This is a genomic window from Nocardioides imazamoxiresistens (assembly GCF_032378595.1).
Taxonomy (GTDB): Bacteria; Actinomycetota; Actinomycetes; order Propionibacteriales; family Nocardioidaceae; genus Nocardioides; species Nocardioides imazamoxiresistens.
This window is the reverse complement of record NZ_JAVYII010000001.1, coordinates 808,414-861,366: the sequence shown is the minus strand read 5'-3', so window position 1 is coordinate 861,366 and position 52,953 is coordinate 808,414. Positions and strand designations below refer to the sequence as shown.

At 71.9% G+C, this 52,953-nt stretch carries 49 protein-coding genes (1 of these 49 only partly in view); 36 read left to right on the top strand and 13 right to left on the bottom strand.

The features are described from left to right. Positions 1–839: 839 nt before the first annotated feature. Together RDV89_RS04035 and RDV89_RS04030 are read left to right on the top strand one after the other, a co-directional pair. Positions 840–2,117, top strand: coding sequence for a type IV secretory system conjugative DNA transfer family protein (locus tag RDV89_RS04035; RefSeq protein WP_315731496.1), 1,278 nt, complete (start codon positions 840–842; stop codon positions 2,115–2,117). Further along, positions 2,110–2,670, top strand: coding sequence for a hypothetical protein (locus RDV89_RS04030; protein ID WP_315731494.1), 561 nt, complete (start codon positions 2,110–2,112; stop codon positions 2,668–2,670). The genes RDV89_RS04035 and RDV89_RS04030 overlap by 8 nt, the downstream gene beginning before the upstream one ends. Before the next feature lie 52 nt (positions 2,671–2,722). On the opposite strand, the gene RDV89_RS04025 is transcribed toward RDV89_RS04030, so the two are convergent. After that, positions 2,723–3,307 carry a hypothetical protein gene (locus RDV89_RS04025; RefSeq protein WP_315731492.1) on the bottom strand — a complete coding sequence of 195 codons (585 nt, stop codon included), beginning with the start codon at positions 3,305–3,307 and terminating at the stop codon, positions 2,723–2,725. A 163-nt stretch (positions 3,308–3,470) separates the two neighbouring features. Then, positions 3,471–9,662, bottom strand: coding sequence for a MobF family relaxase (mobF, locus tag RDV89_RS04020; RefSeq protein WP_315731490.1), 6,192 nt, complete (start codon positions 9,660–9,662; stop codon positions 3,471–3,473). Positions 9,663–9,789: 127 nt separating this feature from the next. Here mobF and RDV89_RS04015 point away from each other — a divergent pair, with 127 nt between their 5' ends. Beyond that, positions 9,790–10,722, top strand: coding sequence for an HNH endonuclease (locus RDV89_RS04015; RefSeq protein ID WP_315731488.1), 933 nt, complete (start codon positions 9,790–9,792; stop codon positions 10,720–10,722). Between the two features lie 114 nt (positions 10,723–10,836). On the opposite strand, the gene RDV89_RS04010 is transcribed toward RDV89_RS04015, so the two are convergent. Next, positions 10,837–12,351 (bottom strand): class I adenylate-forming enzyme family protein, encoded by a 1,515-nt coding sequence (locus RDV89_RS04010; protein ID WP_315731486.1) that lies wholly within the window; start codon positions 12,349–12,351, stop codon positions 10,837–10,839. Between RDV89_RS04010 and RDV89_RS04005 the strand changes: the two genes are divergently transcribed. Then, positions 12,286–14,316, top strand: coding sequence for an AAA-type ATPase lid domain-containing protein (locus RDV89_RS04005; RefSeq protein WP_498072243.1), 2,031 nt, complete (start codon positions 12,286–12,288; stop codon positions 14,314–14,316). The genes RDV89_RS04010 and RDV89_RS04005 overlap by 66 nt on opposite strands. Before the next feature lie 47 nt (positions 14,317–14,363). On the opposite strand, the gene RDV89_RS04000 is transcribed toward RDV89_RS04005, so the two are convergent. Both RDV89_RS04000 and RDV89_RS03995 read right to left on the bottom strand, forming a co-directional pair. After that, positions 14,364–15,542 (bottom strand): acyl-CoA dehydrogenase family protein, encoded by a 1,179-nt coding sequence (locus tag RDV89_RS04000; RefSeq protein ID WP_315731481.1) that lies wholly within the window; start codon positions 15,540–15,542, stop codon positions 14,364–14,366. Positions 15,543–15,566: 24 nt separating this feature from the next. Next, the gene (locus tag RDV89_RS03995) at positions 15,567–16,358 is read right to left on the bottom strand and encodes an enoyl-CoA hydratase/isomerase family protein (protein WP_315731479.1); all 792 of its coding nucleotides are present in this window, start codon (positions 16,356–16,358) and stop codon (positions 15,567–15,569) included. Between the two features lie 262 nt (positions 16,359–16,620). Here RDV89_RS03995 and RDV89_RS03990 point away from each other — a divergent pair, with 262 nt between their 5' ends. The 6 genes from RDV89_RS03990 (at position 16,621) to RDV89_RS03965 (ending at position 21,976) form a co-directional block, all read left to right on the top strand. Then, the gene (locus RDV89_RS03990; protein WP_315731477.1) at positions 16,621–17,349 is read left to right on the top strand and encodes an SDR family NAD(P)-dependent oxidoreductase; all 729 of its coding nucleotides are present in this window, start codon (positions 16,621–16,623) and stop codon (positions 17,347–17,349) included. A 139-nt stretch (positions 17,350–17,488) separates the two neighbouring features. Next, a complete protein-coding gene (locus RDV89_RS03985) occupies positions 17,489–18,697 on the top strand; it encodes an ABC transporter substrate-binding protein (RefSeq protein ID WP_315731475.1) in 1,209 nt (402 codons plus the stop codon). 7 nt (positions 18,698–18,704) lie between these two features. Next, positions 18,705–19,598, top strand: coding sequence for a branched-chain amino acid ABC transporter permease (locus tag RDV89_RS03980; protein ID WP_315731473.1), 894 nt, complete (start codon positions 18,705–18,707; stop codon positions 19,596–19,598). Further along, positions 19,595–20,524: a branched-chain amino acid ABC transporter permease gene (locus RDV89_RS03975; protein WP_315731472.1), complete on the top strand. Its 930-nt coding sequence runs from the start codon at positions 19,595–19,597 to the stop codon at positions 20,522–20,524. The genes RDV89_RS03980 and RDV89_RS03975 overlap by 4 nt, the downstream gene beginning before the upstream one ends. Further along, the gene (locus RDV89_RS03970; protein WP_315731470.1) at positions 20,521–21,261 is read left to right on the top strand and encodes an ABC transporter ATP-binding protein; all 741 of its coding nucleotides are present in this window, start codon (positions 20,521–20,523) and stop codon (positions 21,259–21,261) included. The genes RDV89_RS03975 and RDV89_RS03970 overlap by 4 nt, the downstream gene beginning before the upstream one ends. Further along, positions 21,248–21,976 (top strand): ABC transporter ATP-binding protein, encoded by a 729-nt coding sequence (locus RDV89_RS03965; RefSeq protein ID WP_315731468.1) that lies wholly within the window; start codon positions 21,248–21,250, stop codon positions 21,974–21,976. Before RDV89_RS03970 ends, RDV89_RS03965 begins: the two co-directional genes overlap by 14 nt. 53 nt (positions 21,977–22,029) lie before the next feature. Here the strand turns inward: RDV89_RS03965 and RDV89_RS03960 are convergent, their stop codons facing one another. Beyond that, positions 22,030–23,061, bottom strand: a complete 1,032-nt coding sequence (locus RDV89_RS03960; protein WP_315731466.1) for an alcohol dehydrogenase catalytic domain-containing protein — start codon at positions 23,059–23,061, stop codon at positions 22,030–22,032. 174 nt (positions 23,062–23,235) lie between these two features. Between RDV89_RS03960 and RDV89_RS03955 the strand changes: the two genes are divergently transcribed. From RDV89_RS03955 to RDV89_RS03925, 7 genes are all read left to right on the top strand, one after another. Further along, positions 23,236–24,000, top strand: a complete 765-nt coding sequence (locus RDV89_RS03955) for an SDR family NAD(P)-dependent oxidoreductase (protein WP_315731464.1) — start codon at positions 23,236–23,238, stop codon at positions 23,998–24,000. Next, a complete protein-coding gene (locus RDV89_RS03950; protein WP_315731462.1) occupies positions 23,997–24,734 on the top strand; it encodes an SDR family NAD(P)-dependent oxidoreductase in 738 nt (245 codons plus the stop codon). Before RDV89_RS03955 ends, RDV89_RS03950 begins: the two co-directional genes overlap by 4 nt. A gap of 55 nt (positions 24,735–24,789) precedes the next feature. Beyond that, positions 24,790–25,971, top strand: coding sequence for a thiolase family protein (locus tag RDV89_RS03945; RefSeq protein WP_315731460.1), 1,182 nt, complete (start codon positions 24,790–24,792; stop codon positions 25,969–25,971). 7 nt (positions 25,972–25,978) lie between these two features. Then, positions 25,979–26,716 carry an SDR family oxidoreductase gene (locus RDV89_RS03940; RefSeq protein ID WP_315731458.1) on the top strand — a complete coding sequence of 246 codons (738 nt, stop codon included), beginning with the start codon at positions 25,979–25,981 and terminating at the stop codon, positions 26,714–26,716. Between the two features lie 80 nt (positions 26,717–26,796). Then, positions 26,797–27,477: a TetR/AcrR family transcriptional regulator gene (locus RDV89_RS03935; protein ID WP_315731456.1), complete on the top strand. Its 681-nt coding sequence runs from the start codon at positions 26,797–26,799 to the stop codon at positions 27,475–27,477. Between the two features lie 113 nt (positions 27,478–27,590). Then, positions 27,591–28,424 (top strand): mycofactocin-coupled SDR family oxidoreductase, encoded by an 834-nt coding sequence (locus tag RDV89_RS03930; RefSeq protein ID WP_315731453.1) that lies wholly within the window; start codon positions 27,591–27,593, stop codon positions 28,422–28,424. Next, positions 28,421–29,260 (top strand): mycofactocin-coupled SDR family oxidoreductase, encoded by an 840-nt coding sequence (locus RDV89_RS03925; RefSeq protein WP_315731452.1) that lies wholly within the window; start codon positions 28,421–28,423, stop codon positions 29,258–29,260. Before RDV89_RS03930 ends, RDV89_RS03925 begins: the two co-directional genes overlap by 4 nt. A 56-nt stretch (positions 29,261–29,316) precedes the next feature. Here RDV89_RS03925 and RDV89_RS03920 read toward each other — a convergent pair whose 3' ends face one another. Beyond that, complete coding sequence (locus RDV89_RS03920) at positions 29,317–31,110, bottom strand: sigma-54-dependent Fis family transcriptional regulator (protein WP_315731451.1); 1,794 nt, start codon at positions 31,108–31,110, stop codon at positions 29,317–29,319. 113 nt (positions 31,111–31,223) lie between these two features. Beyond that, positions 31,224–31,823 carry a flavin reductase family protein gene (locus RDV89_RS03915; RefSeq protein ID WP_315731450.1) on the bottom strand — a complete coding sequence of 200 codons (600 nt, stop codon included), beginning with the start codon at positions 31,821–31,823 and terminating at the stop codon, positions 31,224–31,226. A gap of 166 nt (positions 31,824–31,989) precedes the next feature. Between RDV89_RS03915 and RDV89_RS03910 the strand changes: the two genes are divergently transcribed. From RDV89_RS03910 to RDV89_RS03900, 3 genes are all read left to right on the top strand, one after another. Continuing rightward, positions 31,990–33,156: an LLM class flavin-dependent oxidoreductase gene (locus RDV89_RS03910; protein ID WP_315731449.1), complete on the top strand. Its 1,167-nt coding sequence runs from the start codon at positions 31,990–31,992 to the stop codon at positions 33,154–33,156. Next, positions 33,153–33,464 (top strand): hypothetical protein, encoded by a 312-nt coding sequence (locus tag RDV89_RS03905; RefSeq protein ID WP_315731447.1) that lies wholly within the window; start codon positions 33,153–33,155, stop codon positions 33,462–33,464. Before RDV89_RS03910 ends, RDV89_RS03905 begins: the two co-directional genes overlap by 4 nt. Positions 33,465–33,625: 161 nt before the next feature. Next, positions 33,626–34,075 carry a limonene-1,2-epoxide hydrolase family protein gene (locus RDV89_RS03900; RefSeq protein WP_315731446.1) on the top strand — a complete coding sequence of 150 codons (450 nt, stop codon included), beginning with the start codon at positions 33,626–33,628 and terminating at the stop codon, positions 34,073–34,075. 97 nt (positions 34,076–34,172) lie between these two features. Here RDV89_RS03900 and RDV89_RS03895 read toward each other — a convergent pair whose 3' ends face one another. From RDV89_RS03895 to RDV89_RS03885, 3 genes are read right to left on the bottom strand one after another with little or no spacing between them, the layout of a single operon-like run. Then, entirely contained in the window at positions 34,173–34,643 is a 471-nt protein-coding gene (locus RDV89_RS03895) for a Zn-ribbon domain-containing OB-fold protein (protein ID WP_315731445.1), read from the bottom strand. A gap of 1 nt (position 34,644) precedes the next feature. Then, the gene (locus RDV89_RS03890) at positions 34,645–35,826 is read right to left on the bottom strand and encodes a thiolase C-terminal domain-containing protein (RefSeq protein ID WP_315731444.1); all 1,182 of its coding nucleotides are present in this window, start codon (positions 35,824–35,826) and stop codon (positions 34,645–34,647) included. Further along, positions 35,826–36,959 carry a beta-ketoacyl-[acyl-carrier-protein] synthase family protein gene (locus RDV89_RS03885; protein WP_315731442.1) on the bottom strand — a complete coding sequence of 378 codons (1,134 nt, stop codon included), beginning with the start codon at positions 36,957–36,959 and terminating at the stop codon, positions 35,826–35,828. Before RDV89_RS03885 ends, RDV89_RS03890 begins: the two co-directional genes overlap by 1 nt. Before the next feature lie 258 nt (positions 36,960–37,217). Between RDV89_RS03885 and RDV89_RS03880 the strand changes: the two genes are divergently transcribed. From RDV89_RS03880 to RDV89_RS03820, 13 genes are all read left to right on the top strand, one after another. Continuing rightward, on the top strand, positions 37,218–38,402 hold the full coding sequence (locus RDV89_RS03880; RefSeq protein ID WP_315731441.1) for an acyl-CoA dehydrogenase family protein: 1,185 nt from the start codon (positions 37,218–37,220) through the stop codon (positions 38,400–38,402). Next, positions 38,399–39,547 carry an acyl-CoA dehydrogenase family protein gene (locus RDV89_RS03875; protein ID WP_315731440.1) on the top strand — a complete coding sequence of 383 codons (1,149 nt, stop codon included), beginning with the start codon at positions 38,399–38,401 and terminating at the stop codon, positions 39,545–39,547. The genes RDV89_RS03880 and RDV89_RS03875 overlap by 4 nt, the downstream gene beginning before the upstream one ends. Positions 39,548–39,549: 2 nt before the next feature. Next, positions 39,550–40,731, top strand: a complete 1,182-nt coding sequence (locus RDV89_RS03870; protein WP_315731439.1) for an acyl-CoA dehydrogenase family protein — start codon at positions 39,550–39,552, stop codon at positions 40,729–40,731. Then, positions 40,731–41,486 (top strand): SDR family NAD(P)-dependent oxidoreductase, encoded by a 756-nt coding sequence (locus RDV89_RS03865; protein ID WP_315731438.1) that lies wholly within the window; start codon positions 40,731–40,733, stop codon positions 41,484–41,486. Before RDV89_RS03870 ends, RDV89_RS03865 begins: the two co-directional genes overlap by 1 nt. Positions 41,487–41,538: 52 nt before the next feature. After that, positions 41,539–41,991 (top strand): hypothetical protein, encoded by a 453-nt coding sequence (locus RDV89_RS03860; RefSeq protein ID WP_315731437.1) that lies wholly within the window; start codon positions 41,539–41,541, stop codon positions 41,989–41,991. Next, on the top strand, positions 41,988–42,419 hold the full coding sequence (locus RDV89_RS03855; protein WP_315731436.1) for a MaoC family dehydratase: 432 nt from the start codon (positions 41,988–41,990) through the stop codon (positions 42,417–42,419). The genes RDV89_RS03860 and RDV89_RS03855 overlap by 4 nt, the downstream gene beginning before the upstream one ends. Then, positions 42,416–43,207: an enoyl-CoA hydratase/isomerase family protein gene (locus tag RDV89_RS03850; RefSeq protein ID WP_315731435.1), complete on the top strand. Its 792-nt coding sequence runs from the start codon at positions 42,416–42,418 to the stop codon at positions 43,205–43,207. The genes RDV89_RS03855 and RDV89_RS03850 overlap by 4 nt, the downstream gene beginning before the upstream one ends. 7 nt (positions 43,208–43,214) lie before the next feature. Further along, positions 43,215–44,057, top strand: a complete 843-nt coding sequence (locus tag RDV89_RS03845; protein ID WP_315731433.1) for a PaaI family thioesterase — start codon at positions 43,215–43,217, stop codon at positions 44,055–44,057. Between the two features lie 28 nt (positions 44,058–44,085). Further along, entirely contained in the window at positions 44,086–44,541 is a 456-nt protein-coding gene (locus RDV89_RS03840) for a MaoC family dehydratase (protein ID WP_315731432.1), read from the top strand. Positions 44,542–44,654: 113 nt separating this feature from the next. Continuing rightward, the gene (locus tag RDV89_RS03835; protein WP_315731431.1) at positions 44,655–45,857 is read left to right on the top strand and encodes an acyl-CoA dehydrogenase family protein; all 1,203 of its coding nucleotides are present in this window, start codon (positions 44,655–44,657) and stop codon (positions 45,855–45,857) included. Further along, on the top strand, positions 45,854–46,927 hold the full coding sequence (locus RDV89_RS03830) for a phosphotransferase family protein (protein WP_315731430.1): 1,074 nt from the start codon (positions 45,854–45,856) through the stop codon (positions 46,925–46,927). The genes RDV89_RS03835 and RDV89_RS03830 overlap by 4 nt, the downstream gene beginning before the upstream one ends. A gap of 161 nt (positions 46,928–47,088) precedes the next feature. Next, positions 47,089–47,313, top strand: coding sequence for a hypothetical protein (locus RDV89_RS03825; protein ID WP_315731429.1), 225 nt, complete (start codon positions 47,089–47,091; stop codon positions 47,311–47,313). Positions 47,314–47,430: 117 nt separating this feature from the next. After that, a complete protein-coding gene (locus RDV89_RS03820) occupies positions 47,431–48,894 on the top strand; it encodes an MFS transporter (RefSeq protein ID WP_315731428.1) in 1,464 nt (487 codons plus the stop codon). Between the two features lie 16 nt (positions 48,895–48,910). Here RDV89_RS03820 and RDV89_RS03815 read toward each other — a convergent pair whose 3' ends face one another. Both RDV89_RS03815 and RDV89_RS03810 read right to left on the bottom strand, forming a co-directional pair. After that, positions 48,911–49,381 (bottom strand): MarR family winged helix-turn-helix transcriptional regulator, encoded by a 471-nt coding sequence (locus tag RDV89_RS03815; protein ID WP_315731427.1) that lies wholly within the window; start codon positions 49,379–49,381, stop codon positions 48,911–48,913. Between the two features lie 16 nt (positions 49,382–49,397). Next, positions 49,398–50,372 carry a LysR family transcriptional regulator gene (locus RDV89_RS03810; RefSeq protein ID WP_315731425.1) on the bottom strand — a complete coding sequence of 325 codons (975 nt, stop codon included), beginning with the start codon at positions 50,370–50,372 and terminating at the stop codon, positions 49,398–49,400. A 136-nt stretch (positions 50,373–50,508) separates the two neighbouring features. Here RDV89_RS03810 and RDV89_RS03805 point away from each other — a divergent pair, with 136 nt between their 5' ends. The 3 genes in view from RDV89_RS03805 to RDV89_RS03795 are tightly spaced (each overlapping or abutting the next) and all read left to right on the top strand, a layout consistent with a single transcriptional unit that may run on beyond the window. After that, positions 50,509–51,666, top strand: a complete 1,158-nt coding sequence (locus RDV89_RS03805; protein ID WP_315731424.1) for an acyl-CoA dehydrogenase family protein — start codon at positions 50,509–50,511, stop codon at positions 51,664–51,666. Further along, positions 51,663–52,484 (top strand): HpcH/HpaI aldolase/citrate lyase family protein, encoded by an 822-nt coding sequence (locus RDV89_RS03800; protein WP_315731423.1) that lies wholly within the window; start codon positions 51,663–51,665, stop codon positions 52,482–52,484. The genes RDV89_RS03805 and RDV89_RS03800 overlap by 4 nt, the downstream gene beginning before the upstream one ends. Continuing rightward, a protein-coding gene (locus RDV89_RS03795) for a CaiB/BaiF CoA transferase family protein (RefSeq protein WP_315731421.1) crosses the window boundary here: on the top strand, positions 52,481–52,953 show its 5' portion. Its footprint extends 691 nt past the window's final position; 473 of the gene's 1,164 nt are visible here — the first part of the coding sequence; it begins with the start codon at positions 52,481–52,483; its stop codon lies beyond the right edge, outside the window. Before RDV89_RS03800 ends, RDV89_RS03795 begins: the two co-directional genes overlap by 4 nt.

Here is a 52,953-nt window from a genome sequence, read left to right as displayed (position 1 = left end):
CAATCACCACCGCGGTCACACCGCACTCGGCGGCCGATCACCAGCCGACCTCGTACCCAACCTGCGTGGACAGAACAACTAGGCACTTCCGGCGACCTCTCTCGACGGCAGCTGAGCTCACGTCTCGCGGAGCTCCCGGCGGATGGCTGTCACTTCGGGATGGCCGATGTGCGCCTTCTTAACGTATGAGGTTCGGACATGGCGGGTCATCTAGGCGTTGGCTGAGGAGCCAAGCACCCAAGCCTGAGGCTGTTCTGCTCGGGGTCCTGCTCGGGGTCTTCGGCCTACTTGCGGCTCCGATGCTGGTCCAAGCAGCCGTGCTGGCCGTATGCGGCTTCGCGTTCGACGAGTCAGTGCCTCTAGAGGAGCCGTTCAGTGGGCTGGGTGGCCTGCTTCGGGGACGGTTTGGTGATGGGCTCGCGCCAGAGCAGCGGCGGGCGTTGCCGCCGGATGCGGCGCTCTGGGCGGTGACCGCGCTGATCGTCGCCGCAGGTGCAGTGTTCGCTGGGCTCTTCGGCGCCTGGGTGGCGCGCCAGCGTTCGTTGGAGGCGAGTGGTGTCGCGGGGCGTCAGGATGCATTGGGTGCCCTCGGAGTTCGTCAACTTCGTGCTCGCGCGGCGACGATTCGACCCGACGTGCACACGAAGTCGTCGGTTCGGATCGGGTGGAGGGTAGGGACGCTTCCGCGAGCGTTCTTGTCCGGGAGCAGCCCTTGTCGGGACCGCAACGCGCTGTGGATCCCTTTCGACCGGACGGCGTGCGTTGTTGGTCCCCAGGGCTCGGGGAAGACGCTGGACGTCCTGGCGCCAACATTGCTCGGCGCACCGGGAGCGGCGCTAGTGACGCTCACCAAGCCGGAAGATCTGTTTCTGACGCTGCGGTCGCGGACTCGCCCGACCGCAGCGGAGGGCGGCGGCGAGCGTCCTGTCGTCGTACTGGATCCGTTCGGCGTAGTGCCGGGGCTTCCACCGCTCGTGTGGGATCCGCTGGCCGGGTGCGCCGACCCTCTAATCGCTGAGCGCCGTGCGAAGGCGTTCGCATCGGGCGTATCGAAGGGTGCGTCCGAGCAGTCGGCGCGGTTCTATGCGGGCGAGTGCGCGAAGGTCCTGCAGGGGTACTTCCACGCCGCCGCTCTCGCGGGTCTCGATCTCGACGACGTCATGGGTTGGGTAGCCGACCCGCGTACGGATCCTCGGGCGGAGGAGATCCTGCGGACCCACCCTTACGCGGCGCGTCATTGGGATGGTCTGCTTCGGGGTGCGCTTTTCGGTGACGAGCGGACGGCCGGGAACACGATCACCACGGTGCAGCAGGCGATGAGTCTGTTCTTCCAGACCTCGATCCGCGAGCGTTGCACGCCAACGCCGGAGCGCCCCGCGACGGACATCGAGGCGCTGATCCGTGCGAACGGCACCATCTACCTGCTGGGCCGGGAGGACCCGTACGCGTCCGCTTCGCCGCTGATGACGGCCGTGACCGAGGACGTACTCGACACGGCGAAGGGGTTGGGCGAGACGTCGCCGTACGGCCGGTTGTGCCCACCGTTCCTCGCGACGCTCGACGAGCTACCGTCGACGGCGCCGATCCCGACGCTGGCGACGCGGATGGCGAACGAGCGTGCGTTGGGGATCTCGTTCATCATCGCTGCGCAGACGTGGCGGCAGCTGGTGCGGTGCTTCGGCGACGACGAGGCGCGGACGATCCTCGGCCTGTCGAACAACCTGATCGTGTTCGGGGGCGGGAAGGACGTGGGCTTCTACCGCGAGCTGTCCGACCTGATCGGGCAGCGCACGGTGATGCGTGAGGGCGAGTCGCGTTCGGGTGGCTGGTGGAAGTCGGAGAAGAGTCGGAACTGGTCGCCGCACGAGACGCCGATCCTGCAGGCCTCCGAGCTGCGCCGGATCCCCGAGCGGCAGGCGCTCGTGCTCTCCGAGGCGCACCCGCCGATCCTGGCGCACCTCGACCGCTGCATCGACAGCCGCTACGCACGACGACGCGGGTGGACGACGCAGCTGATCGAGGATCAGCGGGCGGTGCGACTCCAGGTCGCCGAGGCCCGTGCGAAGCAGTCGCCATCGGCGCAGTACGGCGTGAGCGGGAGCGCGCCGGATGCCTGAGCCGAGCCGGGTGGATCTGTTGGTTCCACGGCTGATTGCAGAGCCCTTCCCCGACCTTCCGGCTGCGGTGGCTGACCGCGTCGTACGGCTCCAGGTCGCGGCGGCAGAGCAGCCGGAGTCGGCGTCTGGTGTCGCGGAGGTCGCGAGTCTGCAGCGTCCGTGGGACCCGGCGACGTGCGAGCCGGACGTCCGGTACGCGGTCTGGTCCTGGGTCGACGAGGTCGCTGCGTGGATCAACTCCCAGCACCTGTGGAGCGTGAACCGTCCGGGTATCCCGGAGTGCTGGCCTCAGCACCCCCACCTCGCGAACGAGCTCGTCGTGGTCGCCTTCGAGAGATACCTGACGTCGTACGCAACGTCGCCGATGAACCTGGCAGAGTGGCAGCGCTCAACGCTCCCGCTGTTCCTGGACCGGATAAGCCAGACCCTCGGTTCAGGGTGCCAACCCGGTCGGCACGTCGAGTCGCCGCGCAGCGAACGCAACCGCACCTATGCGGCACGCGGGGCACGAGAGCAGCGCCGCGACCTCATCGATGTCGACGCGACCTCCTGACGACCATCCGTGTCGTCCCGGGGCGTTCGCGGATCGCACTCACGTCGCGGTGTCAGACCAGGCGGTCCTCGAGGAGGTAGGCGGTGCGGCCCTTGACGTCGAGAAGATCGAGCATCAGCGGTGTGGACGTCCACCGCTCCACCATTGCCAGCGCGGTCCCGATCCACGACGGACCGGTGTCGAGGTCTGAGGAGTCATCGAGCTCGTCGGCGTCGGGGAGCGACCGGAACGGAGCCAGGAAGTCGTCGAGTTCTGCGGCTTCGGGGGGCGCCTGGTCGCCGTACCGCACCTCTTCAGGTCCGATCAGAACGCTGCCGGCCTCCGCGCAGGTGCAGCACGCCATCGCGTTGACGTTCCAGAACGCGCTCGCAACACGACCACCCTCAGCCAGTCGACTCGCTGCAGCGATGACCTCGGCTTCGTTCCCGCGGTAGCCGTTGTCCTCGACCACGACGATGCGGTCCGCCCGAACGTCGAACCAGACGTGCCAGGAATGGGCGTCACCGAAGGGCGGCGGGTCGTACGGGTCGGGGACCGGAGAGGTCAGGTCCGCGCCCCACAGGGCTGCGACGGCGGCCAGGTCGGTCGTGGGGATCACGGTGATGCACGCGGCCGCCAGGCCGTCGCGCTCGAACACCGCGTACGCCTCGACGGCAGCCGTTGCGTCTGCGCTCATCGTTCCCCCAGGAAGTAGGCGACACCCGTCTGGGTGTCAGCATCTCGAGGCATCGTCGCAGCACCTGCTCTCGCGCGGGCCAGATTTCGAAGGGCTTGGCTGTTGGCGGCCCGTCGTGTGCAGCTCAGCGTGGCGGCGCGTTGCCCTGCTCCCCTCCCAAGGGGCGGTGAGCGGTGATGTCGCGTGGTGCGGGAGAAGGTGCGAGCGCACGCGAACGGGAGGGACGAGGCGCCGTGCCCCTCTCGGTGGGCTTGCCCGCTCTCGATCGCGGCGGATCGATACGGCTCAACTCGTCGCTAGTGACGTCGTCGATGTTGTTGTCGCGTCGGGTGCTGTGGTGGAGGACTTCATGTTCGAGGATGCCGGGGGAGAGTCGCAGCGCGTGGTTGACGGCGGCGATGGCCGCGGGCCAGGTCTCGACGGGTCGGGCGGCGATGATCGCGGCGGTGTCGCGGGTGAGTCGTAGGCGGGTGGCGGGTTGTGTCCGGTCGGCGGGTGAGTGGAGCCTGGCGCGGATGAGCGCGTCGCCGAGCGGGATCCGAGCTCGGATCGCGTCGGCGAGCGCGGCTGGTCCTTGTTCGTGGAGGAGGTCGGCGGGGTCGAGCCCTTCGGGCAGGGACAGGTGTGTGGGGTCGATGCCGTGGGCAGTGAGTCGCCAGTAGGCGCGTTGTGCTGCGGTCCAGCCGGCGGGGTCGTGGTCGGTGGCGATCGCGAGGTGATCGGCGATCGCGTCAGATGTGGCTTCATGGGGGCGTGCCCATCGTGTGAGGAGTGCGATCTGGTGGTCGGTGAGCGCTGTGCCGAGGGGCGCGATCCCGACAGCCGCGGCCTCGGCGGTTCCGCCCAGTGAACGTGACGACGCGTGGGCGAGGGTGATGGCGAGTGCGTCGAGGGGCCCTTCGACGAGTACGGGGAGTGCGCCAGCGGTGAGTGGGCGCTGGTTCTCGGCGTACCCGAACAGTGCTTCGGACTTCTTGAACACGGTGGTGGTGCGGGTGTTGAGGTACTTCGGGCCTGCGTAGTCGTGGTCGGTCTTCGTGGGGTTGCGGCGTCCGACGAACCCGACGAGGCCTCCGTCGGGTTCGCGGACCGGGAGGACAAGCCGGTCGCGGAACACGTCGACCCACTCGACATCCGCGCCGTCGCCGCCGTCGGTGCCGTCTTCGCGCCCGGAGCGTCGTTGCTTGACGAGGCCGGCGGCGTGGAGTTCGGCGAGGCTCGCACCGTGGTCGAGGAGGTGGGTGAGGAGAGCTCGTGGTCCGCGTGGTGCGTAGCCGACGGTTGGCCCGGCGTCGCTGAGACCCGATAGGTCTGGGTGGAGGAGCAGCTCGGTGAGTTCGCCGAAGCGGTGGGCGAGGTAGGGGCGTGCCCATCCGCCGCGGATGTCGAGCTGGTCGCGATAGAAGGCTGCTGCCTGCTCGTTGAGATCGACGATCCGTGCTGGCTTGGTGGTCACAGCAACGGAGGCGTCCGCCGGAGGGCTGGGCGGGAATGCCACGGGGGCTGCTGCCTCTGGTGGAGCCGTGACGTTCACGTCCGCAGAACCGACGGGACCTCTGGTGTCGACGGGATCGGCGGACCCGGTGGAGCGGCTGACGCCGACGGTGTGCCGTGGGGGTGGGTCGGTGAGCACCGCGATGCGATGGACCAGGGCTTCGCCGAGTTCGTGGGGTCCGATGGTGTCGGGGAGCGCGTCGATGCAGGTCTGGAGCAGCACTGCTGGCGTCCAGGTGCCACTCGTCTGGTCGTTCTGGTCGGTTCGGTGGGGGTGGCGGGTGGGTGTGGTGGCTTCGTCGATGGCGGCGACGAGTGCGGGCCAGGCGGGGGAGCGGCGTACTGCCTGAGCGTGCGACCGGGGGAGGGCGTTGTCGAGGTCGCCGGTCCAGGTGGGGTGGAGAAGGTCGCCGGCGTGGGGGTCGGTGACGACGGCGGGTCCGAGATGTCGTGCGAGGCGCCACCACAGCGCGGCCGCCGGCGTCTCGCTCGGAAGCGGGCGCGGAGTGCCCGTTACGCCCACGCCAGTGCCGCTGGGGTCAGTGTTGCCGGGGTTGGTGTCGCCGGGGGATGGGGAGCGGGTGGTGACCGCTTCGGCGACGAGGGCTGCGGGGTCGAGGCCGCCACGTTCGAGCTGCGCGAGGCGTTGGCACAGCACCGGTGCCCAGGCGTCGTCGCGGACCGCTGCGGGTAGCGACTGGTACCAGCCGCGTCGCGTGTATTGATAGGTCGAGGTGATCGCGGCCGCGCGGCGTCGCAGGTTATTGCGGTGTTCACCGAGCCGTCCGTACGCCGCGGGACCTGCGGGTTGCGTGTCCTCGGCGGGTACGCCGCGGGCGGCGCGCCACACGGCCAGATCCACCACCAGTCCAGCCGCAGCCTCGGTGGACGTGCCCGTGGCTGTGTTGTTCGTGGTGAGGAGCAGTCGGGCCCATGCGGGTAGGTCACCGGGGCGGGACGGGGTCCAGGCGCGGGTCGCGTTGGCGACGGTGGTGGCGTGTTCACGGACGGCGTCGCCTGCAGCGGTGAGGTAGGGGCCCCAGTCGCTGTCGTCGGCGAGTGCGTCGGGGATGCGTGGCAGCCATGCGAGCGGAGCATCGGATCCACGCGCGTGGCCTGCAGGCTGGGAGTCGTGGAGCGTTGCGAGGCGGTGGTCGAGGACGGCCGCGGGGTCGCGAGCGTCTCCGAGCGGCGCGGCACGGAGGAGTTGCTGCAGCAGTTCGGCGGCGCGATGGCTGCGGATGGCTGTGCGACGGGCGAGCTCGGCGGGGGTGAGGTACGCCGAGGACAGTCGGAATCGCGGCCGACTCGGACTGCCCAGCGTCTCGCCGGCGTCTTCGTCGTGGGGCGTGTCGAGGGCTGCGAGCGCGAGGTGGGAGCGCAGGGTGGGCCAGGCGGGAGCCTGGTCGAGGCCGTGCCGAGCAGCTAGGTCGTCGAGTTCGGCGAGGGTGGTGTCGCCGAGGACGCGTTCGGCGGCGTAGTGGACGGCGTCCTCGTATCGCCCGGCGGCGGCGTGCAGGAGAGCAGCTGGGTCGTTCGCAACGGCGAGCTCGGACTTGGCGGAGCGGGCGGATCCGTCCCTACCCAGAATGGCGGTGAGCTGCTCGACGGGTGTCGGGGGTCGCAGGGTGTCGGGGTGGAGGGCGGTGTGAGGGTCTCCGTCGGTGCCGGTGGCGAGGTAGACGTGGTTCGAACTGCGGCCGCGGGTGAGGGCGACGTAGAGCAGGTTGCGGTCCTCTGCGCCGGTCAGAACCGTGTGGGACGTGTCGACGGTAAGGCCTTGGGCGCCGTGGATGGTGGTCGCGTACCCGAGTTGCACGTGCTCGCGGACGTACGCCGCGGGCAGCGTGACCGCTCGGCCGTGCTGGCCGTGGGCCAGGCTGAGACGCCCGTCGGCGTGCACGCGGGTGATGGTCCAGCGGTCGCCGTTCTTCACCCAGTCGCTCGCGGTGACGCGCAGGGCGCGGTCGTTGCGGCGGGTGATGACGGTGTCGGCGACCGATGCTTCGGTGCCGTCGTCGAGCTCAACCATCGGACCGCCTGGGTCGGCCGGTCCGGTCGTGCCGTTCCTCTGGCCGGTCTGGAGGGCTTGGAGGCGGTGGGTGCGGGCGCGGGTGTTGAGTTCGGCGACGAGGTCGCGGGTGGGTGCGAGCATCACCGAGGCGCGTCCGGCGGCGGTGTCGGTAGCCCAGGCGTTGAAGGTGTGGTCGAGGGTGTGGCCGGTGTCGCCGACGTGGAGGCGGTCGTGGTCGGCGTAGAACCCGACGGAGGTGGGGTCGCCGTCGCGTACGGCCAGCGTCGCTGCTGCTTCGGCGGGATCATGGAATCGCATGACTTCGGTGAGCGTGACCGCCCCACCAGTGGCTTCGGTGGTGGCGATGTCGCGCAGGATCCCGCTGGCTTCGACGGCGGCGAGCTGACGGTCATCGCCCACGAGGCGGATGCTCGCGCCCCGCTCAAGCGCGAACTCGGTGACGACAGCGAGGTCGCCGGTGGGGGCCATGCCGGCCTCGTCGATCACGATCAACGTCTCCGGACCGATGCCCCTGACCCACTCGGGTGCTGCTGCTCGGGCGGTCTGGTCGGCGTCGGGACGGATGTGGTGGACCAGTTTCGCGAGCGTGTCACTGATGCCAGCTGAACCGATCGCTTCGGCGAGCTGCTGCGCGGCCGCCGCGGAGGGCGCTAGACCGATCACGGTGGACTCGGTGGTGCTGGGCTGGTCGGGGAGACCAGTGGGTGTGCGAGGAGGGGGTGTGGTGGTGGTCCAAGCGCGGGCGAGGACGCTGATCGCGGTGGTCTTCCCGGTCCCGGCGGGCGCGAGCGCGAGTTGAATCCGCCGTCCGGAGGTGGCCAACTCCCGCACAAGGGACGCTTGGGAGGCGTTCAACGTCACGCCGTTCGCAGTCGATTCGGCGAGCGCGATCTCGACGCGGACGTCACTGACCCGTGTGCCGTCGGTCCGTGATGCGGCGTCGAGAACGACCCGTTCGGCGTCGAGCACGGCGCGGGAGGTGAACAGCTGCGACCCGTGGACCGAGTACACCGACGCCCCGTCGGGCCGCTTCAGCGCGAGCGGCGTGTGCTCGGCGACGGTCGTCTCGATGTCGGGGCGAGCGTCGACCGGCCGTGCTCGGTCGACCGTCGGTGGCCGGTCGGGGACGCCCCCGATGGCCACTGAGTGCTGCTCGAGGGCGGCGTCGACGATCAGGTCGCGCACGACTTCTAGGTCCGCGACCCCCGTACCGTCCCCACCCATACGCGGGCTGGCGGTGAGGTCGTGGCTGCGGATCTGGCGCATCGCCTCGGCCCTGAGGTGCCAGACCTGCCACGTCGAACGGTCGGCTGCGACGCGCTCGACCACGTTAGCGGCGATCCGCTGTACAAGATCAGTGCTGATCGTGAGTACAGCAGGTTGGTGGGGAGGCCAGTCACACTGCCGGTTGAGCGCGTGTCCAAGCATCGCCTCGACCGCGCCGCTGCTTCCGAGGACGGTCTCTGCCTCGGCTCGCCAGGTCGTGCGTTGCTCGGCTTCGGAGCGGGGTGCGTGCTTGGCCTGCCGGGTCTCGAGCGTGGCTTGTTGTGCGAGGGCGAGGGACTCGACCGCGGTCGGCGGACGACCCTGCGCCTTCTGGAACCCGGAGGCGAGCTCGCGGCGTCGGGTCTCGATCGCTGCGGAGCGTGACGACCACGCCTCCGCGAGCCGTGGATCGACCCCGACGACCTCACGCACCTGCCGCCGACCGCGACCGATGGCGGCGTCGATGGCGGCCGACGGCTCGCCGGTGGGGGATCGGGTCGGACTGCGGTGGGTGCCGCGGTGGGTGCCGCGGTCGGCGAACCGGACGCCGAGTCGGGACACGAGTTCGGCTTCGAGGAAGGTGTTGTACGACTCCGACAACGCGACTGTGGCTTTGTGCAGGACGCGTCCGTCGATGGCGAGCCAGCGGCCGGTCTGGTCCTGGACCTTGTTCGAGATGGCGACGTGGGTGTGGAGGTTCGGATCGCCAGCGCGTGAGTCGCGGTGCGTGAACAGGGCGGCGATCATCCCCCGGGTCGCGACCTGCTGGACGCCGTTGCGGCCACGGCGGGTGAACAAGACCTCCCGTTCCAGATAGGCGAGCGTGCGCTCCACGGCGGCGTCGTGCGCTGCTTCGACCTCAAGTGCGGTTGTGGGGTCGGCGAGTGCCCACAGCGTGGAGACGCTCTTGACCGGCGTGAATGTGAGGTCGTAACCGGCGACGGCGTCGGTCTTCTGCCGCGAGACCCGTGCGAGGAATCCGGCACGTTCGCGATCGCCCAAGGGCGCGCGACCGTGCTCGACCACGAACAGCTCGTCTGCGAGCGCCGTCCGGATCCGTGCCCGCACCTCGTCGGGGACCGGCGTGTTCCACGCCCGGCCCTGGCTGGCGTTGTGCTCGCCGTAGCGTCGGGCGAGCTCGCAGTGGAAGCTCGGTGCGCCATGGACCGCGAACAACGCGCCCAGCTGGGAGGCGCGCATCGCCGCTCGGGTGGTGCCGCCGGCATCGATGACCGCCATCTCGAGCCGATCAGCGTCGGGGTGACGACCCTCGCCGAACAGGTTCAGCATCTGCCGCTCGGCCACCACCGACCCCACGAACGCCCTGCTGCCAGCCCCTTCGCCAGCACTGTCGGTGTCGAACGCGGCGCATCCCGAGCCCCACCACCGGCCCGGGGACTCGCCCTTCTCGGAGTAGTAGTCACCCAGGCCCGTGGTGCCGCGCTCGGTCGCGTCGTGGGCCGCGACCTGCCGGGTCAGGTACGTGTACCCGTCCCCAGCAGTCAACTTGTGCAGCCCCATCACACACGAAGAAGCAGACGATCACGGCCGCGAGGTGCCGTGGGGCGAGTGGTGAGATCCGACGATGCAAGAGGTGTGACGGTTCGATGCTGGCAGTCTTGTCGGAGGTCGCCAGCAGACTGCTGGCATGGAGGACCAGAGCAACGTCTCGGCTACCGGTGGACCAGGGACGGGTCGCGTCCGGGCTGAGGTGATCCGCGCAGAGGGCCGGCGCGCGGCAGGCGGTACGCCGGGGATGCGGGCGATCGAGCGGCTCGACCTACGCCATCCTGACGGCCACTCCATGAGTTGCGCGGCGCCGGATCCGACGGGCGAGCTCGCCACGTTCGAGGTCCTGGAGACCATTGCGGGTGGCGGATTCGCGATGGGGCCCGGCGAGCCGTGGATGTGCCCCATCTGTCTGGACCCCACGGCCAGCGAGCGAGAGCATGTCCCGCAGCGGGCCCTTGGCGGCAGTGCCGCGACCTTCACCTGTGAACGGTGCAACAACGGCCTTGGATCGAAGGTCGAGGTCGACCTGCAGCATTGGTTCGACCACACCCTGGTCGGCACGACGATCGAGCACGACGGGCCGGTGCCTGGCTACCGTCACCTCTCGCCGCTGAGATACACCGTCGCCTCGGACGGGCGGTTCGGAATCTTCATGGACGGTGAACTCACCGACGATGCGATTCGGATCATCGAGGCGGGTGAATGGAGTCTGAGATATCGACTGCCCGACGAGCGTCGGTACCTCCTCGCGCTCCTCAAGCACGCCTACCTTGCTGCGTGCCTCTACCTGCGAGGTGTTCCGGACACCGCGAGCGTCCGAGCTATCCGGAGTGATTTGATCATGGCACGGGATAGGAGCCGTAAGGATCCTCTTCCCGTCAGTAAGGCAGCCCGCAGTCTTCGGGTCTATCGCGGCGCTCGCTCGAACGCAGGTGCTCCTCTTGCCCTCGTCGCACATGTTCCGGGTGGCGGGGTGGACCCCGAGGTGTGTCTGTCCATTGCGGGCGCGTTCGCAGTGTCGTGGCCGTTCGACGACGTCTATCCCGGACGTTGGTACCGCAACCCGTGAAGGTCGGCCGACCTTCTCTTGGCCGGGCGGGATTCGGATCCCTCATTCGCTCGGGCCGGTACGAGCAAATCTAGGCGGCCCGATACGGCGTGGGCTCCATGGTGGGTCAGCGCTTCAGACGAACGACCGCTTCAGCGTCGGGCGATCGACCTTGTTCGTCGCGGTCCGTGGGATGACGTCCACGATCTCGATGCGACGAGGCCGCTGCAGGCCGCGCAGGTTGGGCTCGTTGTCGCAGTAAGCGGCGATGTCTTCCGCGGTGACGTCGGGCGACGTCGGCACGATGATCGCCGTGACCTGTTGGGAGAACCGCTCGTGCCGGGTGCCGATGACGGCGACCTCGGCGACGAGCGGGCAGGCGGCGAGGTGTCCCTCGACCATCTGGGGATACACGTTCTCCCCACCGCTGATGATCATGTCGTCGGCTCGATCGACGTAGTAGAGGTAGCCGTCGTCGTCCGCGCGGACGAGGTCGCTGGTGCGGAACCAGCCGTCGACGAACTTGGCGGCGTTGGTGTCGGGAAGCTGCCAGTAGCCGGGCGTGACCGCGTCGCCGCGCACCCACAGCTCGCCGACCTCGCCCACGGCGGCGTCGCGATATCCCTGCGGCGTGTCGACCGCGATCCGGGTGGCGACGATCTGTGCGAGTGGCCGGCCGAGCGAGCCCTCGCGTCGGTCTTCGTCGATCGGCTCCGAGATGGAGAGGCCCATCTGCTCGGTCTGTCCGTAGATGTTGACGGCCACGACGTCGGTCAGCTCGGTGAGCTGCTGGAGGCGGGTGCGAGGGAGAGCGGAGCCTCCGATGGCGCAGACCCGGATCGACGGAAGCGGGCGCGGTGTCGACCCCAGGTGGTTCACGATGTCGATCATCATGGCGGGCACCAGAGCGACGACCGTGGGCTCCAAGGTCACGGCGTCGTCGAGCCACTCGGCGACCTTCCAGCGACGCAAGGTGACCGTTCCGCCGGCCACGAGGAGCGGAAGGGTGACGAGCTGGAGCCCGCCGACGTGGAAGAGCGGCGTGCAGACCAGGGCGTGGTCCTCCTCCGAGATGCTCCACCAGTCGTTCGTTGCCTCGCAGACCGCCGCGATGTTGCGGTGGGTCTGCCGCACGCCCTTCGGGTTCCCGGTGGACCCGCTCGTGTACATCAGCACCGCGTCGTCGCCGTCGAAGCGCGGCTCGACGGTGTGGTCGGCGGGCCCCGAAAGCGCCTCGGACCACTCCGTCGTGCCGGGAGCGTGACCCACGGTGACGATCTCGGCCAGCACCTCGAGACCTTCGAGTGCCTCGTGGAGACGGTCCGCGTCGACCGCCGGCGCGACGACGAGGCGCACGTCCGCGTCGAGGGTCGCGTGGCGCAGGGCGCTGGGGTGGAACAGGTAGTTGTACGGCACGAGACACGCGCCCGCCTGCCACGTCCCGAGCATCGCGACCACCCACTCGGGCTGGTTGTGCATGAGCACGCCGACGCGATCACCGGGCCGGACGCCCCGGCCGCGCAGGTACGCCGCGAAACGGCTCGCGGCGTCGACGAGTTCGGCGTACGTGAGCGACGAGTCGCCGTGACGCAGCGCGACGGCGTCCGGGCGGCGACGCGCGGCCCGGTGGATGACGGAGGCGATGTTCACGGAGGCTCCTCGGGTGGACGGTGCCGTGGTGACGGCGGTGCGAACCCCAGGAGGCTAGTGCCGTGGATCACGCACCGACTGTCGCAGATCGGGACGCAGGCGAGCGCGGACGAAGGGGTCGCCACGACGGCCGGACTCTGCCAGAATCGATTCCTGACACCCTGTCAAGTCAAGCGGGAGGACGACGCCGTGCCCACTGCACACGACATCCGGTCAGACTCGGTCCAGCGGCATCTGGCGACGGTCGTGGGACGACGCGGCGAGGGCGATCCGCCCTCGCCGGAGTTGAGTGCGTCGTGGGGGAGGAGTGCGCGAGCCGGGGTCGACCCGGCCCGTGGGGCAGGGACGCGGGCTTGCTCGGCCCGCCCGGTGTCCGCGGTGGTCGATGTCGCGGGGAGCCTCGCCGCCAGCCGCGCCAATGACCTCGACCGGCTGGACGCCGTCCTGGTGCTGACCGATGCCGCCGGTGTCGTCGTCGGCGAGTGGGGCATGGGGCGCGAGGTCCGACCGATTCTGGATCGGGCCGGCGTCAGGATGGGACACGACGTCAGCGAGGCCGTCCTCGGGACGAGCAGCGTGTCGACCTTGGTGACGCGCCTCCCGGTGCAGGTGGATGGCTCTGCGCATTACTCGCGTCTCCTGGAGGGAGTGTCGAGTGCGGGGACGACGATCGTCCAGGCCGCGACCCGTCGGGTCCTCGGCAGCCTGCACCTGATGGTCGCCTCCTCCGCGGCTTCTCCGCTCGCACTGCTGTGGGTGCGGGAGCTTGCGGGTCTCGTCGAGCGCGAGATCCGCGACCGCTCCGGTGCGGCGGAGCAGCTCCTGATGGAGCGGTTCCTCGCCGCAGACCGCGGCAGCCGTCGCGCGGTGGTCGCGGTCGACGAGCGGACGATCATCACGAACGCCAGTGCGGCGCGCATCGTGGGGGTGGAGGAGCAGACGGTTCTGTGGGAGCGCGCCCGGGCTGTGCTGGCGGGTGAAGCTCCCGCCGACGCGCGTCTCGAGGTCGGGGCGGTCGGCACGCTGCGCGTGCAATGCGAGCCGGTGCTGGTCGAGCAACGGCCGGTGGGTGTGGTGATGCGGTTGCGCCGGATCGATGCCGGTCGTACGGGCCTCGGCGACCGGGGCATGGCCGACGAGCTCACCGGGTTGGTCGGCGATGGCGCCGCGTGGCGGGCGTTGCGGCACCGGTTGGCGGCTGCGCGACCGGCCTCGACCCTGGTGGTCGGTGAACGAGGCGTCGGCGTGGCTGCTGTCGCGCGGTCCCATGCCGGTCCGGGGGCTGTCGTCCTCGATGCGGCGGACGCGGTCACGGGCGATGCGCTCGCGTGGATGAACGAGCTCGCGGTGGCGACGTCGGGTGAAGCGGGACGAGTGGTCCTCGTGCTCAACATCGACCGGCTACCGACCGAGCACGAGGAGAAGGCCGCGGCGATGCTGACCCGCTCTGCGGCAACGGTGCGCACGGTGGCGACGGCCGGGTGGGTGGACGGAGCCGTCGGTGGCCTGGGGGCGGGAGGCGTGCTCCCGGTGACGGTGAGGGTGCCGAGCCTGCGTGAGCGGCCCGAGGACATCCCGGACCTGGTGCGACAGTTCACCGCGTCGTACGTCGCGCGCCATCGGCACCTGGACGGGATCCAGTGGATGACCGACGCCCTGCAGGCACTGTCCCGGCTGGACTGGCCCGAGAACGTGCGGGAGCTGCGCGACGTCGTCCACGTGGTGCTGTCCCGGGCAGGCAGCCGGTACGTCACGGTGCGCGATCTCCCGGCGGAGGTGCTTGCCGGCACGGCCCGGCGCTCGCTCGCGGGTCTGGAACGCGCTGAGGTGGGAGCGATCCTCCGCGCGCTGGAGGAAGCGCGGGGGAACAAGCACCAGGCGGCCTGCGCGCTGGGGATCGCCCGGTCGACCCTGTACCGCAAGATGCGCGCTCTCGGTCTCGACCTGGAAGCCACGTCCTTCTGAAGGACCTGGGTGCTCCCGCCGTGACGGCGGGAGCACCCAGTGGGACGTCAGCTGCGGGGCAGCCCGAGCACGCGTTCGGCGATGTAGCTCAACACCGACTCGTTGTTGATCGGAGCGATCTGCAGGATGCGGATCATCGGCCACAGCGTGACGACGTCGGACTCGTAGACGAACGCCGATCCGCCGTGCGTCTGGATCGATGCCTCGACGGCGGCGAGCGCCGCTCGGCTGCCGAGCAGCTTCGCCACGTTGGCCTGGTCGCCGGCGTCGTGCCCGGAGTCGTAGCCCGCTGCCGCGCCGTACATGACCGTGCGAGCCGCCTCCATCTCCGCCTTCGCGAGCGCGAGCGGGTGCTGGACGGCCTGGTTGGCGCCGATGGGCCGTCCGAAGGGGGCACGCACCGTCGCGTGCTCGACAGCCTTCTCGAGCGCGTAATTCCCCAGCCCGAGCGCCCACGCGGCGATCGTGATGCGCTCCTGGTTCAAGCAGGCCAGGAGGTAGTCGAAGCCGAGCCCGTCCTCACCGATGAGAGCGTCGCGTGGCACCACGACATCGTCGAAGAACACCTCGTACTGGTTCTCCGGTGCGTACCACTCGATGTCGAGCCGGTTCAGCGTGATCCCGGGCGTCGCGAGATCGACCATGAACAGACCGAAGCCGCTGCGTCGGGACAGTGTCTCTCCGGCGGGCGCCGTGCGGGTGAGCAGCAGGATGTGGTCGGCCTGATCGGCTCCCGAGATGAACACCTTCTGGCCGTTGATCCGGTAGCCATCGCCGTCGGGGCGGGCCGAGGTGCGGATCGCGAACGAGTTGGTGCCGGCCTCGGGTTCCGTGACGCCGAAGCAGATCTTGCGCTCACCGGTCATCGTCGGCACCACGTGCTGGGCCACCTGCTCGGGGGTCCCGTAGCGGAGGATGGCCTCGCGGGAGAAGGACGTCAGCGAGTAGAGGAGCGGCGGGAGCCCGACGCGGGCGAGGGCTTCCATGACTGCCGTGCTGCCGGTGAGGCCGCCTCCCGCGCCGCCGTGCTCCTCGGGCACGCCGATGGAGAGGAGACCGGCGTCCACGAGGGCCTGCCAGAGCTCCGCCGCGTCGGCCTGCTCGCGAGCGCGTTGCAGGAACAGCGAGCGGGGAAAGGCAGCGGCCACGCCCTCGACGGCCTGGACGATGGACTCGACGAGGTCGAGGCTGGGTGCGTGGACGGTGGGCGGGAGCTGCTCGGGCACGGTGGGTTCCTGTCGTTCGGGTCGTCAGCGGTTGCGGTAGTGCGGGGCTCGGCGTTCGGTGAACGCGGCCGGGCCCTCGCGGGCGTCGTCGGTGGCGAGCACGCGGCGGTTGAGGTCGGTCTCGAGGGCGAACCGTGCTTCGTTGCTCCACGCCCGGACGGCGATCTCCTTGGCCGTTCGCACGGCGACGGGGGCGTTGCGCGCCACCTGCCGCGCGACCTCCCAGGCCCGCTCCACGACCTTCTCCGGTTCGACGAGCTCGCCGACTAGGCCGATGCGGTGCGCGTGGGACGCGTCGATGGACTCACCGGTCAGGAGCATCTGCATGGCGGGGGCCCAGCCGACCTGCTGGAACAGGCGCACATGGGAGCCGCCCCCCGGGACGAGGCCCCAGCGCACCTCCGGTAGGCCGAAGGTGGCGGTGGTCGACGCGATCCGGATGTCGGTGCCGAGGAGGATCTCGAGGCCGCCGGCGACGCAGATCCCCTCGACGGCGGCGATCACGGGCACGTACAGGTCGGAGAAGAAGCGGCGGGTGGGGTCGGGGATGAGCACCTCGAGCTCGCCCGCCGTCAGCCGGGGGATCAGCTCCCCGAGGTCGCCACCCGCCGAGAACGCCCGCCCGCCCGCACCGCGGAGGACGACGGCGCGCACGTCGTCGTCACGGCGCACCGCGTCCACGGCCGCGGCGAGCTCGCCGATCATCGTCACGGTGAGCGCGTTGTGGGCCGACGGTCGGTCCAGCACGATCTCCGCGATGCCGTCGACGACCTCGAGGGTGACGCGACCTCCGGGCCGCGGTGGCTGGTGCTCCATCTCATGCCTCCCTCCGGGCGGAATCACGGATCCGCCACATCGTGCGGCGACGGTAGGGAGCGGCCCGGAGTGCGCGGTGTTGCAAGGCGGGACGGGCGTGGCGTGGGACGACTGTGTCGAAGCGCTACAACCTCGCCCGGCCGCAGGCTGATCCGATCGCATCGGTCCGCGCGCTCGCGCGGGTGCGGAGGAGAGGACCCACATGGACGCGACAACCGACCGCAAAGCGACCGGCGGGACACCCGGAGGTGTGCCGGACGGGTTGGCCGGGCGAGTCGCGATGGTGACCGGCGGTGCGTCCGGGATCGGCGCGAGCGTCGTGCGACTTCTCGCCGCAGCTGGCGCGACGGTCGTCGTCGCCGACCGTGACGCGGCAGCCGCTGACCGGGTGGCCACCGCCGTGGCGGGCCACGCCGCTGCGCTCGACGTCACGGACGAGGCCACGGTGAACGCTGTCGTCGCTGAGGTCCTGCGGGAGCACGGACGGCTCGACGTCGCCGTCAACAGCGCGGGCGTGGGGGTGCCGGACAAGGCGCCGATCGGCGACATGACCCGCGTCCAGTGGGATCGGGTGCTCGACGTCAACCTCACAGGTGTCTTCCACTGCCTGCGGGCACAGCTGCCGGCGATGGCCCAGGGCGGCGGTGGCGCGGTCGTGAACCTGACGTCCGTGATGGGCGAGGTCGGTATCGGAGCGAGTGCGGCGTACGTCGCGTCGAAGCACGCCGTCGTCGGTCTCACCAAGGTGGCAGCGATCGACTACGCGGACGCCGGGATCCGCGTCAACGCCGTCGGCCCCGGCTTCGTCGACACCCCCTTGTTGAGCCACTCCGACGAACGGACGCGGGCGCGGATGGCCGAGCGGCACGTCCTGGGCCGACTCGCCGCCGCGGACGAGATCGCGTCCGTCGTGGGCTTTCTCGTCTCGCCGGCAGCGTCGTTCGTGACCGGAGCGCACTACCTGGTCGACGGCGGCTACACCGTCGTGTGATCGCTCGGACTCCCGGCGACAACTGACCTGTTATCGGACACCGGCCGTCGGTCGCGTTCCTCGACTCTGTCCGCACGCACCTGACGTGGGGTGCGTCACAAACCGCCGCGCTTCGCGGCGTCCGAGCAAGGAGCACTCGATGAACCGACCCCTGGGCACGGCCGCACCGCTGGCGGCGCTCGTCCTCGCCGGCAGCCTGCTGGCGGGCTGCGCCGGTGGCAGCAACTCCGACGAGGCGGCCGGCGACGTCGTCCGGATCACCTACATCGCCGACCTCACCGGCCCCGGTGCCTTCTACGGCGAGGACTGGGCGGCGGGCGCCGAGTACGCGGTCGACGAGATCAACGACGCGGGTGGCATCGGTGGTCGCACCCTCGAGATCGACGTCGTGGACTCGGCCTCGGACCAGGCGGCTGCGGTCGGAGCGATGAACAGCGCGGCACGCTCGGACTCGTCCGTCGTGATGTACGCGCTCCTCAGCCAGAACGCCCTCGCGATGGCACCGGTCGCGCAGCGCGAGGAGGTCCCGTTCATCGTCGGGCAGTCCAGCGTGGACGGGGTCACCGACGTCGGCGACTTCGTCTACCGCACGAGCACCTCGGAGGGGGACTACTACGGCGCGATGCTCCGCAACCTGCAGGAGCAGGGGGTCGAGTCGACGGCCATCCTGTACGCCGGCGACAACCCGACCGCCGTGACCAACGCGACGGAGCGCATCCCGGCCATCGCCGAGGAGCTGGGCATCGAGGTGACCGACACGATCGAGGTCCGCACGGCGGACACCGACTACTCGCAGCCGGCATCCCGGATCGTGGAGGGATCGCCCGACGCCGTCGCCAACCTGACGTTCGGCCCCGCGGTGACGACCTCGATCCAGGCGCTGCGTTCCGCCGGTTACGACGGCCCTCTGTACGGCACCAGCGCACTCGGATCGGGGGCTCTCACCCCCGCGGGCGACGCGGCCGTGGACACCTACTACCCGTCGGCGTTCATCCCTGCCGCCGACCTGCCGTGGGCCAGCGGAGTCGCCTTCCTCGAGGAGTACGAGGCCGCCACCGGCGACCAGCCCTCGTTCTCGACGGCCGGCGGCCACGACCAGGTGGCGTTCCTGGCCGCAGCGCTCGAGTCCATCGGCGAGGGCGAGGTGACCCGCAACTCCCTCAAGGACGCCCTGGCCGTCGTCGCCGCCGACGGCTTCGTCGGCGCAACGGGAGATCCGATCCGGTTCGGTGAGGACCGCATCGCCGACACCCCGGGTGTGCTGGTGCGGTGGGACGGCACCACGGAGACCGTCGCGCCGGGCCAGCAGGGCCCCCTGCTCGACGGCTACACCGGCAACGACGGCTGACGGACCGATGCTGCAGCAGCTCGTCAACGCAGGAGCCCTCGGCTCCATCTACACGTTGTTCGCCCTCGGCCTCACGCTCTCGTGGGGCATCGTGAACATCCTCAACCTCGCCCACGGCGCCATCTTCACCGCCGGGACCGTGGTCGCGTACCTCCTGACCCGAGACCTCGACGGACTCCCGTTGCCGGTGGTGGTGCTCGCGGCCGCTGCCGTCTGCGCCCTGATCTCGATGCTGATCGAGGCGCTCGTGTTCGAGCAGATCCGGAAGCGTTCCCGCAACGAGCTCGACACGGAGATGCGCACCCTGATCGCCAGCGTCGCGGCCGCCGCGATGCTCGTGACCGTCGCCGCGGTGGTCAGCCACCACCAGCCCTACGCCCTCCCGGGGTCCCTGATGGAGCGGGTCACCTGGGAGGTGGGACCGGTGCGTATCACCAACGTCCAGGTCGTCGTCCTGGTCTCGGCCCTGGTCCTGGCGGCCGCGCTCACCCTGTTCGTGCAGCGCTCGAAGTACGGCCGCGCTCTCCGCGCGATCGCCTTCGACCGCACGGCGGCCGGCCTGAGCGGGGTCTCCGCACGGTCGCTGCAGCTGGCGGCGATGGGACTGAGCGGAGCCCTGGCGGGCACGGCGGGCGTCCTGCTCGCCGTCTACCTCGGCGCCGCCGATGCCCACATGGGAGACGCCTACCTGCTCAAGGCCTTCGCCATCATCATCCTGGCCGGGGTCGGCAGCCTTGGGGGCACCGTCGCGTTCGCCTACGTCCTCGCCGTGGTCGAGACGCTGGTGGGCTACTGGGCCGGCGCCGACCTCCGCGACGCCGTCGCGTTCGGTCTCATCATCGTCGTGCTCCTGGTGCGTCCTCAGGGCTTCACCGCACGCGGGGGGTGGCAGCGCGCATGAACCTCGAGATCTGGTTCGGTACGAACGAGGGGTACATCCAGGCCGCCCTCGTCACCACTCTGCTGGCCGCCAGCGTGCAGGTCGCGCTGCGCTCCGGTGTGCTCTCGTTCGCGGGCATCGGCTTCTACGGCGTCGGTGCGTATGGCGCGGGCTACCTCCAGGTGACCCGCGGCTGGTCGTTCGCGATGGCTGCGCTCACCGTGGTCGCGCTCACGCTGGTCCTGGCCGCCCTGCTGGCCCTCCTGCTCGCCCGCCTGCGTGCGCTGTACCTCGCGATGGCCACGATCGCGTTCGTGCTGCTCGTGCAGATCGCCGCCCTCTCCTGGGACGGGGTCACAGGCGGCGCGATCGGCCTGTTCGGCATCCCGCCGATGCTGGGCACGGGTGGCGTCGCCATCGTGGTGGTCGCGGCCCTGGTGCTCAGCGCCCTGACCCAGCGCAGCGGAGCCGGCCGCCGCCAGCGACTGCTGCGCGAGGACGAGGTGCTCGCAGGGGCACTCGGCATCGACGTACGTCGCCACCACCGCATCGCCTTCGTGCACAGTGCGCTGCTCGGCGCGCTCGCCGGCATCTGCCAGGCGGACCTGCTGACCGTCTTCACCCCCGAGAACCTCGGGTTCGGCGTGATCGTGTCCGCGCTGACCGCTCTCGTGGTCGGGGGGACCTGGCACTGGGCGGGCCCGTTCCTTGGCGCCTGCATCTTCGCCTGGATGCCGGTGTGGCTGGCGTTCGCAGGGGAGTGGCGAGCCCTGGCCGAGGGCGGCCTCACGATCGTCGTGCTCATCTTCCTGCCCGCCGGCCTCGCCGGTGTCGTGCAGCTGGCCGCGCGTCGTGCGCGGCGGATGCGCCGTCCGGAGGACCGGTCGGCGTTCACGTCCGACGGCGCGGCGAACATCCCGTCCGATTCCCTGGAGGTCTCCCGATGACCGCGATCCTGGCCCTCGAGGAGGTGAAGGTGCACTTCGGCGGTGTCAAGGCGGTCGACGGTGTCAGCCTCTCCCTCCGGCAGGGCGCCCTGCACGCGCTGGTCGGGCCCAACGGCTCCGGCAAGACGACGGCCGTGAACCTGATGTCCCGCCTCGTCGACCCCACGGCAGGACGCGTGCTGTTCGACGGGACGGACGTCACCCGGGTGCCCCGGCACCGGCTCTACCGGCGTGGTCTCGCGCGGACCTTCCAGGGCATCCGGTTGCTCGACGACCTCACGGTGCGCGAGAACGTGCTCGCCGGCCTGGATGCGCTCGACCTCCCCGACGCCAGGAAGGCGTCGCAACGGCGTGACCGCGCCGACGCCGCCCTCGCGCGGATGGAGATCCTCGACACGGCCGGGCTCGAACCGTCGGCACTGCCTTACGGCGTGCAGCGCCGCGTCGAGATCGCTCGTGCGTTGGCCGGCGATCCGCGGGTGCTCCTCCTCGACGAGCCGGTGGCCGGCATGAGTGCCGGGGAACGGCGCGACATCGCGGAGGTTCTCCACCGGCTCAAGGGGGACGGTCTCACCATGCTGCTCATCGAGCACGACCTCCAGTTCGTCCTCGGGCTGGCCGACCACCTCTCCGTCCTCAACTTCGGCACCCTGCTCGCGTCGGGCGAGCCGCAGACGACGGCGGCTCTCCCCGCGGTCCGCGAGGCGTTCCTGGGAGGCGAGCATGTCGCTGCTTGAGATCCGCTCGCTCACCGTGGCCTACGGCAAGGTCGTCGCCGTGCGCGACGTCGACCTGACGCTCGAGGAGGGCACGGTCGGTGTCGTCGTCGGCGTCAACGGCGCAGGCAAGAGCTCGCTGATGAATGCGGTCAGCGGGCTCGCGCCGGTGACCAGCGGCAGCATCCACCTGCGCGGCCAGTCCATCACGCGCCGTGCCAGTCACCGCATCGCCCGCGCCGGCGTCGTGCAGGTTCCCGAGGGGCGGCGCATCTTCTCGCCCCTGAGCGTCGAGGACAACCTCCTGGTGGGTGGTCACGCCGTCCCTGCCGCCCGGCGCCACGACCTGCTCGATCGGGTTTACACGCTGTTCCCGGTGCTCCAGGAGCGGCGCCGCTCGACGGCCGGCCTGCTCAGCGGTGGCCAGCAGCAGATGGTCGCGTTCGGGAGGGCGCTGATGGCGGACCCCACGGTCCTGCTGCTCGACGAGCCCTCGATGGGGCTGGCGCCCGTCATGGTCGACGTCGTGGTCGAGGCTGTCCGCAGCATCGCAGCGGACGGACTGTCGGTGCTCATGGTCGAGCAGAACGCCCACGCGGCGTTCAGCGTCGCCGACACCGCCCACGTCCTGGAGAACGGGGTCGTGGTGGCGTCGGGACCGGCCGCGCAGATCCGGGAGGATCCTCGCGTCGTGCGGGCGTTCCTGGGGATCGACGTCGACGCCGCGGCGGGCTGAGTACGGCCGGGGGCGCCGCCGCTCGGCACGAGCGGCGGCGCCCCGTTCCGTGCTCACGGCACCGCGACGACCCGCCCGAGCACCTCGCCGGCGGCGAGGCGGCCGTAGGCGCCGACGACGTCCTCCAACCCGACCGTCTCGGTGTGCACGCGGACGCGCCCCGCGCGGGCGAGCGCGACCACCTCGTGCAGCTCGTCGAGCCCGCCCCAGAACGAGAACCGGGCACCCACGTCGAACGCCGTCGTGCGGTAGCCGATCGGGACCGCACCCGGGCCCGCGCCGACGACCCGGACCTCGCCACCGGACGCCGCGGTGCGTGCTGCCAGCGTCGTCGTCGCGGCGCTGCCCACCAGGTCGAGCACGAGCGCGGCGCCCCCGGGGAGCAGCGTGGCGAGCTCGGCGTCCGCGTCGTCCGCGAGGACCGCGACGTCCGCACCGCACTCGGTCGCGAGCGCCAGGCGGCGCTCGTCGCGGTCGACCGCCACGACGCGCACGGGGGAAAGGGCCTTCAGCAGCTGCACGGCGACATGACCCAGTCCGCCGATGCCGATCACCAGCGCGGTGGAGCCCGGGGTGAGCACGGGGGCGGCGGAGCGGATCGCGCTGTACGGCGTGAGCGCAGCGTCCGCCAGGCCGGCGGCGGCGACCGGGTCGAGGTCGCCGAGGGGGACGAGGTGACGCGCGTGGTCCACGAGCTGCAGGTCGGCCAGTGCCCCGGGCCCCCCGAGTCCGGGCATCCGCACCCCGGCGCGCTCGCGTCCCGCGCAACCGTTCTCACGCCCCCGGGCGCATGCGGCGCAGCGCCCGCACCCCCAGGGCCCGTAGACGACGACGCGTTCGCCGAGCTCCACGCCACGAACCCCGGCGCCGAGGGCCACGACCTCACCGGCGCTCTCGTGCCCGAGCGTGAGAGGGAGCGGACCGTAGGGGAACGCGTCGGCCGAGCGGCTCATCACCCCCAGGTCGGAGTGGCAGAGTCCCGCCGCCCGCACGGCGAGCAGCACCTGTCCCGGGCCGGGCTCCGGATCCGACACCTCCACCAGCTCGGGACCGGCGCCGATGGTCCGGTACTGCACTGCGCGCATCGTCTCTTCCTCCCTGCTCCTCGGACACCGGCTCCGGTGCCCTCCGACAGCCTGCTGGCGGCGCGCGCCGGCCCGATGTCGTGAATCGCGACAGCCGAACGGCCCGGCCACTGCCTACCGTCCGAACTCGACCGACGCCACGGGGTGTCGGCGACCGAGGACGGAGGCGATGTCGTGGACGCGACAGGTGGCGTGGCGCTGGTGACCGGGGGTGCATCGGGGCTGGGGCTGGCGACGGCGCGAGCGCTCGTCGCGAAGGGCGCGCACGCCGTGCTGCTCGACCTGCCGGGCTCTCCGGGTGAGCAGGTCGCCGCCGCGTCCGAGGAGCGGATGACCTTCGTCGCCGGTGACGTGCGTGACGCCGAGTCGGTGGGCCGGGCGGTGGACGTGGCCGTCGCCCGCGGCCCGCTCCGCGTCGTGGTCAACTGCGCCGGTGTCGGCGATCCCGCCCGCACCGTCTCGCGCGGCGTCCCGCTCGAGCTGGAGCGGTTCCGCCGCGTCGTGGAGATCAACCTCGTCGGCTCGTTCAACGTGATCCGCCTGGCGGCGGCCGCGATGGTCGAGCACACCCCGGTGACCGACGGGGAGCGCGGCGTCATCGTCAACACGGCATCGGTCGCGGCGTACGACGGTCAGATCGGCCAGGCGTCGTACTCCGCGTCGAAGGGCGGGATCGTGGGGATGACGCTCCCGGTCGCCCGCGACCTCGCCGCCTCGGCGATCCGTGTCATGACGATCGCTCCAGGCATGTTCGCGACGCCGATCCTGGAGGGCCTGAGCGACGAGGCGCGTGCGTCGCTCGCCGCGCAGGTCCCGCACCCCGCGCGGCTGGGAGACCCGGCGGAGTACGCCGCCCTGGTCGCGCACATCGTCGAGAACGCCATGTTGAACGGCGAGGTAGTGCGTCTCGACGGTGCGATCCGGATGGCGCCGCGATGAGCGCGCGCACCGCGCTGGTCACGGGCGCCTCCCGCGGGATCGGGGAGCTGGTGGCGCGCCGGCTCGCCGCCGAGGGCTTCGACCTCACCATCAGTGCCCGGAGCACCGCCCCGCTCGACGAGCTCGCCGCCGCTCTCACCGCCGAGCACGGCGTCCGCGTCGCGGTCGCCGGTGCCGACATGTCGCTCGAGGAGGACGTGCGCCGGCTCGCGGACGTCCACCGCGACATCCACGGGGGGCTGGACCTCCTCGTGCTCAACGCGGGCATGGGTGCCATCGGCGCCTTCGCGGACTATCCGGTCCGTCGCCTCGACAAGATGCTGGCGATCAACCTGCGGTCCGCGTACGTGCTGACCCAGGAGCTCCTGCCCCTGCTCCGCGTCGCGGGCCGCGATCGGCCTCACGGCGGCCGCGTCATCGCGGTCGCCTCGACGACCGGCATCGTGGGCGAGCCGCTGAACTCCGCGTACGGCGCGACCAAGGCGGCGCTCATCTCCTGGTGCGAGACGTTCTCCACCGAGGAGTCGACGGGCGGTGTGTCGGCCACGGCGCTCTGTCCCGGCTACGTGGCGACCGCCATGACCGAGGGGCTCGCCGAGACCGTCCCGCAGGACCAGATGCTGCCGCCCGAGGACGTCGCGGAGGCGCTGGTCGGGCTGACCCGGCTCACGCGCCGCACCGTCGTGCCCCAGCTCGTGCTGACCCGCCCCGGGCCCCACCTCTGGCGCGCCTGACCCCGTTACCTCCCGACCGGACTCCCGTCGGACAACCGCAGGAAAGAGGACCATCATGACCAGTGCCGTCATCGTCGATGCCGTGCGCACCGCATCCGGGAAGGGCAAGCCCGGTGGGGCGCTCTCCGGCCTCCACCCCGTCGACCTCCTCCAGCAGACGCTGCGGGCGCTGCTCGACCGCAACGACGTCGACCCCGTCCTGATCGACGACGTCATCGCGGGCTGCGTCTCGCAGACGGGCGAGCAGGCTCTCAACATCGCGCGGACCGCGGCCCTCGCGGCCGGACTGCCCGAGAGCGTGCCGGGCACCAGCGTCGACCGCCAGTGCGGGTCGAGCCAGCAGGCCGCTCACTTCGCCGCTCAGGGTGTCATCGCCGGGGCGTACGACATCGTCGTCGCGTGCGGCGTCGAGTCGATGAGCCGCATCCCGATGGGAGCCAGCTCGCAGGGGCAGGACCCCAACGGCGCGCCTCTCGCCGCCCGCTACCCCGAGGGCCTCATCGGCCAGGGCGTCTCCGCCGAGCTGATCGCCGCTCGCTGGAAGCTGTCGCGGTCGCAGCTCGACGAGTTCTCGGCCCGGTCCCACCAGTTGGCGGCGGACGCGACCGGGCGGGGGCACTTCGACCGGGAGAAGGTGGCCGTGACCCTCGCCGACGGGTCGCAGCACACGGTCGACGAGACCCTCCGTGCCAGCACCACGGCCGAGGGCCTCGGCGGCCTCCGCACGTCGTTCCAGTCCGCCGAGCTCTCCGCCCGCTTCCCCGAGATCGACTGGAGCATCACGGCCGGCAACTCCTCGCCCCTCACCGACGGCGCCACCGCGGTCCTCATCATGAGCGAGGAGAAGGCCCAGGAGCTGGGACTGCGACCGCGGGCCCGGTTCCACACCTTCGCCGTCACCGGTAGCGACCCCCTCCTGATGCTCACCGGCGTCATCCCGGCGACGGAGAAGGCGCTGCGCCGGTCGGGCCTCTCGATCAGCGACATCGACACGTTCGAGGTCAACGAGGCCTTCGCGCCGGTCCCGCTGAGCTGGCTGGCCGAGACGGGAGCCGACCCCGAGCGCCTCAACCCGGCCGGCGGCGCCATCGCGCTCGGCCACGCGCTCGGCGCCTCCGGCACCCGCCTCCTGACCACCATGCTCACCAACCTGGAGGCCAGCGGCGGTCGCTACGGTCTCCAGACGATGTGCGAGGGCGGCGGCATGGCCAACGCCACGATCATCGAGCGGCTGTGAGGCGCGGATGAGCATCAGCTTCGACTTCACCGGCCGCACGGCCGTCGTGACCGGCGGCGCCCAGGGCATCGGCCACGCGATCGCCGGCATGTTCCACGCCGCCGGGGCCAAGGTCGCCATCCTCGACCGGGACCCGGAGGCCCTCGCCGCAGGATGGGCCGCCGACGACCGGATCAGCACCCATGCCGTCGACGTCACGGACACCGCGGCGGTCGCCGCCACCATCGCCGACGTCCACGCGTGGGCGGGTGGCATCGACATCGCCGTCAACAACGCCGGCATCACTCGCGACACCGTGGTCTGGAAGATGACGGACGACCAGTGGCGTGCCGTGCTCGACGTCCACCTCGGGGGGACCTTCGCGGTGACCCGGGCCGTCGTTCCCCTCATGCGGGCCGCCGGGTACGGCCGGATCGTCAATGTGACGTCCTACACCGGCCTGCACGGCACGATCGGCCAGTCGAACTACGCCGCTGCGAAGGGCGGGATCGTCGCGTTCACGAAGACCGTGGCGAAGGAGACCGCCCGGTTCGGCATCACCGTCAACGCGATCTCGCCGAACGCCGCGACCGCGATGGTGCAGGCGGTCGGCCCCGAGCGACTGGCCGAGATGACGGCCTCCGTACCGGCGGGCCGGTTCGCGGAGCCGGAGGAGATGGCGACGGCGGTCGGCTACCTGGCGGCGGAGCAGAGCGCTTACGTGACCGGCGTGGTGCTGCCGGTCGACGGCGGGCTGGCGATGTGACCGGCGGGGCCGTCACCACGCCGACCGCCGGCCCGGGCACGGCGAGCCGCAGCCGTGCAGGGATAGGATCACGCGTCGTGGTGACGGTCCCCTCTCCGCCGGCTCGGTCTCGGCTCGAGGCGGAGGCGCGCCGCGAGCAGATCCTGCTCGCAGCCCAGCGGCTGTTCGCGGAGCGGCCGTTCGAGTCGGTCTCGACGAAGGACATCGCCGTGGCGTCGGGGACCACGCGGACGAACATCTACCACCACTTCCCGACGAAGCGGGACCTGTTCCTCGAGGTGATCGAGAGGTTCGGGCGCGGCCCTGCGGACGGCACCGGGGCGGACGGCGCCGGGCAGCCCGACGACGGGGTCCTGCTCGGCGACGGCCAGGCCACGCCCGTCGCCGGACCCGGTCCGGACGGATCGGTCGAGGAGCACGTCGCGACGGTCCTGGGCCGGTGGCTGGATCTCGTCGACCACAACCGGCAGATGTTCATCACGATGCTCCACGCCTCGTCGAGCACCGACCCGCAGGTCAGCGGCGTGCTCGTCGCGAGCATGCAGGCCTGGGAGTCCCGCCTGGCCCGGATCGTCGGCCTCGACCCGGACGACCCCGCCCATCACGCCATGGTGCGGGCCTACCAGTCCTCGGTGTCCGCCGCCACCGCGGCGTGGCTCGACGACGGCGAGCTCGACAAGGAGCAGGTGCGACGCTTCCTGACGGAGGGCCTGCTGGCGGTCGCCCGGGCTGCAGGCGTGTCCGGCTCCCCTCTGCGCTGAGGCCGACGTGTCGCGAAGTGGCACATCGTCTGTGACGGGGCTCACCTAGCGTCGCTGTCGCCCCGGCCACCGTCTGCGCCGGGGCCTAGCACTCGACGCCACGGAGGCCACTCATGGGCAAGGTAGAAGGCAAGGTCGCGCTCGTCACGGGCGCAGCGCGGGGACAGGGACGGTCGCACGCGGTGAGGCTCGCTGCGGAGGGCGCCGACGTCATTGTCGTCGACGTCCCGCGCGAGGTCACCGAGATCGCCTATCCGACCGGCACGCGGGAGGAGCTGGAGGAGACGGTGGCCCTCGTCGAGGGACAGGGCCGGCGCGCCGTGGCGATCGCCGCGGACGTCCGCGACGTCGACGATCTCGTGAGCGGTGTCGCCTCGGCGGTCGAGCAGCTCGGACGGCTGGACATCATCGCGGCCAACGCGGGCATCGCGTCCAACCCGTTCCTCTCCCACGAGATGGCGCCGTCGACGTGGAACCAGATGATCGACATCAACCTGACGGGCGTGTGGAACACGGTCCACGCCGGGGTGCCCCACGTGCTCGCCGGGGACCGCGGCGGTGCCGTGGTGCTGACCAGCTCGGCGGCGGGCCTCAAGGGCTACGCGCACATCTCGCACTACAGCGCGGCCAAGCACGGGGTCGTGGGCCTGATGCGCAGCCTGGCGAACGAGCTCGCGCCGTCCCGGGTCCGGGTCAACTCGCTGCACCCCACCCAGGTCGACACGCCGATGATCCAGAACGAGGGCACCTACCGCATCTTCAGCCCGCAGCTCGAGGCTCCGACGCGGGACGACTTCGAGCAGGCATCCCGCGCCACCAACGCCCTTCCGGTCCCGTGGGTGGACGTGGAGGACGTCAGCAACGCGTTGATGTTCCTCGTCTCGGACGAGGCGCGCTACGTCACCGGCGTGGCTCTGCCCATCGACGCCGGCACGACGATCCGATGAGCGCCGCGCTGACCGCCGCGGTGCCCGGACGCTTCGCGGGCCAGGTCGTCGTCATCTCCGGCGCCGCTCGCGGGCAGGGACGGGCCCATGCCGTGCGATTCGCCGCCGAGGGGGCCGATGTGGTGGCGTTCGACATCTGCGCACCGCTGCGCTCGCCCCTCCACCCGGCATCGACCCCGGAGGACCTCGCGGAGACCGCGCGACTCGTCGAGGCGCAGGGGCGTCGTTGTCTGACCGCGCAGGTGGACGCGCGGGACCTGCAGGGTCTGGCGGCGCTCGCCGCGCGGGCCGAGGCCGAGCTCGGCCGGCTCGACACCCTCATCGTCAACCACGGCATCTGGGCGATCGCGAAGAACTCGTGGGAGCTGGAGGAGGACGACTGGGACGAGGGCATCGACGTGATGCTCGGGGGCGCGTGGAAGGTGACGAAGGCCTTCATCCCGTCGATGATCCGTGCCGGCAACGGCGGTTCGGTCATCCTGACCTCCTCGGCGATGGGACAGAAGGCCCAGCCGGCCGCCGTCGCCTACACGGCCGCGAAGCACGGCGTGCTCGGACTCATGCGCACGCTGGCCTGGGAGCTCGGCGACCACGGGATCCGTGCCAACGCGATCATGCCCGGCACCATCGCGAGCCGCATGACGCAGGAGGGCGGCACGGTGGAGCAGTCCGCCGAGTGGTGGCCGCGCTTCTTCAGCACCGACCGGTCGCTGCTGCAGGCAGGCTGGATGGAGCCCGACGTCATCGCCGCGGCGGCATCGTTCCTGGCCTCGTCCGACGCGGCGTTCCTCACCGGAGTGGCGCTGCCGGTCGACGCCGGGTGGTCGACCTTCTGATCGACGCAACCGGGGGCGGGTCGCAGACCCGCCCCCGGCTGTTCGTCTCGTCTGCGTCAGAAGGTCTGGCCGTCGAGGTCCACGCCGAGCGCGCGGACCTTCCGGTAGAGCGTCGATCGGGCGATGCCGAGCAGGTCGGCGGCGGCGCGCTTGTTGCCACCGGCGGACGCGAGGGCCTCCAGCACCGCCTGGGCCTCGATGCGCTCCAGGCCGGTGAGCTGCCGACGAGCCGCCCGCGCGCGCAGTCGCGACGGAAGGTGCTCCGGCGTCACCCGCGTCTGCTCCGGGCCCGACACGACCTGTCGCACGAGGGACTCGAGACCACGGATGTTCCCGGGCCACGCGCTCCGCGCCACCACCTGGGTCGCGGCTGCCGTCCACCGTTGCCGACGGAGGCCGCCGACCTGGCGCCACGTGAGGTCCTCCAGCAGCGGCGCGACGTCCTCGGGGCGCTCGGCCAGTGACGGCACCCGCACGGTCCGACGGGCCCAGTCGAGGGCGGTGCCCGCCGGAGCGGGGTCCAGCTCGTGGTCCGTGCAGGTCCCGACGACCGCGATCCCCGCGTCCGCGACGCGTCGCAGTCCCCGGGCGAGCGCCGGGGCATCGCGCCCGGGGACCTGGTCGAGGTGCTGGACCACGACCCCGCGTGCCCCGGCGGCGATAGCGCGGTCGATGCTGACCAGCACATCGGCGGGAGCGGCGGCGACGTCGACCGTCGCCACCACGACCGGATCGTCGTCCCCGCCCGTGCGCGCCGCCAGCCAGGCGCGAGCGACCGCGTGCTTGCCCACGCCCGGCTCACCCGTGAGCACGGTGGGCTCGTCGCCGGCCGCGGCCAGCGAGCGTCGCATCGTCGCCCAGGCGTCACTGCGACCGGTCACCCCGGGCAGCTCGACGGGGGGAGCGGTCGATGCGAGGGTCGCGGCGCGACGTCGGGTGTCGCCGTCCGGACGCAACCGGACGAGGGCGCCCACCACCCGTCCCGCGTCGTGGACGGGCTCGGCGGTCGCGGCAACGAGGTCGCCGTTCGCCAGCGTGAGCCGGACGGAGCCGAAGCCCGCGCGGCTGGACACGGCCTCCGACACGGACTCCCAGAGCACGGTGTGGTCCGGGGGGGCCAGCATGCGCGCCGCCGTGGCGTTGCTGACGATGGTGCGTTCGTCGAGGCACACGAGTCCGAGTCGGGTGTCGTGGTTGGCCTGCTGGTAGGCCCCCAGCAGCGCCTGCTCGGTGCGGCTCATCCGCTGCGTCAGGTTGGCCTCGACCTGGAGCGCGAGGTCGGAGACCCAGGCGAGCAGCAGGGGGGACGTGTGCTCGAACCGGCAGGTGAGGTTGAGGGTCGCGACGATCCGCCGGGTCGAGGGGTGTCGCACCGGGACGCCGGCGCAGGTCAGCTCGAGCGACTCCTCGAAGAAGTGCTCGGGTCCGGCGACCAGCGCGCTGGTGCCTGTCTCGAGCACGAGGGCGCCGCTGTTCGTGCCGATGCTCGCCTCGGCGAACGAGAAGCCGGGGAGGACGTCGTGGGCGTCGAGTCTCCGCTGGAACCCGCTGTCCTCGACGTAGCGCACGAGGATTCGGCCGCGGTGGTCCGTCAGGGTCAGGCTCGCCGAGATGTCCGCGAGGTGGTGTCGCCGCCTCTCGAGCACGTCGCTCATGGCGGCGATCAGCTGCTCGCCCGTGGTCTCGTCCGTGAATGCGGGCCGTGATCCCGACGGGTCCAGGCCGTAGGCCATGGAACGTCGCCACGATGCCACGATCTCGGGCCGGACGCCCTCCAGGCGGGTGACGGATCCGCCGGAGCCGAGGAACTCCTCGCGCCGTCGTCGGATCGTCGAGACGTCGAGCTGCATCGGCGGGACCTCCTCGTCACCGTGGGTCGGCAGCGCAGCGCTGTGACCGCAGTCACGATGATGAGGCAGTGCTGACAGGGTGTCAAGACGGTCGGGCGTGCTGGTCGGAAGGGTCAGTGCGCGACGGACGATTCGTCGAGCACGTGCCAGGTGCGGTGGTGGTAGACGAGGGGCCGGGCCGTGCCGGCCGCGGTCGAGGAGGCGAGCAGCGCCTCGGCCACCACGACCGTTGCCCCCGGGACCTCGACGACCCGCACGGGGCGCACCCGCAGCCAGCGCCGTACGTCGTGGAAGTGCGGTTCCCCGGTGGGCAACCGCGACCACGTCGACCCGTCCGCGTAGCGGTCGACGCCGCTGGTGGCGCAGAGCTGGGCCACGCCGATGTCGTCCTCGTCGAGGAGGTGCACGACGAGCGTCCGCGCGTGCAGGAGGCCCGGCGCGGCCGACGAGCTCGTCGAGACGGAGAAGGCGAGGAGCGGAGGGTCCACGGAGACGGACGCGACGGAGGTCGCGGTCATGGCGACCGGGCCGTCGCCGGGGTCGGCGGTGAGCACGGCGACGCCGGCCGGCTGGTGGCGGAACATCGTGGCGAAGTCGGCGATGTCGATCTGCGCGGGCTCCGGCGCGGCTGGCCGCCACGAGGGGGCGTGGTCGTCGATGAAATCGGTCGGCTGGAGCGGGGGGATCACGGGCGGTGCGGTCGCAGGGGTCATGGTTCGGCTCCGGGCGCTCGGCGTGGTCGGGTGGTCGTCTCCATCACAGCAAAGTGGGGACGTCTCGCCTGTCGCGGAATGAGACAGGTCACACCGCCGGATGTGCCTAGCGTCGCTCGGGTCAACCGGCGAGCACTCGCCGCACCCCCCGACGGAGGTCATCACCATGGAGCAGATCCCCCTGGAGTTCGGAGCGTTCCTCGCTCCGTGGCACAAGGTCGACACCGACACCAACCTGGCGATCCAGCAGGACCTGGAGCTCGTCGAAGCCATGGACCGGCTCGGCTTCTCCGAGTTCTGGATGGGCGAGCACCACTCGGGGGGTGTCGAGATCGTCGCCGACCCGCTCATCTTCCTGGCCGCGGCGGCCCAGCGCACCTCGCGCATCAAACTCGGCACCGGGGTGCTGTCGCTGCCGTACCACAACCCGTTCCTCCTGGCGGACCGGCTGGTCCTGCTCGACCACATCAGCCGCGGCCGGCTCATGTTCGGCGCGGGCCCGGGCCAGCTGGTCGACGACTCCCGGTCCATCGGCATCGACCCGCTGGAGAACCGTCGGAAGATGGAGCAGGCGTTCGACGTCGTGCAGCGCCTCCTGGCCGGCGAGACGGTCACCGAGAGGACCGACTGGTACGACCTCGACGCGGCCTACCTGCAGATCGCGCCGTACTCCGAGATCCACAGCGCGGTCACCGCCACGGTGTCGCCGACCGGGCCGAAGCTGGCGGGCAGGTACGGCGCCGGGCTCCTCTCGCTCGCCGCGACCGACCCGGCCGGCGCCGAGATGCTGAAGACGCACTGGGGCATCGTCGAGGAGATCGCCGCCGAGAACGGCAAGCAGGTGGACCGCCGCAACTGGCGCCTGACCTGTCCCATGCACATCGCCGAGACCGAGGAGCAGGCGAGGAAGAACGCTCGCCACGGGCTGCTCTACTTGATGAACTACCTGGCGCACATCAGCCCGGGCATGCAGCAGGTCGACGATGTCGACGTGCTCATCGACGGCATCAACTCCACCGGCTTCGGGGTGATCGGCACCCCGGAGATGGCGGTGGCGCAGATCGAGCGCATGCAGGAGAAGTCCGGCGGGTTCGGCAAGCTCCTCGTGCTGCACGGGGAGTGGGCGAACTTCGAGAACAGCCTGCGCAGCTTCCAGCTCATCGCCGAGAAGGTGATGCCCGTCTTCAACGGCTCGCGTGAGCGGCGCCAGCGGGGCTACGACCAGACGATCACGTCCGACGGTGCCGGCGCCAAGGCCACGAGCGCCGGCCAGGCGGAGGCGCAGGCCCGCTTCGAGGCGGAGCGAGCCGCCGCGCGGGGTGCGTCCGCGTGATCGTGCGCGCCACTCGCGACGGGCTCGTGCTCGCCGAGGCCGAGGAGTTCGGCGCCCTGAAGGTGGTCACCGACGGCTCCGCCGAGGCTCGCGACGAGCTCGGACGTCTGTGCGTGCCCGACGGTGACGGCCACGTGCGCATCGCGGGGGACCGGCTGGTGGCGCTCGCCGAGCGGGAGGGCGCCCGAGACGGAGCCTGGCACGGCAAGCTCGACGCCATGCTCGCCACGGCTCGTACCTACGGCTGGGTGGACGACGCCGGAGGGGTCCGGATGCACGTCGAGGAGGGCGCGGCCGCCGAGCGCTGACGGCGGTGCCGGCGACGGACAGCGGGTGTGTGGGGAAGGCCCCGCGCACCCGCTGTCGCGTTCGTGGCCGGGTGGGGTGGTGCGATGTCCCGTTGTGGCACATCCGAGGTGACACAGGTCACTTAGCGTCGTCGCGACCGATCACTACGAAGGAGAACTCGATGACCGTCGATATCGTCGCGCCGGGCTGGCACCTGGCCGGGAGCCCCGTCGCACAGCCCCACGGAGCGGACGAGGAGCTCGTCTGGCGCTTCATGCAGGAGCTGACCACGAACGACGCGGAGAAGCTGGGGACATGGTTCTCCGACGACGCGATGTACCAGAACATGCCGTTGCCGCCGGCTCACGGCCGCGAGGCCGTGACCGGCATGCTGGCGGGCCTCTTCACGGTGATGCGCATCGAGAAGGTCGAGACGTTCCACATCTGCTCGCGCGACGGCCTCGTGCTGACCGAGCGCGAGGATCTCCTCACCGCGATCCCCACCGGCAAGTCGGTGGCGCTGCCGATCCTCGGCGTCGTGAGCGTCCGGGACGGCCTGATCACGGGGTGGCGGGACTACTTCGACCTGCGCGCGTTCGAGGAAGCCGTCGAGATGTCGCTGCGCGGCTGACGGTGTGACCCCCTGACGACGGCCGAGGGCCGGCACGGAGATCCGTGCCGGCCCTCGGTCTGTCTGTCCTGATCTCTGTCCGTCGTCGGATCTGCTCTCAGTCGACGGGCTCGAAGTGGGCGATGTCGAGGATCTGTCCGGTGCGCTCCTGCGACCAGACCGCCCGCACGCGCGTGCCGAACGGGAGCGCGGCGCGCACGTCGCCGGTCTCGGAGAACTCGGCCCCCACGACCCAGTGCATGAGCAGCGTCGAGGCGCCGTCGAGTCGGATGCCGCCGATGGCGTACGGCGGGGTGGGACCGCCACGGAAGCCGTGCCAGGCGACCGTGAACACCTCGAGGACACCTTCCGACGGCAGCTCGCGCCAGGCGGTGACCGGCTCGAAGCAGGACTCGCAGTAGGCCTGCGGGGGGACGAAGACCCGCGCGCACGAGCCGCACTCGTTGGCGAGGATGCGCTGCTCCCGCAGCCCGTCCATGAAGCGGCTCCACGTCTCGCCGAGGTGGATGTCGTAGTGGAGGTCCCAGTGCACGGGCTGGGTGGCGGGGGTGGTGATGTCGCTGGTCACGTCAGTTGCTCCTGGTGAGGGTCTCGAAGACGGCGAGGTTCTCGAACTGGAAGAAGGATCCGCCGGTGCCGTGGGCGAGGGTGCGGCGGGCGCCGGGGACCTGGATGTCCGGCGGCGCGTCCCCCATGACCTGCAGGGCGGCGTAGGCGTACGGCGCGAGCTCTCCCGACACGCCGCCGTTGGTGCACTTCGGCCCGCCCGACATGTTCACGGGGAGCTTCCCCCCGATGTCGGTGACGCCGCTGCGGATGAGGTCGACCCCCCCGCCGGGTGCGGCGAACCCGAGGGCCTCGAGCTGCATGGGCTGCATGTGGGCGTACGGCGCGAACACCTCGACGGCGTCGAAGTCGTCGAGCGGGTCGCGCACGTCCGCCCGGGCGTAGACGCGGCGTGCGAGGTTGGCGAGGTTCTGCATCTCCGAGAAGTCGCCCTTGCCGCCGCCCAGGTAGGGGTCGGCCGACATACCGATCGCCTTGATGAGCGCGGGGCTCGTCGAGTGGGCGTCGGCGTCCGCGGCGTCTCCGACGACCATCGCGATCGCGGCCGTGGACACGGGACAGACCATCGGCTGCGTCAGCGGCGAGGCCAGTGGACGGCCGGCCAGCACCTCCTCCGGGGTCACGGTGTAACGGAGGTGAGCGTACGGGTTGCGCGAGGCCTTCTCGTGATCGGCCACGACGACGGCGGCGAGGTCCTCGGGCGTCAGTCCGAAGCGCGCCTGGTAGGCGCTCGCTGCGAAGGCGCCCATGTGGTAGGCGCCCATGCCGAGCGGCTGCTCGATGATCATCGGGGAGTTGGTGTTGATCGCGCTCTGGAGATCGACCGACCCGAAGAAGGTGGGGCCGCCGAGGCAGAGCACGCGACGGTGGGTGCCGGCGCGCACCATCCGGGCTGCGACCTGCATCAGGTTGCCGCCGGTGGTGCCGCCGGTGTTGATGACGACGAGCGGGACCGTGTCGCCGATCCCGAGGGCCCGAGTGATGTTCTTGCCGTCCAGGACGGTGCCCTCGAACCCATCGATGTTGCCGGTCACGATGGCATCGATGGTGTCCGGTGAGATCCCGGCGTGCTCGATGGCCCGTTCGGTGGCCAGCCGGCAGAGCTCGGGAGTCGAGCTCGTCTGCTTGCGGGGGGAGGTCGCCTCGGTGATGCCGACGCCGACCACTGCTGCGCGATAGGGCATCAGGCTGCCTCCACCACGAGCACGGACACGTCCTGGGAGACGAGTCCGGTGATGCTGTCCACCGAGTGGCTCAGGCCACGCGCGCCGACGGCGGCGCCGTCGAGCTGGTCGAGCACCTCGAGCAGGCGGAGCGCGCCGTTCGCCAGGCCCGGGAAGTTGCTGAGCACGCCTCCGGACGCGTTCACGACGGCGTCGGCGCATCCGAGTGCGTCGACGTACGCCGCGTGGAGGGCGGGGGTGGGTGCGCTCAGCTCCGCGACGACCGCGCCGTCGCCGGGGCCAGCGAGGGCGAGGGCGTCCGCAGCAGCTCGCCGCGTCGGTGCGGCGGGGTCGCTGATCCAGTCCCCGGCCCATGTGTAGCGCCCCGTGGCGTGTCCGAGGCCGGTGATCCGGGCGTCGCGACCGAGGCAGCGGCCGGCCCGTGCCGGTGAGGCCAGGACGATCGCGACCGCGCCGGTGGACTCGGCCGGGAGCATGAGCTCGTGCAGTGGCCAGGAGACCGGCGCCGACGCCAGGACGTCGGCGGCCGTGGCGGGTGCGCCGCGCACCGCCCGCGCACGGCCGCTGCCCCGCGAGATCTCCGCGGCGGCCAGGCGGGCGAGGGACTCGGCGTCCGCCTCCGTCGTCGCGACGTGGTGCGCCGCCTGCAGGGCGTAGGTCGCCGTCGCGGTCATCCCCACCGGGCGGTCGACGTGGGGCTCGAATGCCAGGTTGGAGATCTGCTGCAGGAACGCCTGGCGGTCCCGCGTCGTACCCGTGGTCTCGGGGTTGTGGACACCGACCGCCACCGCGACCTCGACGTCGCCCGAGGCGACCGCCTCGGCGGCGGCGATCACGGCGAGGCCGGCATCGCCCTCGATCCGGAAGGCGTCGCGGAGGTAGCCGCCGGCGGCGGCGTTGGTGAGGCCGCTGGAGATGCTGCGTGCGTCGAGCACGTCCATGGATGCGGTGACCGACAGGCCGAGATCCTGCTGCCGGAGCCCGGCCTCGCGTAGGGCCTGGTGGACGGCCGCGAACACGAGCTCGTCGGGCATCGCGTCGTGCTCGGGCAGGAAGGCCGTCGCCGCGGCGCCGACGATGTGGACGGGCGCGACGGGGCGCCGCGCCGGTGGATTTCCGATGGGTGCGTGCATCACACTTCCTCGTTCCGGTCGCCCGAGCCGGACCGAGCCCGGCGAGCGCCCTGGTGGGTCCGGCGCGGCGGTGGTGCCGTCGCGCGGGCACGGGTCTCGATCGTCGACGCTAGGTCGCGACGGGATGCGGTGGGTGTCGCAGTCTGCGTCACCCTCGCGGTGCGGAGTCGGCGCCGGGCCGGGGCGGGCAGGCCCGGTCGGCGAGGTGACGCAGAGTGCGACACCCGACCCGGTCCGGGCGGTGGGAGTGTCGTCCGCATGACCGATCTCGTCGCCGACCTCGCCGAGCGGGTGGACCGTCTGCTCGCGGAGCACCCGCCACAGGAGACCGACCGCTGGGACTTCCTGCGGGCCCGGTACGACGCGGGCCTGGCCTGGGTCCACTACCCCGAGGGCCTCGGCGGACTGGGCCGGGAGAGCGCCCACCAGCAGGCTGTGGACGCGCGCCTCGCGGCCGCGGGCGCCCCCGACAACCGCCCGGCCGGCAACGTCATCGGTCTGGGCATGGCCGCGCCCGTCATCCGGACCTACGCCACGGCGGAGCAGCAGCAGTCGTGGCTGCGTCCGCTGTGGACGGGCGAGGAGATCTGGTGCCAGCTCTTCTCGGAGCCGGGTGCCGGCTCCGATCTCGCCGCTGCGGGTGCCAGCGCACGCCGCGACGGGGACGCGTGGGTCGTGAACGGCCAGAAGGTCTGGACGTCCCTCGCCCACGACGCGCGCTGGGCGCTGCTGCTGGTCCGCACCGACCCGACGCTCCCCAAGCACGCGGGCCTCAGCTTCTTCGTGCTCGACATGCTGACCGCGGGGGTCGACGTCCGACCGCTGCGGCAGATGACCGGAGAGGCCGAGTTCAACGAGGTCTACCTGGACGACGTCCGGGTCCCGGACGCGAACCGTCTCGGTGAGGTCGGCGAGGGGTGGCGCGTCACCCAGGCGACCTTGATGAACGAGCGGGTCGCCATCGGCGGCGGCGTCGGCGATCGCGAGTCCGGCGCGATCGCCGACGTCGCTCGACGGTGGCGCAGTGAGCCGTCGGCCCGACGCCCGGAGCTGCACGACGAGCTGCTCCGCCGCTGGATCGACGCCGAGTCCCTGCGGCTCGCGAGCGCCCGGTTCGCGCAGAAGGCCGAGGCGGGGACGCCCGGCCCGGACGGCTCGGGACTCAAGCTCGCCTTCGCGACCCTCGCACAGGAGACCTCGTCGCTGTCGGTGGCCCTCGACGGCGCCGAAGGACTGCGGTACGACGACTGGTCGCTGCGCCGGCCCGACTTCAGCAACCCCGAGCAGCGCGTCAGCGGGTTCGACTACCTGCGGACGCGAGCGAACTCGATCGAGGGCGGCACCTCGGAGGTGCTGCGCTCGATCATCAGCGAACGCGTCCTGGGGCTGCCGGCCGAGCCGCGCGTCGACAAGGACATCCCCTGGAAGGACCTCGCGAAGTGACCAGCCCGTTCCCCTCGCTCCTCTACTCCGACCTCGAGGACGACCTCCGCGCGACCGTCCGCGATCTGCTGAAGGACCGCTGCGACGTCGACGCCGTGCTGCGGCGTACCGATGGCGCTGAGGCGTTCGGGGACGAGGCCCGTGCCGTGTGGACGGCGCTGGTCGGCGACCTCGGTCTCGCGGGGCTCGCAGTGCCGGAAGAGCGCGGCGGGGCCGGCGCGTCGTGGCGCGAGGTCGCCGTCGTGCTCGAGGAGCTGGGCCGATCGGTCGCCGACGTCCCGTTCTTCTCGAGCGCGGTGCTCGCGACGTCCTTGCTGACCCGGCTCGACGCGGACGAGCCCCTCGCCTCCCTGGTCGCCGGGGACGCGGTGGCCGCCGTGGTCGCTCCCTTCGGGGGGCCGTTGTCGGCGTCCGGCACGGTGCGGCTCACCGACGCGGGACTGACAGGCACGGTGCCGCTCGTCGCCGGGGCTGCCGAGGCCGACTGGCTCGTCGTCCCCCTCACCGACGCGGTCGTGCTGGTGCGCTCCGAGGACGCGACCATCACGGCGGTCCCCAGCCTGGACATGACCCGTCGTCTCAGCGACGTGACGTTCGACGCCGCGGCGGCCGAGGTGCTGGCGCGGGGGCCGGAGGTCGGGGATCACCTGCGCCGTACCGCCGATCTCGCCGCAGCACTGCTGGCATCCGAGCAGCTCGCCGTCGCGGAGCGGGTGCTGGAGATGACGGTCGACTACGTGCAGCAGCGCCGCCAGTTCGGGCGGGCGATCGGGTCCTACCAGGCGGTCAAGCACCGGCTGGCCGACCTGTGGACCGACGTCATGCGCGCCCGGGCCGTCGCGCGCTACGCGGCCGCCTGCGCGGCAGCGGCCACGTCCGAGGACGACGCGGACCTCCCTGTGGCGGCCGCAGTCGCCCAGGCGGTCTGCGGCGAGGTCGCCCAGCGCGCGGCCGAGGAGTGCGTCCAGCTCCACGGTGGGATCGGGTTCACCTGGGAGCACCCGGCCCACCTATACCTCAAGCGCGCCATGGCGGACGCCGCCGCCCTGGGCAGCACCGCGTGGCATCGCCACCGCGTCGCCCGGCTCGTCGACCTTCCCGCGCCGAGCCCCCTCGACGCGACCGTCTCCACCTCCGAGGAGTGAGCATGTCCCCGACCAACGAACCGACCCTGACGCTGCGGCCCAGTGACGAGGAGCGCGTGCTGCGCTCGACGGTCCGTGAGATCGCCGGTCGCTTCGGCCACGAGTACTACCAGCGGTGCTCCCGCGAGGGCGCACCCATGCAGGAGCTGTGGGACCTGCTGGGGTCCGCCGGGTTCCTGGGGATCAGCATCCCCGAGGAGTACGGCGGTGGCGGTGCCGGCCTGACCGAGCTCGCGATCGTGCTCGAGGAGCTCTCGGCCGCCGGCTGCCCGGAGCTCGCGATGGTGCTCTCCCAGGGCATCGCCGGATCGGTCTTCCCCCTGCACGGCACCCCCGAGCAGAAGCGCCGCTACCTCCCGGGCATCGCCGACGGCTCCGAGAAGTTCGTCTTCGCCCTCACCGAGCCGGACGCCGGGTCCAACTCCCACAAGGTGACGACGACCGCACGACGCGAGGGCGACGAGTGGGTCGTGCGCGGCACCAAGTACTACATCTCGGGTGTCGACCACTGCGACCACTTCCTGCTCGTCGCACGCACCGGCACCGACGAGTTGACCGGGCGCGGGGAGCTCACCCTGTTCATCGTGGACGACCCCGAGGTCCAGGGGCTGCAGCGCCAGCTGATCCCGACCGCGCTCCAGGCTCCCGAGCGCCAGTTCACCCTCTTCTTCGACGACGTCCGCCTTCCCGCGGACGCCGTGGTCGGGGAGGTCGGCCGCGGCCTGCGACCGCTCTTCGACGGGCTGAACCCCGAGCGGGTCCTGAGCGCGGTCATCTGCACCGGCATCGCCCGCTACGCGCTCGACAAGGCGGTCGACTACGCCCGCTCGCGCCAGGTCTGGGGCGTGCCGATCGGGTCACACCAGGGTGTCCAGCACCCGCTGGCCGAAGCGGCGATCGAGCTCGAGGCCGCGCGGGGCATGGTCTGGCGAGCGGCGGCCCTCTTCGACGCGGGGCTCCCCGCCGGCGACGAGTCCAACATGGCGAAGTTCCTGGCCTCCCGCGCCGGGCACAAGGCGCTCGACACGGCCATTCAGACGCATGGAGGCAACGGCCTCGCCGACGAGTACGGGCTGGCGGACCTGTGGTCCATCGTCCGGCTGCAGCAGGTCGCGCCCGTCTCCACGCAGATGGTTCTCAACCACGTCGGACAGCACGTCCTCGGCCTTCCCCGGTCCTACTGATGGGCACGCTGGAGGGGCGCACCGTCGTCGTGACGGGCGGCAACAGCGGGCTGGGCCTGGGGATGGCCGAGGGTCTGGGTCGGGCCGGCGCCTCCGTCGTGCTGTGGGCCCGCACGCCGTCGCGCAACGACGAGGCGGTCGCCCGCCTCGTCGAGGCGGGAGTGGACGCCAGCGCCGTCGCCTGTGACACCGGCGACGAGAGCAGCGTGGAGGAGGCGATGCGGGAGACGCTGTCGCGGCACAGACGTGTCGACAGCCTCTTCGCGAACGCCGGCATCGCCGCGGCGTCGCCCTTCGTCGACACCGATCTGGACGAGTGGCACCGCGTGCTGCGCACCAACCTGGACGGGACCTTCCTCTGCACCCGCGCGGCGGCGCGGCACTTCGTCGAGCGCGGCGACGGCGGATCCCTCGTGGTGGTGTCGTCGATGATCGCGCGGTACGGCGGCGCCGGACAGGCGGCGTACACGACCAGCAAGACCGGTCTCCTCGGTCTGGGGCGCACCCTCGCGGTCGAGCTCGCTCGCCACCAGGTGCGCGTCAACACGCTCGTCCCGGGGTGGACGGCCACGGCGATGAACACCCATCTGCAGGTGGACGAGCGGTTCATGGCGGCGACGACGCGTCGCACCCCGGCTCGTCGCTGGGCGCAGCCGGAGGAGTTCCACGAGGTGGCGGTCTTCCTGGCGGACCCCACGCTCACCTTCCACACGGGCAACGAGGTTGTCGTCGACGGCGGCTACTCGGTCTTCTGATCGTTCACTACCCCATCCAGCGCGCGGCACGTGCCGCGCTGACGGGAGCTCCATGACCATCCCCATCGAGGCGATGCGCGACGAGATCGGCGGCCGCCGGCTGCCCGGCGGCACCATCACCGTCGAGCCGCACGAGGCGTTCATCGCCGACCGTGCTCTGCGGTCGACCGTCGAGGACCCCGCCGACGCCCACCCGACCTGGTTCGTGATCGCGTCCCTCCGGTGCCTCGGCATCACGGTCGAGGAGCTGTGTGCCCTCGCCCACCAGGGACCGGACGACACGCTGCTGTTCGGCCGCTGCCGCATCGACCAGCGGGAGCCTCTCCGCGTCGGCGGCACCTACGAGGCGGCCGCGACCATCCGCGAGGTCGCGACGCGGTCGATGCGCGACGGCACCCGCCTCGACAGTGTCGAGGTGGAGGTCGTCCTGCACGGCGGCACGGAGAGCCGTGTCGAGGCGGGCTCCGTCACGAGCGTCTACCTGTTCAAGCGAGGCGACCGATGAGCCGGCCGGGCGTGCCCGCCGTCGGCGACCGCGTCGTTGACGCGGTCGTGCGCGGCGTGCGCGACGACGACATCCAGGCGATGGCGCTCGTGCTGCGCGATCCGAACCCGATCCACTTCGACCTGGCCGCCGTGGCCCGCGCCGGTCTCGGTGACCGTGCGGTCAACCAGGGTGGCTCGACGATGGCCTACGTGGCGGACCACGTGGTCGCGTGGGCCGGGGGGCGTCGGGCTCTGCGCAGCATCGACTGCTCCTTCCGTGGCAGCGTCTCCGCCGGCGACGACGTCGAGGTCGGCGCCGTCGTGACCTCCGTCGAGCAGGTGGCGGACGGCGCCGAGGTGGAGCTCGAGGTCTGGGCCGACGTGGTCGGTGGCCGCCGCGCGATCGCCGGCGTCGCGCGGGTCGTGCTCGCGGGGGAGAGCGCGTGACGCGGGGCGAGGGCGCGGCGGACGGTCGGCTGGACGTGCGCCTCGACGGTCACGTCGCCGTGGTGACGCTCGACCGTCCGGAGAAGCGCAACGCGCTCACGCTGCCGATGGTGGCGGCGCTCCGGGAGGTGACCGCGCGACTGCAGGCGGAGTCCGCGGTGCGCGTCGTCGTCCTGACCGGCGCCGGCGACAAGGCGTTCTGCGCCGGTGGGGACCTGCGGACGATGATCCCGGTCGCCCTCGACGCCGGCCGCGACACGCTCAACCCCGATCCGACCGAACGCTTCCTGTCGGGGATCACCAAGCCGGTGGTGGCTGCTGTCCGCGGTGCCTGCTTCGGCGCGGGGCTCGAGCTGCTCCTCGGCACGGACCTCCGGGTCGCCGGCAGCGACGCTCGGTTCGGTCTGCCCGAGGCGGCGCTGGGGATGATCCCCGGCGACGGGACGCACATCCGGCTGCCCCAGCAGGTCCCCATGGCCGTCGCGAAGTCGATGCTGCTGCGTGGCGAGGTGCTCGATGCGCAGCGGGCGGTCGAGGTCGGGCTCGTCAACGAGGTCGCCGCACCCGAGGACGTGCTCGACGTGGCGATGAGCATCGCCGCGGAGCTCGCCGCGAAGGGGCCGATCGCTCTCCAGACGTCCAAGGAGATCGTCACCCGCACGACCGAGTCCGCCGCCGACTTCGCCCTCGAGCATGCCCTGAACGGCCGGGTGCTGTCGTCGCAGGACGCACGCGAGGGCGTCGCAGCGTTCCTGGAGAAGCGCGACCCCCAGTTCCGGGGGCACTGACGTGACCGTGACGCACCCGCCCGGCACCGCACGGGCCCGAGCCCAGACGCTGGACCGCTTCCTCGAGGTGGCGCGCGGTGGGTCGGCGGAAGCTGCCTTCCGTGTCGCGTCGCTCGGCCGGGCCCGCCCCGACGAGCTGACGGGATCGATGCCCGCGACGGCGCTCCGCACGGGTGCGGACGGATGGCCGGCCGTGGGCGGCCTCGGAGTGCTCGTCGACGACGTCCTCGGATTCGCGATCATCGCAGCGCATCCGGCACTGGCCTGGTCGGTCAGTGCGGAGATCTCCATCGACGTCCTGGGCCCGCTGCCGCGGGAGGGTGAGCTGCACGTCACCGCCCGTGCCTCGCAGAGCAGCCGCGGTCGGGGGTTCGCGTCCTGCGAGGTGCGCAGCGACAGCGGAGCTCTCGTCGCGATGGGCCGGCAGCACGGCCGGTACGTCGCGGGACCAGCCGAGCGTCCGACGACGCACGTCGATGCCCGTGCCGGTTCCCGTGACGCCGTGCAGCTGTCCGAGACCCTGGGCCTCGACGAGATTCCGCACGGCGGGTCCTTCGCCCTCCGCCTCCACGATCCCCGCCGGTGGGCCAACGCCCTGGGCAACGTCCACGGCGGCGCGTCGCTGGCGGCGTCGGAAGCCACCGCCACCCACGCCGCTGCGCCGGGCAACCGCGCCCTCCGCACGACGTCGGTGGCGATCTCCTACCTCCGCCCGGCCCCGGTCGATGCCGCGCTGACCTTCCGGGCGCAGCCGATCCACCGCGGCCGGAGCGTCGAGGTGCTCGAGGTGGTCGGTTCGTCCGGTGGCCGCGTCTGCACCCACGCCCGGGTCACGCGGCAGTCGGCCTGACCAATCGCTCCATGGAAGTGAGTCGAACGTGAAGATCTTGAACGGAACGGACGCCATCCTGGCGTCCGTCGGAGCCTCGCTCGGCACGAGCGCCTGGGTGCCGGTCACCCAGGACCGCGTCGACCTGTTCGCCGAGGCGACCGGCGACCACCAGTGGATCCACGTCGATCCGGAGCGCGCCGCGAATGGCCCGTTCGGCGGGACCATCGCCCACGGCTACCTCACCGTGTCCGTCATCCCCGTCTTCCTCGCCGACCTGTACCGCCTCGAGGGCGTCTCGTCGGTGTTGAACTACGGCCTCGAGCGGGTGCGGTTCCCCGCGCCGCTGCCGGTCGGCTCGCGGGTGCGCGGCACGGTAGTGCTCGCGGAGGCGGTGCAGGCGAAGGGCGGCGTCCTGATGTCGATGGACGTGACGGTCGAGTGCGAGGGGGCAGCTCGGCCCGTGTGCGTCGCACGGGTACTCCACCTCGCCGTGCCGGAGTGAGTCGCCGGGCGGCCCACAGCCGTCCGTCCGCGTCCCGCGCCGCGGGAGTCCAAGAACAAGGTTGCCGAGAACGAGACCGCCGAGCCCTGAGCTCGGGCGGGAGAGGTGGAGATATGGGGACGCTGGCCGAGGACCTGACCGCGCGGACGCGGGCGTTCGTGGCGGAGCACGTGCTGGGGGTCGACGACGAGTTCGACGGTGACGTGAACGCTGCGGGTGGTGAGGCGTTGCGGGTGCGGTTGCAGGAGTCGGCGCGGGCGGCGGGTGTGTTCGCGCCGCAGGTGGCGCGGGAGTTCGGTGGTCACGGGCTCGGGATGGTGGATCGGTCGGGTCCGTTGGAGGAGGCCGGCTACTCGTTGTTCGGGCCGATCGCGACGAACGTCGGCGCGCCGGACGAGGGCAACATCCACATGCTCGAGGCGATCGCCTCGGCGGACCAGCGGACGCGGTTCCTGGAGCCGTTGGCGCGGGGTCTGGTGCGCTCGGCGTTCGCGATGACGGAGCCGGCGCCGGGTGCGGGGGCGGATCCGTCGGCGTTGCGCACCCGTGCGGTGCGGGGTGACGGCGGGTGGGTGATCACCGGTGAGAAGCGGTTCATCACGGGTGCGGAGGGGGCCGGTTTCTTCATCGTGATGGCCCGCACGAGCGGTGAGCCCGGCGGTGCGGGTGCGGGTGGGGCGGGCGGGGCGACGATGTTCCTGGTGCCGGCGGACACGCCGGGGCTGCGGGTCGGTCGGCACCTGCCGACGGTGGACCGGGCGATGCTGGGTGGGCACTGCGAGGTGCACCTGGAGGGGGTCGTGGTCGGTGAGGACGCGGTGTTGGGCGAGGTGGACCTGGGGTTCCGTTATGCGCAGGTGCGGCTCGGGCCGGCGCGGATGACGCACGTGATGCGGTGGACGGGTGCGGCGCGGCGGGCGCACGAGACCGCGGTGGCGTACGTCGCGGGCCGCGAGGCGTTCGGGGGTCGGATCTCGGACCTGGGCCTGGCCCAGCAGCACATCGCGGACAACGAGATCGACCTGGCTGCGACGCGGGCGTTGTTGCGCACGGCGTGCGAGGAGCTGGACGCGGGTGGTCGGGCGTCGGAGTCGACGTCGATCGCGAAGACGTTCGCGGCGGAGGCGTTGGACCGGGTGGTGGACCGCTCGCAGCAGCTGTGCGGTGGGCTCGGGGTGACGGCGGACCTGCCGGTGGCGAAGATCGCGCGGGAGCTGCGGCCGTTCCGGATCTACGACGGGCCCTCGGAGGTGCACCGCTGGTCGATCGCGAAGCGCGCGGTCAAGCGGATCACTTCCCAGGCCGGTCCGGCATGACGGGGCCGGCTGGGGGGCTCGGGCCCGCCGAGCTGGCGCGCGTGGCCGAGTGGCTGGGCAGTGAGGCCGGCGGGGGCGTCGCGATCGAGGGCGAGCTGACGGCGCGGTTGATCGCGGGCGGCAAGTCGAACCTGACCTTCGCCCTCGGTGACCAGAGCGGAGAGCGGCGGTGGGTGTTGCGTCGTCCGCCGCTGGGGGGCTACACGCCGTCGGCGCACGACGTGGGACGTGAGTTCCGCGTGACCCGCGCCCTGGAGGGGGCGGGTGTCGCCGTACCGCCCACGGTGGCGTCGTGCACCGACGAGTCGGTGCTGGGGGCGCCGTTCACGGTGGTGGAGTTCGTCGAGGGGGTGGCGGTGGCCCGGCGGAGTGACCTGGAGGGGATCGACCGCAGTGCGCTGGACGCGGTGGTCGAGGGGTTGGTGGAGGCGTTGGCGCGGTTGCACGACGTGGACCACGTGGCGGTCGGGTTGGAGGGGTTCGGTCGCCCGGATGGGTACGCCGCCCGCCAGCTGCGTCGTTGGTCGGGGCAGTGGGAGCACCTCAAGCAGCACCACGAGCCGACGGTCGATGCGCTCGCGACGCGGGTCGCGGACCGGCTCGGCGCGGGCCTGCCGGTGCAGGAGCGCACGAGCGTCGTGCACGGCGACTACCGCATCGACAACACCCTCCTCGCGTACGACGGGGCCCACGATGGAACGGGAGCTCCGACCGGTTCGGTCGCGGCGATCGTGGACTGGGAGCTCTCGACGATCGGGGACCCGGTGGCGGACGTGGCGCTGATGGCGATCTACCGCGACCCGGCGCTGGACCTGATCCTGGGTTTCGATGCGGCGTGGACCTCGCAGCGGCTGCCGGACGCGGCGGGGCTGGCTGCGGCGTACGAGCGCACCGGTGGTGCGTTGCCGCACTGGGAGACGCACCTCGGGCTGGCGGCGTACAAGCTCGCGGTGATCGCCGCGGGGATCGACCACCGCTACCGCTCCGGCGGCACCGTGGGCGACGGGTTCGACACCGCCGGCCAGGCCGTGGCCCCGCTCCTCGAGCGGGCCCTGCGCCAACTCGGCTGATAATTACGACTGGTGGACCTTCGTATCCCGATCCGGCTCACTGAGCGTCCTTTCGGTGAACTGCGCACTCGGCTCGGCGACTTGTCGCCGTGCTGTCAACGGGGAGCGGTCGCTGGGTGCTTCTTCGGACGCCGCGCCTCCAGTCCGCGATCGGGCGGGCCGTGGGCCTCGACCTGGGGAAGGCGGACCGCCGGATCCTGCGGGAGCTGGGTTCGCGACGTACGGCGCGGCAGGGCCAGTTCGCCGAACTGCTCAGGGCGCATGGTGGAAACGATCGTCGCGTCCTGTCGCCGGAAGACGTTGCGGTGTCCACCGCACTGGTGGTCTGGTTCTCCGCCGACGCGACCGGTTCGCCGATCCCCTCGGCGGAGTCCAGGTACCGCTGACTCGCATGGCTAGAGAAGTGCCTGGGGTGGCCGTTCCGGTGCGCTCTCAGCGGGTGCTGAAATGCCTGTGACCGGAATTGCATCGCACAAGTGGTTGCCAAATGACACTATGTCGGAGTGCCTGATGCTGCGACGCCCTCCGCTCCGACCGCCTCGACGATCGGTGTGCTCGCGTTGTGCGGGGGCGGCATCGCCGTCTCGCTGAGCCAGACGATGGTGATCCCGGTGCAGTCCGCGCTGCCGCGGCTCCTCTCGACCTCGCCGGCCGACGCGGCCTGGGTCATCACGGTGACGCTGCTCTGCGGCGCCGTGGCGATGCCCGTCGCCGGACGCCTCGCCGACCTGTGGGGCAAGTGGCCCGTGCTCGTCGGCTGCCTCGGGCTGCTCGCGGTCGGCTCCGTGGTCTGTGGTGTCGCGGAGACGCTCGCCCCGATGCTCGTCGGGCGCGGCCTGCAGGGCGCGGCGATGGGCTTCATCCCCGTCGGCATCGCGCTGCTGCGGGAGGTGAGCGCGCCCGGAGCCGGGGCGACCGCGGTGGCGGCGATGAGCGCGTCGCTCGGGGTGGGGAGCGCCATCGGCCTGCCGCTCGGTGCCTGGATCGTCGACACCGGGCAGTGGCACGGGCTCTTCTGGGTGACCGCGGCGATCGCCGCGGTGGCCGTCGTCGTGGTGGCCCTCGTGGTGCCCCGGGTCCCGCCCCGTGCAGTCGGGCGGCTGGACCTCTCCGGTGCCCTCCTGCTGGCCGTCGGTCTCGTCGTGTTCCTGCTCGGTGTCACCCGCGCGGCGAGCTGGGGCTGGCTCAGCCTCCGCACCGGCGTCGTCGTGGCGGTCGGCGTCGCGCTGCTCGTCCTCTGGGGGCTGCACCAGCTGCACCGCCTCGACCCGCTGATCGACCTCCGGGCGTCCGCGCGGCGGCCGGTGGCCCTGGCCAACGTCGCCGCGGTCGTCATCGGGTTCGGGCTCCTGACCCAGGCGATCGTGATGCCGCAGCTGCTCCAGGTGCCGGAGTCGGCGGGGCACGGTCTGGGCACGTCGATGCTGGCGGCCGGGCTGTGGATGGCGCCGGGCGGTCTGACCATGCTCGTCGTCGCGCCACTCTCGAGCGCGCTCATCACGCGCGTCGGTCCCCGTGACGCGCTGGTCGCGGGCGCTCTGGTGCTCGCTGCGGGCTACGGCCTCGTGCTGCTCCTCGCCGACCACGCCTGGCAGGTCGCCCTCGCCTCCTGCGTGACGTCGGCGGGTGTCGCCGTCGCGTACGCCGCGATGCCCACCCTGATCATGGACGCCGTCACCGAGGACCGCACGGCCTCGGCCGTCGGGTTCAACGCCCTCATGCGCTGCATCGGTACGACGAGTGCCGCGGCCGTCATGGGCACGATCCTGGCGAGCTGGACCACGGCGGGCCCGGCCGGCTCCGCGGTGCCGACCGCGGCGGCGTTCACCACCTGCTTCGCCATCGGCGGTGCGGCCGCCCTGCTGGCCGCCGGCGTCGCCGCGTGCGCGCCGGGTCGGAAGGCCGCGACCCCGGCCACGTCCGCAGCCCCGGCCGTCCGACAGGTCCCGGCGGCCCAGCGCGCCTGAGTGCCCGGCCCGCCCCTCAGGCGGTGGGCGGGTCGGCCGCGCGCGCCCGCGCCGTGGCGCGGTCGAGGGCGTCGTTGAAGTCGCCGAGCAGGACGAGCATCGCGTCGAGGCGCTCCGCCCCCATCTCGGCCATCGCGTCGCCCCAGACGCGGGCGCGCAGGCGGCGGTCGTGGGTGAGGGCGGCGAGCCCGTCCGTGGTGGGTTCCACGAGCCGCGCGCCGTCGTCGGCGAGCACGCGGTGGGCGAGTCCCTGGCGGACGAGTGCGGTCATCTGACGGCTCACGGTCGAGAGCTCGACCTCCATCTGCTCGGCGAGCGACGTGAGGGTGCGCGGGCCGTGGTCGTCGAGGTGCAGCAGCAGCCGGAAGGCCGACTCCTCGAGGAGCGACTCGGGGAACACGACCCGCCGGCGGCGTACGCGCGTCCACTCCCGGCCGAGCGTCTCCGACCGCGCCAGCTGCTCGTCGCTCTCCGCCTGCTCCGTCATCGCACCGGACCCTAGGTCATGGGGACGAGGTCGCGCGCGGGGCGCTCGCGGTCCGCCGGCCTTCGTCGGCGCGGCGGGAGCCGGGCCAGCGGCCCGTGGTCACGAGCTCGTCGACCGCTCGACGCGTCTCACGGGCCACGGCGGCGACGGCGCGCGACATGCGGAGGTCTCGCTGGTGGCCGAGCACGACCGTGCGGGAGATCTCGGGCTCCACCAGCGGGGTGCCGCTGAAGCGACCCGCCTCGATGTCGCGGGCCACCCCGGCGGCGGGCAGGACCGTCCAGCCGCGCCCGGCGTGGACCAGCTCCTTCTGCAGCGGCATGGAGTTGGTCTCCACCGCGATCCGCGGCGTCGCGCCGGTCGCCGTGACGGCGTCGTCGACCAGGGACCGCAGGCCGTGGCCGCGGACGGGGAGCACCACGGGGTAGCGCCAGAGGTCGGCCCAGGGCAGCGGCTGCTCCGCGGCGAGGCCGGCTGCGGCCGGGGCGACCGCCCAGAGCGACTCGTGGAGGAGCGGCACGACGGCGACCGAGCCCGTCGCGGTGACGTTGTAGGTGAGCGACAGGTCGACCTCGCCGGTGTCGAGCCACTGCTGGAGGTGGCCGGAGTAGGCGGACAGGAGGCGGAGCTCGACGTGGGGCAGGTGCTCCTCGACCGCGCGGGCGAGCGGGCCGGCGAGCATCTCGGTGGTGCTCTCGAGCAGGCCGAGCGTGACGGTCCCGTGCACCTCCTCGGTGTCCGGCCGGATCTCGGCGCGGGCCCGTTCGAGCTCCTGCAGGGCGCGGCGCGCCCGCTCCACGAACCGCTCGCCGGCCGGGGTGGTGCGCATGCCCTGGCGGGTGCGCTCGAACAGCGCGGTGCCGAGCTCGGCCTCGAGAGTCTGGACGTGGCGGGTCACCGACGGTTGCACGACGTGGAGCAGGCGGGCGGCCCGGGTGACGCTGCCGACCTCGCTGACGGTGACGACGGCGACGAGCTGCTTGAGGTCCACCGGATCTCCCTCGGACGTGCGGACGGGTGGGGCATGCGGACGAGATATCGGGCCATCGAGAATTACTATTACAGCACGGGCTGGATTCCGATCGACGATGGACGGTGCATCATCGTCCGCCTGAGGAGGCATCCCCTTGCACGAGCTCTCCGCCGAGGAGTCGGCCATCGTCCGCCTGGTCCGGGAGTGGGTCGACCGCGAGGTCAAGCCGGTCGTCAACGAGCTGGAGCACGCGAACACCTATCCCGAGGAGCTCATCGACCAGATGAAGCAGATCGGGATCTTCGGCCTGGCGATCGGCGAGCCCTGGAACGACGCCGGTGTCTCCGCCGCCTGCTACGCCGCGGTCACCGAGGAGCTCGCCCGGGGCTGGATGAGCCTCGCGGGGGCGATGGGCGGCCACAGCGTCGTCGCCAAGCTCATCCAGGCCTACGGCAGCGACGAGCAGAAGGACCGCTACCTGCCGCGGATGGCCACCGGTGAGATCCGGGCGACCATGGCCCTGACGGAGCCGGGCGGGGGCTCGGACCTGCAGGCGATGCGCACGGTCGCGCGGCGCCAGGGCGACGAGTACGTGATCAACGGCTCCAAGACCTGGATCACCAACGCGCGTCGCTCGCAGCTCGTGGCGCTCCTGTGCCGGACGGACCCCGACGCCCAGCCGGTGCACCGCGGCGTCAGCATCCTGCTCGTCGAGAAGGGACCGGGCTTCGAGGTCTCCCGCGACCTGCCCAAGCTCGGCTACAAGGGGGTCGAGAGCTGCGAGCTCTCGTTCTCCGACTTCCGCGTGCCGACGTCGACGCTGCTCGGCGAGACCGAGGGCAAGGGCTTCGCGCAGATGATGCGGGGCCTCGAGATCGGCCGCATCCAGGTCGCCTCCCGGGCGCTCGGCGTCGGCGCCGCGGCGCTGGAGGACGCCCTGCGCTACGCCCAGGAGCGGGAGAGCTTCGGCCAGCCGATCTGGAAGCACCAGTCGATCGGCAACTACCTCGCCGACATGGCGACCCAGCTCACCGCCGCCCGCCAGCTCGTGCAGTTCGCCGCCCGCCGCTACGACTCGGGTGAGCGCGCCGACATGGAGGCCGGCATGGCGAAGGTCTTCGCCTCCGAGACCGCGATGAAGATCGCGCTCGACGCGGTGCGCATCCACGGCGGCTACGGCTACTCGACCGAGTTCGACGTGGAGCGCTACTTCCGGGACGCGCCGCTCATGATCGTCGGCGAGGGCACCAACGAGATTCAGCGCAACGTGATCGTCAAGGAGCTCGTCAAGCGGAACCCGGCGCGCTCGTGAGGACCGCCGTCACCGCCCGCTCCTGGCTCTTCACGCCCGGTGACCGCGAGCGCCTCTTCGACAAGGCGTCCGCCTCGAACGCCGACGCGGTCGTGCTCGACCTCGAGGACGCCGTCGCGCCCCACGCCAAGGCCACGGCGCGGGCCGACGTCTGCGACTGGTTGCGTGTCGGTGGCCGCGCCTGGGTGCGCATCAACGCGGCCGACACGACGTGGTTCGACGAGGACCTCATCGCGCTCACGGACGCCCCCGGCCTGGCCGGCGTGATGCTCGCGAAGGCCGAGGACCCCGACGCCGTCCACGAGATCACGCGACAGATCCGTCGGGACGTCGACGTGGTCGCCCTGGTGGAGACGGCCCGCGGCGTACGGCGCGCGGAGGAGCTGGCGGCCGTGCAGAGCACCACCCGGCTCGCGTTCGGTGCCCTGGACCTCGCCGCCGACCTCGGCGTGGACCCCGACGAGGACGACGCGCTGCTGCTGGCGCGCAGCACCCTGGTGCTCGCCTCCCGGGTCGCGGGCCTGCCCGCTCCCGTCGACGGCGTCACCCGGGCCACCACGGACGCGGCCGCCATCGTGCGGGACGCCCGTCGCTCGCGCTCGCTCGGGTTCGGGGCGAAGCTCTGCATCCACCCGGCCCAGGTCGACCTCGTCAACGCCGGATTCGCGCCGACGGAGGCAGAGGTCGAATGGGCCCGCGAGGTGCTGGAGACGGCCGGCGCCGGCGGGGTCGGCACGGATGCCCGCGGCCAGATGATCGACAAGCCCGTCGTCGACCGCGCCCGCGGGATCGTGCAGGCGGCGGGGGAGGACCGATGACCGGGACGCTGCCCCTCGAGGGGCTGACCGTGCTCTCGCTCGAGCAGGCCGTGGCGGCACCCTTCGCCACCCGGCAGCTCGCCGACCTCGGTGCTCGCGTGATCAAGGTCGAGCGCCCCGGGGCGGGAGACTTCGCCCGCGGCTACGACCGCACGGTGCACGGCGAGTCGTCGTACTTCGTGTGGCTCAACCGCGGCAAGGAGTCCGTCGAGCTCGACATCAAGGACCCCGCCGACCGCGCCGTGCTCGACCGGGTCGTCGAGCGCGCCGACGTCCTCGTGCAGAACCTCCTGCCCGGGGCGGTGGACCGGCTCGGCCTCGACGCCGCGACCCTCCGCGCGCGGCAGCCCGACCTGGTGCACTGCTCGATCTCGGGCTACGGGTCGTCGGGTCCGTACCGCACGAAGAAGGCCTACGACCTGCTCGTGCAGTGCGAGACCGGCGTCCTCGCGACGACCGGCACGCCGGC

Coding starts and splice junctions, on each gene's coding strand:
- RDV89_RS03885 (WP_315731442.1), bottom strand. CDS start 36,959: ATGCACGCACCCATCGGAAATCCACCGGCGCGGCGCCCCGTCGCGCCC.
- RDV89_RS03915 (WP_315731450.1), bottom strand. CDS start 31,823: ATGACCCCTGCGACCGCACCGCCCGTGATCCCCCCGCTCCAGCCGACC.
- RDV89_RS03835 (WP_315731431.1), top strand. CDS start 44,655: ATGGGGACGCTGGCCGAGGACCTGACCGCGCGGACGCGGGCGTTCGTG.
- RDV89_RS03855 (WP_315731436.1), top strand. CDS start 41,988: ATGAGCCGGCCGGGCGTGCCCGCCGTCGGCGACCGCGTCGTTGACGCG.
- RDV89_RS04015 (WP_315731488.1), top strand. CDS start 9,790: ATGGAGGACCAGAGCAACGTCTCGGCTACCGGTGGACCAGGGACGGGT.
- RDV89_RS03880 (WP_315731441.1), top strand. CDS start 37,218: ATGACCGATCTCGTCGCCGACCTCGCCGAGCGGGTGGACCGTCTGCTC.
- RDV89_RS03940 (WP_315731458.1), top strand. CDS start 25,979: ATGAGCATCAGCTTCGACTTCACCGGCCGCACGGCCGTCGTGACCGGC.
- RDV89_RS03950 (WP_315731462.1), top strand. CDS start 23,997: ATGAGCGCGCGCACCGCGCTGGTCACGGGCGCCTCCCGCGGGATCGGG.
- RDV89_RS03830 (WP_315731430.1), top strand. CDS start 45,854: ATGACGGGGCCGGCTGGGGGGCTCGGGCCCGCCGAGCTGGCGCGCGTG.
- RDV89_RS03970 (WP_315731470.1), top strand. CDS start 20,521: ATGACCGCGATCCTGGCCCTCGAGGAGGTGAAGGTGCACTTCGGCGGT.
- RDV89_RS03870 (WP_315731439.1), top strand. CDS start 39,550: ATGTCCCCGACCAACGAACCGACCCTGACGCTGCGGCCCAGTGACGAG.
- RDV89_RS03890 (WP_315731444.1), bottom strand. CDS start 35,826: ATGCCCTATCGCGCAGCAGTGGTCGGCGTCGGCATCACCGAGGCGACC.
- RDV89_RS03980 (WP_315731473.1), top strand. CDS start 18,705: ATGCTGCAGCAGCTCGTCAACGCAGGAGCCCTCGGCTCCATCTACACG.
- RDV89_RS03945 (WP_315731460.1), top strand. CDS start 24,790: ATGACCAGTGCCGTCATCGTCGATGCCGTGCGCACCGCATCCGGGAAG.
- RDV89_RS03965 (WP_315731468.1), top strand. CDS start 21,248: ATGTCGCTGCTTGAGATCCGCTCGCTCACCGTGGCCTACGGCAAGGTC.
- RDV89_RS03865 (WP_315731438.1), top strand. CDS start 40,731: ATGGGCACGCTGGAGGGGCGCACCGTCGTCGTGACGGGCGGCAACAGC.
- RDV89_RS03985 (WP_315731475.1), top strand. CDS start 17,489: ATGAACCGACCCCTGGGCACGGCCGCACCGCTGGCGGCGCTCGTCCTC.
- RDV89_RS03900 (WP_315731446.1), top strand. CDS start 33,626: ATGACCGTCGATATCGTCGCGCCGGGCTGGCACCTGGCCGGGAGCCCC.
- RDV89_RS04030 (WP_315731494.1), top strand. CDS start 2,110: ATGCCTGAGCCGAGCCGGGTGGATCTGTTGGTTCCACGGCTGATTGCA.
- RDV89_RS03920 (WP_315731451.1), bottom strand. CDS start 31,110: ATGCAGCTCGACGTCTCGACGATCCGACGACGGCGCGAGGAGTTCCTC.
- RDV89_RS03815 (WP_315731427.1), bottom strand. CDS start 49,381: ATGACGGAGCAGGCGGAGAGCGACGAGCAGCTGGCGCGGTCGGAGACG.
- RDV89_RS03925 (WP_315731452.1), top strand. CDS start 28,421: ATGAGCGCCGCGCTGACCGCCGCGGTGCCCGGACGCTTCGCGGGCCAG.
- RDV89_RS03960 (WP_315731466.1), bottom strand. CDS start 23,061: ATGCGCGCAGTGCAGTACCGGACCATCGGCGCCGGTCCCGAGCTGGTG.
- mobF (WP_315731490.1), bottom strand. CDS start 9,662: ATGGGGCTGCACAAGTTGACTGCTGGGGACGGGTACACGTACCTGACC.
- RDV89_RS03975 (WP_315731472.1), top strand. CDS start 19,595: ATGAACCTCGAGATCTGGTTCGGTACGAACGAGGGGTACATCCAGGCC.
- RDV89_RS03995 (WP_315731479.1), bottom strand. CDS start 16,358: ATGGAGCACCAGCCACCGCGGCCCGGAGGTCGCGTCACCCTCGAGGTC.
- RDV89_RS03910 (WP_315731449.1), top strand. CDS start 31,990: ATGGAGCAGATCCCCCTGGAGTTCGGAGCGTTCCTCGCTCCGTGGCAC.
- RDV89_RS03860 (WP_315731437.1), top strand. CDS start 41,539: ATGACCATCCCCATCGAGGCGATGCGCGACGAGATCGGCGGCCGCCGG.
- RDV89_RS03930 (WP_315731453.1), top strand. CDS start 27,591: ATGGGCAAGGTAGAAGGCAAGGTCGCGCTCGTCACGGGCGCAGCGCGG.